Annotated in this window: 63 protein-coding genes and 3 pseudogenes (1 of these 66 only partly in view); 55 read left to right on the forward strand and 11 right to left on the reverse strand. The window is 37.7% G+C overall.

All coding sequences use genetic code 11. The features are described from left to right. Positions 1-630 precede the first annotated feature (630 nt). Positions 631-1614, reverse strand: a complete 984-nt coding sequence (gene guaC, locus GLW08_RS16610; protein WP_160849777.1) for a GMP reductase — start codon at positions 1612-1614, stop codon at positions 631-633. A 517-nt stretch (positions 1615-2131) separates the two neighbouring features. Between guaC and GLW08_RS16615 the strand changes: the two genes are divergently transcribed. The 10 genes from GLW08_RS16615 to GLW08_RS16660 all read left to right on the forward strand — a co-directional run bounded on the left by GLW08_RS16615 (position 2132) and on the right by GLW08_RS16660 (position 10410). Beyond that, the gene (locus tag GLW08_RS16615; RefSeq protein ID WP_160849778.1) at positions 2132-2590 is read left to right on the forward strand and encodes an SRPBCC family protein; all 459 of its coding nucleotides are present in this window, start codon (positions 2132-2134) and stop codon (positions 2588-2590) included. A 293-nt stretch (positions 2591-2883) separates the two neighbouring features. Continuing rightward, positions 2884-3324 carry a cell wall hydrolase gene (locus GLW08_RS16620; protein ID WP_160849779.1) on the forward strand — a complete coding sequence of 147 codons (441 nt, stop codon included), beginning with the start codon at positions 2884-2886 and terminating at the stop codon, positions 3322-3324. 301 nt (positions 3325-3625) lie between these two features. Beyond that, complete coding sequence (locus GLW08_RS16625; protein WP_160849780.1) at positions 3626-4498, forward strand: ATP-binding cassette domain-containing protein; 873 nt, start codon at positions 3626-3628, stop codon at positions 4496-4498. 18 nt (positions 4499-4516) lie between these two features. Further along, on the forward strand, positions 4517-5314 hold the full coding sequence (locus tag GLW08_RS16630; RefSeq protein WP_160849781.1) for an ABC transporter permease subunit: 798 nt from the start codon (positions 4517-4519) through the stop codon (positions 5312-5314). Positions 5315-5331: 17 nt separating this feature from the next. Next, positions 5332-5973 (forward strand): TetR family transcriptional regulator, encoded by a 642-nt coding sequence (locus tag GLW08_RS16635; protein ID WP_160849782.1) that lies wholly within the window; start codon positions 5332-5334, stop codon positions 5971-5973. 70 nt (positions 5974-6043) lie between these two features. Beyond that, positions 6044-6976 carry an ornithine cyclodeaminase family protein gene (locus GLW08_RS16640; protein ID WP_160849783.1) on the forward strand — a complete coding sequence of 311 codons (933 nt, stop codon included), beginning with the start codon at positions 6044-6046 and terminating at the stop codon, positions 6974-6976. A 347-nt stretch (positions 6977-7323) separates the two neighbouring features. Then, positions 7324-7608 (forward strand): LysE family translocator, encoded by a 285-nt coding sequence (locus GLW08_RS16645; protein ID WP_160909189.1) that lies wholly within the window; start codon positions 7324-7326, stop codon positions 7606-7608. Positions 7609-8165: 557 nt separating this feature from the next. Continuing rightward, a complete protein-coding gene (locus tag GLW08_RS16650) occupies positions 8166-8663 on the forward strand; it encodes a divergent PAP2 family protein (RefSeq protein ID WP_160849971.1) in 498 nt (165 codons plus the stop codon). 213 nt (positions 8664-8876) lie between these two features. Further along, complete coding sequence (locus tag GLW08_RS16655; protein ID WP_160849785.1) at positions 8877-9191, forward strand: hypothetical protein; 315 nt, start codon at positions 8877-8879, stop codon at positions 9189-9191. A 439-nt stretch (positions 9192-9630) separates the two neighbouring features. Beyond that, entirely contained in the window at positions 9631-10410 is a 780-nt protein-coding gene (locus GLW08_RS16660; RefSeq protein WP_160849786.1) for a sirohydrochlorin chelatase, read from the forward strand. A gap of 449 nt (positions 10411-10859) precedes the next feature. On the opposite strand, the gene GLW08_RS16665 is transcribed toward GLW08_RS16660, so the two are convergent. Next, a complete protein-coding gene (locus tag GLW08_RS16665) occupies positions 10860-11051 on the reverse strand; it encodes a hypothetical protein (RefSeq protein WP_160849787.1) in 192 nt (63 codons plus the stop codon). A gap of 145 nt (positions 11052-11196) precedes the next feature. Here GLW08_RS16665 and GLW08_RS16670 point away from each other — a divergent pair, with 145 nt between their 5' ends. The 4 genes from GLW08_RS16670 to GLW08_RS16685 all read left to right on the forward strand — a co-directional run bounded on the left by GLW08_RS16670 (position 11197) and on the right by GLW08_RS16685 (position 14206). After that, complete coding sequence (locus GLW08_RS16670) at positions 11197-11775, forward strand: sulfurtransferase TusA family protein (RefSeq protein WP_160849788.1); 579 nt, start codon at positions 11197-11199, stop codon at positions 11773-11775. 19 nt (positions 11776-11794) lie between these two features. Continuing rightward, the gene (locus GLW08_RS16675; protein WP_160849789.1) at positions 11795-12190 is read left to right on the forward strand and encodes a DsrE/DsrF/DrsH-like family protein; all 396 of its coding nucleotides are present in this window, start codon (positions 11795-11797) and stop codon (positions 12188-12190) included. A gap of 13 nt (positions 12191-12203) precedes the next feature. Next, a complete protein-coding gene (locus GLW08_RS16680) occupies positions 12204-13337 on the forward strand; it encodes an MBL fold metallo-hydrolase (protein ID WP_160849790.1) in 1134 nt (377 codons plus the stop codon). Between the two features lie 83 nt (positions 13338-13420). After that, the gene (locus tag GLW08_RS16685; protein ID WP_160849791.1) at positions 13421-14206 is read left to right on the forward strand and encodes a sulfite exporter TauE/SafE family protein; all 786 of its coding nucleotides are present in this window, start codon (positions 13421-13423) and stop codon (positions 14204-14206) included. 65 nt (positions 14207-14271) lie between these two features. On the opposite strand, the gene GLW08_RS21695 is transcribed toward GLW08_RS16685, so the two are convergent. Continuing rightward, entirely contained in the window at positions 14272-14442 is a 171-nt protein-coding gene (locus GLW08_RS21695; protein WP_202406215.1) for a hypothetical protein, read from the reverse strand. 194 nt (positions 14443-14636) lie between these two features. Between GLW08_RS21695 and GLW08_RS16690 the strand changes: the two genes are divergently transcribed. Further along, positions 14637-15959, forward strand: a complete 1323-nt coding sequence (locus GLW08_RS16690; protein ID WP_160849792.1) for a glycosyl hydrolase family 18 protein — start codon at positions 14637-14639, stop codon at positions 15957-15959. 112 nt (positions 15960-16071) lie between these two features. Here the strand turns inward: GLW08_RS16690 and GLW08_RS16695 are convergent, their stop codons facing one another. Beyond that, positions 16072-16893, reverse strand: a complete 822-nt coding sequence (locus GLW08_RS16695) for a helix-turn-helix domain-containing protein (RefSeq protein WP_160849793.1) — start codon at positions 16891-16893, stop codon at positions 16072-16074. Between the two features lie 115 nt (positions 16894-17008). Here GLW08_RS16695 and GLW08_RS16700 point away from each other — a divergent pair, with 115 nt between their 5' ends. The 33 genes and pseudogenes from GLW08_RS16700 to GLW08_RS16850 all read left to right on the forward strand — a co-directional run bounded on the left by GLW08_RS16700 (position 17009) and on the right by GLW08_RS16850 (position 42839). Beyond that, a complete protein-coding gene (locus GLW08_RS16700; protein WP_160849794.1) occupies positions 17009-18214 on the forward strand; it encodes an MFS transporter in 1206 nt (401 codons plus the stop codon). Positions 18215-18833: 619 nt separating this feature from the next. Further along, positions 18834-19331 carry a GNAT family protein gene (locus tag GLW08_RS16705; protein ID WP_337193956.1) on the forward strand — a complete coding sequence of 166 codons (498 nt, stop codon included), beginning with the start codon at positions 18834-18836 and terminating at the stop codon, positions 19329-19331. 210 nt (positions 19332-19541) lie between these two features. Continuing rightward, entirely contained in the window at positions 19542-20000 is a 459-nt protein-coding gene (locus tag GLW08_RS21975; protein ID WP_160849795.1) for an NUDIX domain-containing protein, read from the forward strand. Positions 20001-20020: 20 nt separating this feature from the next. Further along, positions 20021-20710 carry an alpha/beta fold hydrolase gene (locus GLW08_RS16715; RefSeq protein WP_160849796.1) on the forward strand — a complete coding sequence of 230 codons (690 nt, stop codon included), beginning with the start codon at positions 20021-20023 and terminating at the stop codon, positions 20708-20710. Positions 20711-20775: 65 nt separating this feature from the next. Next, positions 20776-21135 (forward strand): DUF6176 family protein, encoded by a 360-nt coding sequence (locus tag GLW08_RS16720; protein ID WP_160849797.1) that lies wholly within the window; start codon positions 20776-20778, stop codon positions 21133-21135. A gap of 75 nt (positions 21136-21210) precedes the next feature. Then, complete coding sequence (locus GLW08_RS16725) at positions 21211-21555, forward strand: hypothetical protein (RefSeq protein WP_160849798.1); 345 nt, start codon at positions 21211-21213, stop codon at positions 21553-21555. Between the two features lie 141 nt (positions 21556-21696). Then, positions 21697-22314, forward strand: coding sequence for a M15 family metallopeptidase (locus tag GLW08_RS16730; protein WP_237458488.1), 618 nt, complete (start codon positions 21697-21699; stop codon positions 22312-22314). Positions 22315-22861: 547 nt separating this feature from the next. After that, a complete protein-coding gene (locus GLW08_RS16735) occupies positions 22862-23401 on the forward strand; it encodes a VanZ family protein (protein ID WP_160849799.1) in 540 nt (179 codons plus the stop codon). 40 nt (positions 23402-23441) lie between these two features. After that, positions 23442-23994: pseudogene (locus tag GLW08_RS16740) on the forward strand (shikimate kinase). A 28-nt stretch (positions 23995-24022) separates the two neighbouring features. After that, positions 24023-24193, forward strand: a pseudogene (locus GLW08_RS21980) (SAM-dependent methyltransferase); the annotation flags it as partial. Positions 24194-24254: 61 nt separating this feature from the next. Beyond that, entirely contained in the window at positions 24255-24788 is a 534-nt protein-coding gene (locus GLW08_RS16745; RefSeq protein WP_160849800.1) for a DUF4269 domain-containing protein, read from the forward strand. A gap of 43 nt (positions 24789-24831) precedes the next feature. After that, positions 24832-25098, forward strand: a pseudogene (locus tag GLW08_RS21700) (AAA family ATPase); the annotation flags it as partial. 225 nt (positions 25099-25323) lie between these two features. Further along, positions 25324-25692 (forward strand): MerR family transcriptional regulator, encoded by a 369-nt coding sequence (locus tag GLW08_RS16755; RefSeq protein ID WP_160849802.1) that lies wholly within the window; start codon positions 25324-25326, stop codon positions 25690-25692. Positions 25693-25927: 235 nt separating this feature from the next. Continuing rightward, on the forward strand, positions 25928-27154 hold the full coding sequence (locus tag GLW08_RS16760; protein WP_160849803.1) for an acyl-CoA dehydrogenase: 1227 nt from the start codon (positions 25928-25930) through the stop codon (positions 27152-27154). Beyond that, a complete protein-coding gene (locus tag GLW08_RS16765) occupies positions 27151-27930 on the forward strand; it encodes an SDR family oxidoreductase (RefSeq protein ID WP_160849804.1) in 780 nt (259 codons plus the stop codon). The genes GLW08_RS16760 and GLW08_RS16765 overlap by 4 nt, the downstream gene beginning before the upstream one ends. Positions 27931-27956: 26 nt before the next feature. Then, entirely contained in the window at positions 27957-28520 is a 564-nt protein-coding gene (locus GLW08_RS16770) for a TetR/AcrR family transcriptional regulator (protein WP_160849805.1), read from the forward strand. A gap of 22 nt (positions 28521-28542) precedes the next feature. Continuing rightward, on the forward strand, positions 28543-29424 hold the full coding sequence (locus GLW08_RS16775) for a 3-hydroxyacyl-CoA dehydrogenase family protein (RefSeq protein ID WP_423808700.1): 882 nt from the start codon (positions 28543-28545) through the stop codon (positions 29422-29424). A 14-nt stretch (positions 29425-29438) separates the two neighbouring features. Continuing rightward, the gene (locus GLW08_RS16780) at positions 29439-29834 is read left to right on the forward strand and encodes an acyl-CoA thioesterase (RefSeq protein WP_160849806.1); all 396 of its coding nucleotides are present in this window, start codon (positions 29439-29441) and stop codon (positions 29832-29834) included. A 17-nt stretch (positions 29835-29851) separates the two neighbouring features. Further along, a complete protein-coding gene (locus tag GLW08_RS16785; RefSeq protein WP_160849807.1) occupies positions 29852-30904 on the forward strand; it encodes a phosphotransferase family protein in 1053 nt (350 codons plus the stop codon). A 1-nt stretch (position 30905) separates the two neighbouring features. After that, positions 30906-31664: a 2-phosphosulfolactate phosphatase gene (locus tag GLW08_RS16790; RefSeq protein WP_160849808.1), complete on the forward strand. Its 759-nt coding sequence runs from the start codon at positions 30906-30908 to the stop codon at positions 31662-31664. Further along, the gene (locus GLW08_RS16795) at positions 31639-33411 is read left to right on the forward strand and encodes an acyl-CoA dehydrogenase family protein (protein WP_160849809.1); all 1773 of its coding nucleotides are present in this window, start codon (positions 31639-31641) and stop codon (positions 33409-33411) included. Before GLW08_RS16790 ends, GLW08_RS16795 begins: the two co-directional genes overlap by 26 nt. Before the next feature lie 13 nt (positions 33412-33424). Then, a complete protein-coding gene (locus tag GLW08_RS16800; RefSeq protein ID WP_160849810.1) occupies positions 33425-34210 on the forward strand; it encodes an enoyl-CoA hydratase/isomerase family protein in 786 nt (261 codons plus the stop codon). 11 nt (positions 34211-34221) lie between these two features. Continuing rightward, positions 34222-35196: a quinone oxidoreductase family protein gene (locus GLW08_RS16805; protein WP_160849811.1), complete on the forward strand. Its 975-nt coding sequence runs from the start codon at positions 34222-34224 to the stop codon at positions 35194-35196. A 510-nt stretch (positions 35197-35706) separates the two neighbouring features. Beyond that, on the forward strand, positions 35707-35856 hold the full coding sequence (locus GLW08_RS16810; RefSeq protein ID WP_160849812.1) for a hypothetical protein: 150 nt from the start codon (positions 35707-35709) through the stop codon (positions 35854-35856). A gap of 598 nt (positions 35857-36454) precedes the next feature. Beyond that, complete coding sequence (locus GLW08_RS21705) at positions 36455-36637, forward strand: hypothetical protein (RefSeq protein ID WP_202406238.1); 183 nt, start codon at positions 36455-36457, stop codon at positions 36635-36637. A gap of 79 nt (positions 36638-36716) precedes the next feature. Continuing rightward, the gene (locus GLW08_RS16815; RefSeq protein WP_160849813.1) at positions 36717-37196 is read left to right on the forward strand and encodes a PH domain-containing protein; all 480 of its coding nucleotides are present in this window, start codon (positions 36717-36719) and stop codon (positions 37194-37196) included. Beyond that, positions 37193-38650 (forward strand): PH domain-containing protein, encoded by a 1458-nt coding sequence (locus GLW08_RS16820; protein ID WP_160849814.1) that lies wholly within the window; start codon positions 37193-37195, stop codon positions 38648-38650. The genes GLW08_RS16815 and GLW08_RS16820 overlap by 4 nt, the downstream gene beginning before the upstream one ends. Positions 38651-38665: 15 nt before the next feature. Next, positions 38666-39166: an AAA family ATPase gene (locus tag GLW08_RS16825; protein ID WP_160849815.1), complete on the forward strand. Its 501-nt coding sequence runs from the start codon at positions 38666-38668 to the stop codon at positions 39164-39166. A 37-nt stretch (positions 39167-39203) separates the two neighbouring features. Next, the gene (locus tag GLW08_RS16830) at positions 39204-39863 is read left to right on the forward strand and encodes an HAD family hydrolase (RefSeq protein WP_160849816.1); all 660 of its coding nucleotides are present in this window, start codon (positions 39204-39206) and stop codon (positions 39861-39863) included. A gap of 110 nt (positions 39864-39973) precedes the next feature. Further along, positions 39974-40441 carry a GNAT family N-acetyltransferase gene (locus GLW08_RS16835; protein ID WP_423808702.1) on the forward strand — a complete coding sequence of 156 codons (468 nt, stop codon included), beginning with the start codon at positions 39974-39976 and terminating at the stop codon, positions 40439-40441. A gap of 124 nt (positions 40442-40565) precedes the next feature. Then, positions 40566-41234 carry an HAD family hydrolase gene (locus GLW08_RS16840; RefSeq protein ID WP_160849818.1) on the forward strand — a complete coding sequence of 223 codons (669 nt, stop codon included), beginning with the start codon at positions 40566-40568 and terminating at the stop codon, positions 41232-41234. A 184-nt stretch (positions 41235-41418) separates the two neighbouring features. Next, positions 41419-41592, forward strand: a complete 174-nt coding sequence (locus GLW08_RS16845; RefSeq protein ID WP_160849819.1) for a hypothetical protein — start codon at positions 41419-41421, stop codon at positions 41590-41592. Between the two features lie 296 nt (positions 41593-41888). Further along, positions 41889-42839 carry an LCP family protein gene (locus tag GLW08_RS16850; protein ID WP_160849820.1) on the forward strand — a complete coding sequence of 317 codons (951 nt, stop codon included), beginning with the start codon at positions 41889-41891 and terminating at the stop codon, positions 42837-42839. Between the two features lie 720 nt (positions 42840-43559). Here the strand turns inward: GLW08_RS16850 and GLW08_RS16860 are convergent. Continuing rightward, positions 43560-44996, reverse strand: a complete 1437-nt coding sequence (locus tag GLW08_RS16860) for an NADP-dependent glyceraldehyde-3-phosphate dehydrogenase (RefSeq protein ID WP_160849974.1) — start codon at positions 44994-44996, stop codon at positions 43560-43562. 304 nt (positions 44997-45300) lie between these two features. After that, the gene (locus tag GLW08_RS16865) at positions 45301-45969 is read right to left on the reverse strand and encodes a type 1 glutamine amidotransferase domain-containing protein (RefSeq protein WP_160849822.1); all 669 of its coding nucleotides are present in this window, start codon (positions 45967-45969) and stop codon (positions 45301-45303) included. A gap of 515 nt (positions 45970-46484) precedes the next feature. Here GLW08_RS16865 and GLW08_RS16870 point away from each other — a divergent pair. Next, entirely contained in the window at positions 46485-47048 is a 564-nt protein-coding gene (locus tag GLW08_RS16870; protein WP_160849823.1) for an NUDIX hydrolase, read from the forward strand. A gap of 146 nt (positions 47049-47194) precedes the next feature. Here the strand turns inward: GLW08_RS16870 and GLW08_RS16875 are convergent, their stop codons facing one another. The 3 genes from GLW08_RS16875 to GLW08_RS16885 all read right to left on the reverse strand — a co-directional run bounded on the left by GLW08_RS16875 (position 47195) and on the right by GLW08_RS16885 (position 49371). Beyond that, positions 47195-47755, reverse strand: a complete 561-nt coding sequence (locus GLW08_RS16875) for a DUF7010 family protein (RefSeq protein WP_160849824.1) — start codon at positions 47753-47755, stop codon at positions 47195-47197. Positions 47756-48072: 317 nt separating this feature from the next. Beyond that, the gene (locus GLW08_RS16880) at positions 48073-48492 is read right to left on the reverse strand and encodes a universal stress protein (RefSeq protein ID WP_202406216.1); all 420 of its coding nucleotides are present in this window, start codon (positions 48490-48492) and stop codon (positions 48073-48075) included. A 135-nt stretch (positions 48493-48627) separates the two neighbouring features. After that, positions 48628-49371, reverse strand: a complete 744-nt coding sequence (locus GLW08_RS16885) for a glycerophosphodiester phosphodiesterase (RefSeq protein ID WP_160849825.1) — start codon at positions 49369-49371, stop codon at positions 48628-48630. A gap of 214 nt (positions 49372-49585) precedes the next feature. Here GLW08_RS16885 and GLW08_RS16890 point away from each other — a divergent pair, with 214 nt between their 5' ends. Then, positions 49586-51205: a M20/M25/M40 family metallo-hydrolase gene (locus GLW08_RS16890; RefSeq protein ID WP_160849826.1), complete on the forward strand. Its 1620-nt coding sequence runs from the start codon at positions 49586-49588 to the stop codon at positions 51203-51205. 107 nt (positions 51206-51312) lie between these two features. Here GLW08_RS16890 and GLW08_RS16895 read toward each other — a convergent pair whose 3' ends face one another. Beyond that, positions 51313-52851 (reverse strand): AbgT family transporter, encoded by a 1539-nt coding sequence (locus GLW08_RS16895; RefSeq protein ID WP_160849827.1) that lies wholly within the window; start codon positions 52849-52851, stop codon positions 51313-51315. A 299-nt stretch (positions 52852-53150) separates the two neighbouring features. On the opposite strand from GLW08_RS16895, the gene GLW08_RS16900 reads away from it, so the two are divergent. The 4 genes from GLW08_RS16900 (at position 53151) to GLW08_RS16915 (ending at position 57013) form a co-directional block, all read left to right on the forward strand. Next, complete coding sequence (locus tag GLW08_RS16900) at positions 53151-54113, forward strand: MBL fold metallo-hydrolase (protein ID WP_160849828.1); 963 nt, start codon at positions 53151-53153, stop codon at positions 54111-54113. An 18-nt stretch (positions 54114-54131) separates the two neighbouring features. Further along, complete coding sequence (locus GLW08_RS16905) at positions 54132-54914, forward strand: SDR family NAD(P)-dependent oxidoreductase (protein ID WP_160849829.1); 783 nt, start codon at positions 54132-54134, stop codon at positions 54912-54914. Between the two features lie 331 nt (positions 54915-55245). After that, complete coding sequence (locus GLW08_RS16910; protein ID WP_160849830.1) at positions 55246-56520, forward strand: DNA polymerase thumb domain-containing protein; 1275 nt, start codon at positions 55246-55248, stop codon at positions 56518-56520. A 73-nt stretch (positions 56521-56593) separates the two neighbouring features. After that, a complete protein-coding gene (locus GLW08_RS16915) occupies positions 56594-57013 on the forward strand; it encodes a VOC family protein (protein WP_160849831.1) in 420 nt (139 codons plus the stop codon). Positions 57014-57141: 128 nt separating this feature from the next. On the opposite strand, the gene GLW08_RS16920 is transcribed toward GLW08_RS16915, so the two are convergent. Further along, entirely contained in the window at positions 57142-57390 is a 249-nt protein-coding gene (locus GLW08_RS16920; RefSeq protein WP_160849832.1) for an HPr family phosphocarrier protein, read from the reverse strand. A 211-nt stretch (positions 57391-57601) separates the two neighbouring features. Between GLW08_RS16920 and GLW08_RS16925 the strand changes: the two genes are divergently transcribed. Next, positions 57602-57671, forward strand: the 5' end (the start) of a protein-coding gene (locus tag GLW08_RS16925; protein WP_160849833.1) for an iron-sulfur cluster biosynthesis family protein. Its footprint extends 278 nt past the window's final position; the window shows 70 of its 348 coding nt (coding positions 1-70); it begins with the start codon at positions 57602-57604; the stop codon falls past the right edge of the window.

A 57671-nucleotide genomic window follows, 5' to 3' on the forward strand; every position in this document is an offset into this window, starting at 1 on the left:
TAGCTTGGAGCTTTCCTCTTATTTGGTTTTAAAAGGAGACTGACTCACCAGGTGGTCTTCTTTTTTTTATTGTCCACCAGGAAATTATAAAAATGTTGGCTTGTGCATAACTAAGTAAGTTATAGAGAACACGTCCAGCTCCAGCGCCCAGCAAACTTCCTTCACCTCCTTACGATAAGTCAACATCGAATCACGCATGTTTTCGTGTTGCCTTTATCTCCTACGGGTTAAGGGGGAGTTCTGAGTTGAAGAAGGTTCGATTAAAATCGCTGCATCGTGCAGCAACAACATCGAACTGACCTACATCCTGTAGGCCCGCGTCACGCAGCAACATCGAACCAACTCACGTCCTGTGGGTAGCAGTTTGTACGTCGCTAACCGGGCGCCCCGAGCTTTTGTTATTCTTTCATGTTATTTGTAAAACAGAAGTCCCAATTATATGGAGTTTACTTCGCTCTCAGTCTTTTCTTGAACGTGTTACTTTTTGCTAATAAACAATATTGTTAACAAAGCCATCTTTTAAATGAAGGATAAATCTATGTTCTAGTGGAAATAAGTAAAAAGGTGCTTACTAAATAATAAAGTAAGCACCTTAAGATTATGTGAGAAGAAGTTCTAATACATTAGATATTAATAGATTTTATCACCATTAAAAATTGAATTCTTTACAACTACATAATCAACATGGCGAATAGCTTCTAGATCGGTTCCTCCGGCATAAGATATCGCAGATTGTAGATCTTGTTCCATTTCATTTAACGTGTCTTGTAAATAACCTTTGTGTTCCACAAACATTTTTTTACCTTCAACGTTCTTCTTTTCGCCTTTTTGATATTCTGAAGCTGAACCAAAATATTCTTTATAGAGTTTACCGTTTTTCTCAGTAGTTTCACCTGGTGATTCTTCGTGACCTGCGAATAGAGAGCCAATCATTACAAACGTTGCTCCAAATCGAATAGATTTCGCAACATCTCCATGTGTACGAATGCCACCGTCTGCAATTATTGGTTTCGTTGCTGCTTTTGCACACCAACGAAGCGCTGCTAGCTGCCAACCGCCAGTGCCAAATCCTGTTTTAATCTTGGTAATACATACTTTACCAGGGCCAATTCCTACTTTGGTCGCATCTGCCCCTGCATGTTCCAATTCTCTAACAGCTTCAGGTGTTCCAACATTACCTGCAATAACAAAGGTCTGTGGTAAGTGCTGCTTAATATGTTGAATCATTTCAATTACAGCGTTGGAGTGTCCGTGAGCAATATCAATTGTAATATAATCGGGCATTAAATTTTCTTGGGAAAGTTGCTTCACAAATTCATATTCATCCTTTTTGACTCCAACACTGATAGATGTAAATAAACCACGGGATTTCATATCATGAATAAAATCGATTCGTTTCTCTGGTTCGAAACGATGCATCACATAGAAATAACCTTTTTCAGCGAGGGTGATGGCAATTGTTTCGTCTATAATAGTTTGCATGTTTGCTGGGACAACAGGTAATTTGAATGAATGTTTACCCAATGTAACGGTTGTATCACATTCAGAACGGCTATTTACTACACATTTAGCGGGAATCAATTGAATATCTTCGTAATCAAATACATTTTCCATGACCTTCACTCCTAAAAACGAATGTTATATTATCTATTATGTAAAATGTTCGTATATTGTGTAATGTACATCAAATTCTGAAAAATGTCAAAGTATTTATGGAGAGTAGAGGGGAGGTGTCAGTTGAACAAATATTACTTATTTTGTTGTTGATACTAGTGTTCTCCGTTTTACTCATGATGATAGCGTGTCTTGTGTTTGGGGTGAGGTATGTAAGATCTCATGGTGTTAATAGAGAGGATGTTAATACTAGGTTGAAGAAAGTAGAAGAGGAGTTAAATTATTTAAAAAACAGAACATAATCATTAAAATGTGATAGGTACTTAGTGAACAATTTTTTAAGCCCAAAGAATTTTTGTATTCCATTTGTTATTAACCTTAAAGAAAATTTCACAAGACTAAATACTTTCATAAGGCTCTAAGTAAAATATGAAAATTACAGAAGGTGTATTTTGTCTCTTAATAGAATGAACTATAAAGTAGTCACTATTAAAATGGATAAGAGAGGAAGGTCAATATGAATAACAGTCAATCATTTGTGTACACAACTTACATTTTAACTACTCCTGAAAAACTTTGGGATGCTTTAACATCTAGTAATAGTACAAGCGAATATTTCTTCGGCAGAGAAGTCCAGTCTAATTGGAAGGAAGGTTCAAACGTTCAATTTCTAACACAAAGCGGTGAACTGGATGTAGAAGGGAAAGTTCTACAATTTGAGATAAATGAACTTCTTTCTTATACATGGCATCATGTAGATGATATAGAAAGAGAAGAACCTTTAGTTGTAACATTCAAACTTAGAAAAATGAATGAAGTTGTTAAGTTGACTCTTATTCATAAGAATCTTAATGATGATGATTTTAGTAATGAAGAAAATACATTTGGTGGTTTAAATAATGGCTGGCCAGCTATACTGAGCAACTTGAAGACCTTTTTGGAAACAGGAAGAACCTTATCTCCAATGGATATTTAACAGGATCATGCATGCGTAGTGAAGGTAGTGTTTTCCTTTTTTTAGGAAAAAGTTAATGCTATCTAAAGATGCTTTTTTGAGAGTATTTACTATCCCCCCCCTTTGAGACCGTTTCTATTTAAGAAACGCTTTTTTGTGTAAATCGTTTATTTCTGTAATATAAGATTAACTTAAAGCAGGAAGGTTGAATAAGGTATAAGAGATGGACGATTTAAGGAAGAAAGCTCGTTTAATTTATATATAATAACATTAAACGAAGCGTTTTTATCATAAACTATTTTTGGGGTGAAAAGATGCCAAGAGTAAAATACACAAGTTCGGACGTAGATCTAATGGCGAGGTTGATGAGAGCCGAAGCCGTAGGTGAAGGAAAACAAGGTATGTTATATGTAGGAAATGTAGTGGTTAATCGTGCTAAAGCAGATTGTTTAGATTTTAAAGATCTAAGAACAATTTCAGAAGTTATTTATCAAGTACAAGGAGGAAACTATTCTTTCGAAGCTGTTCAAAAGGGGAATCTGTTTTACAATAGGGCGAGATCTGCTGAAAGAAGGTTAGCAAAGAAGAATTTAAGATTCTGGAGGGATCACCCAGCGAAATATTCCCTGTGGTACTTCAATCCGGAGGGGCAATGTCCTTCATCATGGTATGGTCAACCGTTTACTGGTCAATTTAAAAATCATTGTTATTATGAACCACAAGCTGGAACGTGTGCGAGTGTTTATGGAGGATAAACGTATTATCATTACAGAGTTAATATCACCATGAATATTATTCTAAATAGAGACTTTCAGAATAGGCTGCTAAGAGGCTTGATCCAATCAAGCTTCTTTTTTTATGGTCTTGCCTACCTCTTTCTCCGGCGGGAGTCTCCTTGTTCCCAGGCCACCTTTGCTTTTGTGGAGATGAACGGAAACAAGGCCAGTTTAGAGTCCAAAAAAAATTCTACAAACACATATTGATTATTGGGTCAATGAGGAGTAATCTTAAGTTGACTAAAAAGTCAATTTAGGTTTGTAAAGGGGGAAGGTCAAAGTGAAAGCTGTAGAAATGAATGATTTAACGAAATACTATAAGAAAAGCAAAGGTATTGAGAACGTTTCTTTATCGATTGATGTAGGAGAAATATTTGGCTTTATTGGTCCGAATGGGGCTGGTAAAAGTACGGCAATTCGTACATTATTGAACTTCATTCATCCTACAAGTGGAACTGCTACTATTTTCGGTAAGGATATTGTTTCTGATTCCAAAGAGATTAAGGAACTTGTAGGTTATCTTCCATCAGAAGTACACTATTATGATGACATGAAAGCTTTGGACTTGTTGCAGTATTCAGCAAAATTTCATGAATACAAAAATATAAAACGCATTCATCAATTAGCAGAAAGGCTACAACTTGACCTTCATAAAAAAATAGAAGACTTATCATTTGGAAATAGAAAGAAAGTCGGTATAATCCAGGCGCTTCTGCACGAGCCTAAGTTGTTAATATTAGATGAGCCTACAGGAGGATTAGATCCTCTTATGCAAAATATTTTTTTTGAATTGTTAACAGAGGAGCGGAAGAAAGGTGCAACGATTTTCTTTTCTTCGCACATCTTAAGTGAAGTCCAAAAAATGTGCGATCGAGTAGCTATCATTAAGGAAGGAAAACTTGTAACAGTCGAAAAGGTAGAAACGTTAATTAAGAACAATCTAAAAAAGGTAAGGCTAATGATAGGAGATAATCAAGAACCTGAGTTAGAACTTGAAGGGGTATTGAACAAAGCGAAAAATGGAGACCACATTGCTTTTCTGTATAGCGGCGAAATGAATTCATTATTAAATCATTTAACAGCTTTGGACATTAAAGACTTACTCATTCAAGAGCCATCTTTAGAAGAAGTCTTTATGCACTACTACGAGTAGGGAAGGGGAGGTTAAATAATGTTAATCTACAATCGGGAGATTAGAAAAAATGCTAAGGCGTTATTCATTTGGGGGATTATCTTAGGTGGGATTATATTAATGACGCTTAGTATCTATCCTCAATTCACTCAAGATCAAGAAACCATGAATGATTTGTTAAGTGCCTATCCTGACTCGTTTAAACAAGCTTTTGGAATGGACCGACTGGACATTGGTACATTACTAGGGTTTTATGGCATGCAAGTCCATTTTATGACCACTCTAATAGGGAGTATTTATGCTGTTATGCTAGCCTCAAACATGATTGCAAAAGAAGAAAATGAAAAAACTATTGAATTTTTGTTATCTAAACCTATTACAAGAACAAGGATTATGACGGAGAAATCGTTAGCTGTACTAACAAATATTATTCTTCTAAACGTTATTAATGTAGTGGTTTGCCTCATAGGTTTTCAATTTGCAAACGAAGATATTCCAATGAAAACGTTTATGGTCCTAATAATAGGAACCATATTATTACACATAACATTCGCAGCAGTAGCTTTTCTTCTTTCTGTCATAATGAAGAAATCAAGAACCATCACATCTGTTTCGCTAGGTCTTGTACTGATTTCCTATTTTTTTGGCGTTGTATCTGGTATCACAGAAGATATGGAGGTATTAAAGTATGCTAGTTTATTTAAATATGTGGATGCTGCTGATATTATCTCTGAAGGAGCAATTGATTTACTTTACCTTAGTATTATGATTGGAATTACCCTCATAAGTACATGGTTATCTTACGCTTTTTACCTTAAGAAAGATATAGCAACTTAATGACGGAGGTTACTACAGTGTATGCCAACTTTGAAAAATTACCTGAAGAAAAGAAGCAAGCGATTCTCTGTGTATGTATAGAAGAGTTTTCAGAAACTGGTTTTGAGAAAACGTCTACTGATAGGATTACTTCCCGTGCGGGAATCTCAAAAGGTATTTTGTTTCACTATTTCAAAAATAAAAAGAATCTATTTTTGTATATCGTTGATTATTGTCGCCAGCAAATAGGTGATCAAATTATGAAAGAAATAAAAGAAGTGAAAACAGAAGATTTCTTCAAACGGGTTAAGGAAGTTATCTTAATCAAACAACGGGTGCAAATAGAATATTATAAAGAAACACAATTAGTGACGAATGCTGTACTACAACCACCTGCTGGAATGGAGGATGAAATGAAAGCTCTTCTCCAAAAAAATGTAGATTATTATAGTGAAGAGTATCTTAACAAGTTACTAGATAAGGATTTACTTCAAGAACATGCATCACCTGAAAAAGTAGTGAACTTAACAATGATGGCATTAGAACAAATTACCCAGAAATACGTTCAAGAGTATCAAGCGAATACCATTTCATTAGCTGAGATTCAGAAAAAAGCAGGGTCAGAAATTGATGAATATATGAAACTAATTAAATATGGGTGTATCCAGAGTGATACGTAAGCACGTTTTTCGAAACGTGCTTTTTCTATGGTATGATTTAAAGAACCATGTTAATGAAGGAGAAACACTGATGAAGTTTATATCTGAAGATATTACGAAATATATAACTGTAAAAGATATCATCGAAGAGTATGAACTTTTTCACAGTCAAAGGGATAATCAAGGGATGATTAACCCGGATCGTATGCATGTAGAAGATGACTCACGAACCGCCTTATTAATGCCTGCCTTCTATGAGAATTATTATGCAGTGAAACTAGTAGGAGTGGCCCCGAGGAATATTGATATAGGCAAACCAATGGTTCATTCCACCATGACTTTGTATAAAAGAGATACGATGGAGCCATTGATTACATTTGATGGAAATAAACTTACAGGTATTAGAACAGCTGCGATTGGAGGGCTGGGGATGAAGTATCTCGCTCCAAAGGATGCTGCTACATTAGGAATAGTAGGTACAGGTGTTCAAGCGTGGACGCATTTGGAAGCAGCATTGTCTGTGCGAGATATCCATACCTTATATGTATATAGTAGAAAAGAAGAGAAAGTAGCTGCTTTTACAGAGAAAGTTCAGGAGCATTTCCCAAACTTAAACGTAGTTACGCCAAACCTTAGAGACTTAATTCATAAATCTGAAATTATTGTTACAGCAACTGGTTCATCTATACCTGTTCTTCCGGAAGTCGATCCGTCCCAATGGGAAGCAAAGCACATTACGGCTGTAGGTTCGTTTAATTCAACGATGCAGGAAATACCTGATTCTATTTTGAGAGGAATACCCTCCATATTTGTTGATCAACCTACTGCACGTAAAGAGTCAGGTGATATGATTAAAGCAGGTGAACTTCGTGATGATACAGAGTTTACAACGATTGAAGAAGTTGTACAAAAAGGTGAGAATATGGAGATTAACCAAGTGAATTTATTTAAATGTGTAGGGTCATCCATATATGACTTGTTAGCCACTAAGAAGCTATACGAAACATTACCAGATATAACTTAAGGTGGGGTTAGTTTTATCATGGAGGAGGAGTTTATATTAAAAGAAAATATTTCTATGTTTTCATGTTTATTAGTTTATTTTCCCTTTCCATATACTTATTGAATTCACAAAGTATGGACTTATATGAAATGATAATGAATGTTAAGTGGATGGCTCTTATACCACCATCTTTTCTCATGGCGTCTGTCCCAGGTGCGAATCAAATCCTTTCCTTACGTAATGGTTTGAGGAAGGGGGCTAAGACAGCTATTATTGCTGTAACTGTCGGTTTACTGCTTTCCCTATAATGGTTATTGGTGTATCTCTAGGTTTAGGAACCGTTCTTCAAGCATCAACTTTCGTATTTAATGGTATTTAATTGTATTAAATGGATTGGTGTGGTGTATTTAGGCTGGTTAGGTTTGAAAACCATCTTATTTAGTTCTTCTGTGTATAAAGATGAAGACAACATAAAAGGTGAGGTAACCTTCAAAGATGATTCACAAACACCATGGGATTTTGCGAGACAAGAATTCATAGTAGCAGCAGCAAATCCGAAAGCTTTATTATTGTTCACCGTTTTTCTACCGCAGTTTATCACATCAAACACAGCTACATTAGGTGGACAAATTCTAATCGTTAACGCTGTTTAAATAGTGATTGAATTTTGTTGTGCAACTTTCTATGCTTTCATTGGCGGTCGGTTGAAAGCTATTGGATTGAGTGCAAACGTTAACGGAATCTAGATAGGCTCATTGGTGGGATTATGATCAGTTTAGCCGCATGGCAATCAACACAGAACAGTAAATAAGAAAGAGCAACGAATTTTATATCGTTGCTCTTTCTATGTGTTTTTCTTGCTCGATGTTAGCAATGTTTAGAAACTTTATTGTTCTGAAAATTTCACCTCAGCTATTTTCTCTTCAGTTGAAAGATTCATAGCTTCCATTTTATCTTCAGAGAATGTTTAGAGCGTATTGTAATAGACATCATACGCTCTATGCGATAATCCTATTCTGGAAATCGAACGTCTTGTTCAGGTTGGTGAGAGATAACTTTCTTCAAGCTAAAGTCATCTTCTGGCGTTACATGATACACGTAAGACATCATTATATTAAGTATCATTAATAATTATCTGAATAACATTCCTCTCTCTAGGGTATTCAAAAATAATATAGTCTATAGATACCAAAGAGTGGAGGAATCAATGATGCAAAAAATGAATCGAGGTATGGTGACGGCGTTATCTGCAATTGGGATTGCCCAAGGATTAAAAATGCTTACCAATAAAAAGTTGACAGGGAAATGGGACTGGAAGCAAATAGCTACGACAGGCGGTATGCCTAGTTCCCATTCAGCTGGTGTTTCTGCATTGGCAACCTATTTAGCTGCACATAAAGGAAGTCGTCACACAGAAACAGCCCTAGCAGTCGTATTTGGTGTGATAGTGATGTATGATGCGCAAGGTATCCGACGTCATACAGGAGAAATTGCTAAACTAGTCAATGATTTGGAAGATACATTTGCAAAGTTGTCTAATGATTTTCCGAGCTTCGAATTCATAGAAAGGGAAAAGGAATTGAAGGAGTTATTGGGTCACCAACCAACTGAGGTTTTAGGTGGTGCGATGTTTGGAAGTTTATTAGGATTTCTTTCTGCTAAATATGAAAATAGGCAGAGCACAGAGAAACTTTCAGATGAGTCATAGCTTATAGTTTGAAATTAAAATAGTATTCCTAGACGAAATCATCAGATTTCGTCTTTTTCATATGTAAAAAAAGGGGATATAAGTTTTGGGGCTTACGCCTCTAGCTCCATCGCTCAGCGACAAACAAACTTCCTGCTCCTCCTTACAATAAGTCAACATTGAATAGCACCACTCTCCGTGTTTCCTTTATCTCACAGAGTCAGGGGAAGTTCGATGAAAATCGCTGATTCATGCACCAACATGGCACTCCTCCCGCGTGCTGTGGGTAGCAGTTTGTACGTCGCTAAACTGCTGCCGCTTACCCCATTTCCTAAAATGAAAAAAGTGATCCTTTCAATGAATCCGGAACAAGGGCGTGTACTTGACGAGATTGAGTTATATGGAACTATCTTATTTTCTAATCCAGACAGTACAACCATCCTTTTTGACAATTTATGGGGATTGGGGAAGAATATTCGTTATCTGAAAGGGCAGCTTTATGGTACGTCACGAAGAACGGTGAAAGCACTACAAACTCACGGTTTGTGAGCGGACTTCATGGTGCAAGTTCCTGCAGATGACAGGAAACGGTATTAATTGTTGGAGAACGTTCACTAGATGAACAGCAATGGTGATTAGCTCTCCCTTATACTAAATATGAGCTATTTATGACCCATTAGACTTTATTGGATAAATCGTACCTACCGATTTTTTAAAGGGTGATGGAAGATACAAACTTCACATCTATTCCCGTGTAGTAAATCGGTGTCTGTTCTAAAGGATAATCTATAACATGCAGATAAGATCTTGGCCAACCTTCCAGCCCTTTGTTTTGGTGAGAAGACGGCGCACACTGCACATGTTTGTCGAATCCAAGATATTAATATTTTAAAAACCCTAGATGCGGAAGGGGGTTAAGGAATTCTTCATACAGAATGGGTCGCTGATACAAGCATAATGGAGGAAAATTGGAAAGGAGGATAATGATATGAAAGCAATCCTTTATATTGGACACGGTAGTCGTACTCAAGAAGGAAATCTTCAATTCACACATTTTGTCCATAGAACCATGCAGTTCGTAGAAGCACCCATTCAAGAGATTGTCTTTTTAGAAGCCACATGTCCTTCTATTGATGAAGGGATTGAACGTTGTGTAGACCAAGGAGCGACTCAGATTATTTCTATGCCAGTGTTATTGTCATCAGGCATTCACGCAACGGAAGATATTCCAGAACTTTTATTATTAGCACAAAGACGGTATCCCGACGTTTCGTTCACCTATGGAAAGGTGTTAGGTATTGATGAAATAATAATAGATATTTTTATTCGTAACTTAAAGGAGAAAGGATTCGTTGGCAACTGTACTGAGGGCGTCTTGTTAACAACACATGGCAGCCGTTCTGAAAAAGTGGAAGAGGAAATGGAAGAGCTGGTAAACACATTGCAAGAGAAAACAGGCACTGCTATTCTTTACACCTGTTTCCTGAAATACGGAGAGCCTTCATATGAAGATGCACTTCTCTCCATGCTACAGCAACCTTTTCAAATGGTCTATGTTTTGCCCCATTTCTTGTTCACAGGAGAATTAGTTAGTGATGTAAGTGATTTGGTCACGTATTACCAAAAAACCATTGAATCACCGAATCTCGTTCTGTGTAATGCGGTTGGATTTGAAGAAGGCGTAGTCAAGTTGTTAGCAAAACGTGTGGAGGAAGCAAAGGGTTGCAATAATGACAATTCTTTATCAAGTGATACTGAATCTGCATAGTCAATATGTAATAGTTCATGGAGAAGGATAAGTAGACGAATGAAGATTCAACTGCCTTCTACCTGATACCTGTGATTGCAAATTCTGTGACAACAGAACCCCAGTCCCGTTTATCAAAAGGTAGGAGTTAATCAGGAAGTAGCAAGTGTTGTTCGAATGTATAGGTTGCACAATTGTAAATGATCTAAAACGATAATAATGATAGCGAGAAGAAAAAGGATTTCCAGAGTTGGAGATCCTTTTTCTTGTTTTCAGGATATTTGTTCATGACCATTTAGAAAGTTATTGAAAACAAAGATGTTGAGATTTGTAACCTGCTTTCATGGGATTACAACCATCAAAATATGGATTTAATAAAAGCTGTTAGCGACGTTATTCCCAAGGAGATGTACACACTGTTTACATTTAGTGGTGCTTTTAATGAAATAGCAGATCACTTACAAAAGAAATTAGCTCAACTCGACCATGAGCATAACTACCCCATGCTTCATACCGGTCTCGGAACCACTACCCTTGTTGCCATAGTGGTCAATAAAGTCTTCCACCGTAGTGGTATCATTTTGAACCAATTCTTGAATATAATCATCCTCTAATTTGTTCAAAATATCGTCCATATTGTCATAAGAAATACGGTGCTCCATTGTACAAATCCATCCTAAATAAAGTGTTTCACTAATATATTTAAACACGTCAGTTGATAATACCTAAGTAAATAGAAGTAACTTACTCTTATAATCTCTTCTAAATAGGGGAAGTTATAAAGGAGTTTTTGAAAGGGGTATTTATATGGACATAACTGCAAACGAAGTGTTGGATGCTCAGGGACTAGCTTGTCCAATGCCAATTGTTAAAACGAAAAAAGCCATTACCAACTTGGAGCCAGGTCAAGTTATTGAAATTCAGGCTACAGATAAAGGCTCTACTGCTGACCTGAAAGCATGGGCAGATGGTTCAGGTCACCATTATTTAGGTACGGTCGAAGTGGGCGAGGTATTAAAGCATTATATCCGAAAAGCAGATGAAAAGGAAGAAACAGAAGAAACGAAATATGAGGATGTAATTAACCTGGAAGAGCTACGTAATAAAATTGATGGAAATGAAAAGATTTCAATTATTGATGTGAGAGAGCCAGCAGAGTATGCTTTCGGTTCGATTCCAGGAGCGAAGAATATCCCGCTGGGAGAATTAGAAAAGCGTTTTGAAGATTTAAACAAAGATGAAGAACACCATATCATTTGCAGGACTGGCAATCGAAGTGACTTGGCAGCGAAAAAGCTTGCGGAACAAGGGTTTACTTCAGTGAAAAACGTGGTCCCTGGTATGGAACAATGGGATGGACCTACTGAAAAGAACGAAACAAACTAACATCTAGGAGGAAGAAAGAATGGCGAAAAAAGTAGCGATTATTGCAGCAAATGGAAGTTTATTCGATGCTTATAAAGTATTTAATGTAGCGACAGCCGCTGCAGCATCTGATGCAGAAGTGGGAATCTTTTTTACATTTGAGGGGCTGAATCTGATCCATAAAGAAGGTCATAAAAATCTCCCTCTTCCAGAAGGAAAAGAACATTTTCAAGAAGGTTTTAAACGCGCTAACGTACCACCAATTGAAGAACTTCTTAGTATGGCGAATGAATTAAATGTAAAGCTAATAGCATGTCAAATGACGATGGACGTAATGAGTCTCGAGAAAGATGCATTTGTAGAAGGAATTGAAGTAGCGGGAGCAGCTACTTTTATTGATTATGGTATGGATGCGAATATTACGCTAACGTTCTAAGGAGGAAAGCGAAATGGCAGTTAAATCGATAACAAATGAGGAGCTTGCCAAAAGGGTCTTCTCAAACGAAGAAACATTTATTCTGGATGTGCGAAATACAGATGAATTTGATGATTGGAAGATTGAAGGAAAGAATATTCATGTAATCAATGAACCTTACTTCAACTTAATGGAGGGTATTGATCCTGTAATGGACCAGCTTCCAAAAGATAAAGATATCATTACTGTTTGTGCCAAAGGTGGTTCTTCACAAATGGTAGCAGAGCAAGTCATGGAAGCAGGATTTACAGATGTGTTTTCGCTTGAAGAAGGGATGAAGGGATGGAGTGAACACTTAGAGCCTGTAAAGATTGGGGATTTAAAGGGAGGAGGTTCTCTTTATCAATTTGTTCGCATTGGAAAAGGCTGCTTATCCTATTTCGTTGAATCTGATGGAGAGGCCGCAATTATTGATACCAATCGAATGACTCATTTCTATGAGAACTTCGCTAAAGAAAAAAATACTACCATTAAGTACCTTATCGATACACACCTTCATGCAGATCATATTTCTGGAGGGAAAAAGCTGGCTGAGCAAGTGAATGGAACCTACTACTTACCGCCAAAAGATGCAGAGGAAGTTACGTTTGAATACACCTCTCTTGAAGAAGGGCAAGATATTGCAGTAGGGAAGACAAATATAAAAGTACAACCAATGTATTCACCAGGACACACCATTGGTAGTACCTCAATGATCGTTGATGATACGTATCTTATGACTGGGGACATCTTATTTATTGAATCGATTGGCCGCCCTGATTTAGCAGGGAAAGCTGATGATTGGGTAGGAGATCTTCGCGAAACTCTTTATTCACGTTACAAAAAGCTTTCTGAAGATTTAGTGGTTCTTCCTGCTCACTATTCCTTTGTCAAAGAAATGGGTGAAGGTGGAGAAATATCAGGTAATCTTGGAGAACTGTATAAGAAGAACAAAGGTTTGCAAATTCAAGATGAAGATGAATTTAGAAGAATGGTTACAGAAAATCTTCCACCACAACCAAATGCATATGAAGATATTCGTAAAACCAATATGGGCAAAATAAATCCAGATGAAGAAAAGCAAAGAGAGATGGAAGTTGGACCTAACCGCTGTGCAGTTCATGAATAAGATTAAATTGGTATTTAATAAAAATGGACAAGAAGGGTGCCTACCTGTTAGGTGCCCCTTTCCATTAGAAAGGGGTGGAGCAATTGGATTATAGTATTTTCTTTTTTGTTGTTATTTTTCTTATTGGTTTTGTAGGTTCGTTTGTTTCTGGCATGGTCGGTATTGGTGGCTCGATTATAAAGTACCCCATGCTATTATATATTCCACCATTATTTGGACTGGCTGCATTTACTGCGCATGAAGTCTCTGGGATTAGTGCTGTTCAGGTATTGTTTGCAACTATTGGTGGGGTATGGGCCTATCGTAAAGGTGGATACTTAAACAAAACGTTAATTATCTATATGGGTGTAAGCATTCTCATTGGGAGTTTCATTGGAGGATATGGATCAGAATTTATGACAGAGAATCTAATTAATATCGTCTATGGAATTCTAGCTGTACTTGCTGCAGTTATGATGGTTATCCCAAAAGATGATATTGATGAAATTCCCTTAGATGAGGTTACTTTTAATAAATGGTTGGCAGCTGGTCTTGCCTTAGTAGTAGGGATTGGAGCAGGGATTGTTGGAGCGGCTGGAGCATTTATACTGGTACCAATTATGCTTTTGATTCTAAAAATACCTACAAGAATGACAATAGCCAGTTCATTAGCGATTACATTTATTTCTTCTATTGGGGCTACAACTGGGAAAGTGCTAACTGGCCAAGTTTTATATTTACCGGCCACGATTATGATTATTGCTAGTTTGCTCGCGTCCCCTCTTGGGGCCAACGCTGGGAAAAAAGTAAATACCAAAATTCTTCAAGGTATTCTGGCAATCTTAATTTTAGGTACAGCTGTGAAAATATGGTTTGATATTCTGAGTTAATATAATATATGGAGGATGTCCTGGTGGAGGGCATCCTTTTTTATTAATTTCGGTTCTTAAAAAGATTACTTTTTCGTAACCACATATCCTTCTAAGGAAGGGTGATATTCCTTTTCATAATGGTTATTGGGGCAAGACTTTACTACTTTTGCTGTAGCGAAATCGGATTTATTTGACACTAATGTTTTTTCACAAGTGGGGCAAGCCTCTATAAAAAGAGATTTGAGGACGCTCATCCAATCACTCCTTTAATCATATATATGCTTATGCGTTTACTTGGTATTATACTATGTTTTGAATAATTGTAAATGGTAAAAAGCGGAAAGATACGGATGAGATTCTCATTTTTGCAACTTTGAAACATTCTACATATATTTTGTGAGGAAAGAGATAATAAGGTTACTTACTTAAAACGTTTAGGAGTGTAAAAATGATAAAAGCAAAGTTCTTGTTTTTCTTCATAATCTGCATGCTTTTGTTCCCCACTATAAGTAGTGCTAGTGTTATACATGTCATTCATAATGGGGAAAGCTTGTGGTCGATATCAAAAGAATATGGAACTTCATCAGAAGTAATCACAAAGATAAATGGGTTAGAGAATCAAGAGAAAATTATTCCTGGTCAATCATTAGTTCTCCCTGGAAAGAAATATATTGTTCAACCCGGCGAAAGTTTATGGGAAATTGCGAAACGTCATGCCGTTTCATTAGGTGAGGTCAAATCCTTAAATGGCTTACAAACGAATGTAGTTCAACCAGGTCAGGAATTAACGATTCCTACCAATTCTAAAGAAGATACATTCATTGGTGCATTTTTCATACCAAAAGACGAGCAATCGAACAAATATTTATTAGGTAAATACCAAAATATTCTTACCAGTGTGGGATTTTTTGAATATCATCCTGATGAACAAGGTAACCTCAGTACGTTACATGGAGAAAGTGCAATAACCACTGTATGGAATAAGGGGATGATTCCTTATGCTACGGTGACTAATTTAAGCTCTAAAGGGTTTGATGATCAGTTAGCTCATAAGGTTATTGGTAATCAAACGGTTAGAAAACAATTAATAAACAATATCTTTTCTGTACTCCATAAAAATGAATTAAAAGGAGTGATTATTGATTTTGAAGGTCTTCAAACCAAGGACCGTCAACACTTTAATACATTTATTAAAGAATTGGCCGCAAAGCTTCATCCAGTAGATATGAAAATCTCAATTGCTTTACCACCTATGCAAGGAGATCGTTATCCTGCCTATCATGCTGCTTATGATTATAAAACGCTTGGTACTTATGCTGATTCCTTGTTTTTAATGACGTATGATTGGCACTGGGCTGGGGGACCTGCTGGACCCATTGCTCCGATTGGTGAAATAAAGGAAACGGTAGAGTATGCGATATCTGTTGTGCCTAAATCAAAAATTGTTCTAGGTGTGCCAATGTATGCGTATGATTGGACCCTTCATGAGAATAGTGAAAATGCACGTGCTTATTCGCAGCAACATGCAATCAATGTAGCAGTGAAGCATGGTTCTGTTATTCATTATAATAATGAGACCGACCAGCCTTACTTTATGTATAAAGATGCAAATGGTGTTCAGCATGAAGTGTGGTTCGAAGATGCACGTTCCATCTTAGCGAAATATCGATTGATAAAGAAATATGATATAGCTGGCATGGGCGGCTGGAAATTGGGGCTTTCTTTCCCACAGGCAGAGCACTTATTAAAAGAAGAATTTCTAATCAAATAATGGCGATTACCATAAAAAATTCCTAACCACATAAACGTGGTTAGGAATTTTTTGAGGTGCATGAGGACAAGACCTTTATCTCTGTCTAGTTAGCTAACCGTTATAAAAATTATTAAAAACGATGTTCTTTTACATACTGACTGGGAGTTTGTTGATAAAAGTTTTTAAAAGTACGATTAAATGTACTGATAGAACGGTAACCTACTTCGAATGCTGCTTGAGTGATGTCGTATCTGGATTGAAGTAGCAATGATACAACTTTTTTTAATCGGATTTGATGCAGATAGTTCACTGGGGTTACACCCATATGTTTCGTAAATGTGCGATGGAGATGATATTTACTCATATTCATGTGCATGGCCATAACTTCTAATGAAAGTTGATCATGGTATTGGTCATGTATGAATTCTATTAACAAATTTACGATATAAGGTTCGTTAGTGTGATTTAGTTGTGGATTACGATGCCATCCTTGTGAATGCGATCCCATAGTGTAATCTAATATGGCTGAAGTGAACTCTTCTTCTAATGTCATTGCTTCTTCAACACCTTGGAAAGAAGCGGATTGAATGATTGATTTTGCTTTGTTAACTAGGTTAGTTGACACATGTTGTATTGGGGAGAAGTCAATGGAGTGAAGTTTATCTCCTGTTTTAGTTTCATACACGTTTTTTACGATTTCTTCATTGAAACTTATTAACATGATCCTTTTCTGATCTTGATAAGCCTCATGCTGGTGTATGTCTCCAGGAGGTACTAGTAAAGATTGGTCGCTCTCCAATTTCTGTTCCTTATGATTATGATAGGTTAGCAAGTTTCCAGACATAGGAACGCTCAGTTGAAAATGATCATGGGTATGAGTCTCATCTGCTTCTCCTGTTTGGAGGTCGAAAAGTAATACTCCGGTGTGTTCGAGATCTAACTTCATTTCCATACTTCACACCTCCTTTAGCAAGATTTACTTAATAGTGAGCAAGATATAATGAGTTCTAGTATCCATTCTTATGTAAACTGTTCTTACCAGATATAAGAACAGGAGGGATTTTTTAATGATTGGTTATCTTAAAAACTTCCATCGCATTGTTTGGATACAAGTCGGAGGTCATGCTATTACCTCTTTTGTCTCCATTATTTTATTACCTTTTTTAACGTTATATATGTATGAACAATTTGGTGAGAATATAATGATAGTTACACTAGTCATCGGTATTCAGCCATTTACCGAAATTTTATTTACCTTCCTTTTAGGTGGATGGATTGATCGTATTGGAAGAAGACCCATTATGCTAGGATCGCTGGCTTTTCAAATTATCGCTATAGGAGGCTTTGCATTTGCAACGCATACATGGTTATATGTGTTATTTTCCTTCTTAAATGGGATCGGGCGGTTTGTTTACATTCCTGCAGCAAGAGCCCAAATCGCTGACATTATCCCAGCATCAAAGCAAGCAGAAACGTTCGCTATATTAAGTACAGCTTCGAGTATAGGAGCATTAGGAGGACCTATAGTCGGAGCGGTGTTGTTCCAATTTAATCAGGAGTTCCTTTTTCTTATGATGGCAAGTTTGATACTGGTGTACTTACTAATTGCCATTGCATTTTTACCAGAATCCATTCCAACTACGATGGAAAAAACTAGAGATTATAAAGTCAAGTTGAAGAATAACAAATTGCTCGTTTGGTTCGCAGTTGGTATGCTCCCACTTAGCTTTTTTCATGCCCAAATGGAAACCAATTGGCCAGTGTACTTAAAAGAGAATCTCGTCAACTATTTATTTGTGTTTTCCTTACTTGAGACGATTGGAACTATCGTCTTTATCCTATTTGAAGTCTACCTCATTAACCGTACAGCTGGATTCTCGTCAGCCTTTATGGTTCAAGTTGGTTATGGACTCTATGCTGTTGCGGCTATTGGCTTTGGAGTGTTTCACAATATTGTAGGCTTAATTGTATCACAAGTACTATTCTGTATGGGGTCAATTATGGTCCTTAATCATATGCAAAGTCTTGTGAGCAACATAGCACCTGTGAATCATAAAGGGAGATATTTTGCATTATTCGGTCTGCACTGGGATATCTCAAGATCTGTAGGACCATTATTAGGCAGTGGAATACTATCAGCCTTAGGAGGCAGAAATTTATTTTTTGTTGTATTATTGCTGGTCGTATTAGGGTTTTTTAGCCAAACGAGAGCATTTACATCTATAAGTGAAAAGCAATCTATTTTACTTGAAAAATCTTCTAAGTCTACGTAACATATATGCAAATAAAGGTGGTTATATGGAGTTTATTTTTATTAGAATTAACCATATACGCCAATATCTCCCTATTACAAAGGAAGATGTTGTTGTTGCTAGCCCGACTACACGTACATTACAAACCGCATCCATACTAAGTGAGGGTGTACCCTGTAAAAAAGTTGTCCATCCCTCAGTTGCTCCTAGGATGTTTCCACAAAAACCTGAAGGGAGAACACTTCCGTGTGATATGTTGAAATCTCCTGAGCACATCAAGAATGAGTTTCCAGACTTTAAGTTGATATCAGATGAATCAAGCAAGTAGTGGCGGAAAGGGATAAATACTTTAACTGAAAAGGAATTTAGAGAATTAGCCGAGAATTTCCTAGAATGGTGTAAACAACAAACGCAACAAAGAATTTATATCGTATCACACGATGGAACGATTACATCCTATAGACAATTACTTACGAACCAGCCATTGACACGAAATGATTTTCTGAGGGATGGAGGATGGATGTGTGTCACTGGATGATGAGAAACACATTAGCAAATGAAAGAAGAGAGGTTATGGAGATGAATCCTATATTAAAAAGACATCCCAACGGAACTTGAAACAGATCGGTTACAGTTACGCATGCCCTACCCGGGTGATGGGCAAGTTGTAAACGGGGCTATTCGAGCATCGCTGCAAGAATTGCAACCATGGATGGGGTTTGCAAGTCCTATTCCATCGGTGGAGGATACAGAGATAAATAATAGAGAAGCGCATATTAAGTTTTTGAAGCGTGAACATTTGCGATATTTAGTATTTCTAAAAGAAACTGGAGAATTCGTAGCTTCTACAGGTTTTCGTCATATAGACTGGAACGTTCCACTAGAAATAGGCTACTGGATTAATACCCAAATGAGTGGTAATGGCTACGTAACAGAAGCAATTGAAAAGCTAACTGAATTTGCTCTTGATGAACTTTGTTGCAGAAGAGTGGCCATTCTTTGTGACTATGAAAATAAGAAAATTCGAGCTGTTCCTGAAAGGTTAGGCTACACACTAGAAGGAGTATTAAGAAATGATGACCTCTCTGTAGATGGGACAACTTTATCGGATACTTGTGTGTATGCAAAAGTGAAGTAACAAGCGATGGGGAAAGATGTAATGGTAGGTAGAAAAAATAGGTTGCATACAAAAGCCTAACAGGGCGAAGTTTTTACAATGGAACATGAACCACAATGGTTGCGATGGTAACTCTTGTGTGTTTGTTTTTTAGAGAGCAAACGGAATAAATGGCAACAGGTTTTCGCTAACTTTAGTACAATAAAATATCTTTTTAAAGGAAGTGAGTCAGTGAACGACATAAAAGAATTACGAAAGTTAGTAGGAACTAGACCATTACAGCTAGGTGCTGCTGGAGTATTGGTGCTAAATGAGAAGAAAGAAATCTTATTAATGAAGCGAATGGAAGATAAGCACTGGTGTATACCTGGTGGGATTGTTGAAATGGGAGAACGTGTTGAAGAAACGGCCATGAGGGAAGTCTATGAGGAAACGAAACTTCATATTCATGATATGGAATTTTTTAAGGTTTATTCAGGTGAGCAACAACATCATATATACCCAAATGGAGATGAGGTTTACTTTGTTAATGTAGTATTTATTTCCTCTTCTTATACGGGAAGCCCATTGGCTGATGAAGTGGAAAGTGAACAAGTGGGGTTTTTTGATCTTGCTCAACTTCCTGAGCCCATTTTGCCAACAAATAAGGGATTTTTTGAGGATTTACGTCATGCAATATCTAAAGAATAGTTAAACATGGAGGAAGAGAAATGACTGAAAAATTATATATGCTACATGGTTTCATGGGTACAGGTGATCTGCATTTTTCTGATCAAGTAGAATACTTTAACCAAACATATAATGTAGAAGCAATAGATTTACCTGGGCATGGAACAAATGTTCATCACCATCTATCAAATAAAGAGTATTTTGAGTATGTGGTGGAATGGTTTATGGAGTATATCAAAACGCATGGTTCTGGATTTATAATGGGGTTATCATTAGGAGCATCGATTGCCATTCATACTGCTTTACGACAACCAACTTTAGTGAAAGGGATTATTCTAACAGGCTATTCTCCATATATATCGGAGTCACTTGAGGAAGTCATGAATAAACAGTATGAATACTTTATGAATATAAAAGAGCATGACAGGGAAATAGCATCCTATTTTGAGGAAACTCATGGGAATCAGTGGTTTACTACATTAGAACGTGTCTTACATACGATGACCTATCACTATCCATCTGTTACAGAGGAGAAGATAAAATCTTTATCAGTACCAACCTTATTATTAAATGGTAGTAACGAGCAGCATGAAATTTATGCAACTTCCTATATGCATAAGTGCAATCCAGAGATTGAGGTAGGTTTATTACCAGGTGCAGGTCACACTGCAAATATGGATAAGCCTCCGCTATACAATCAAATGGTGAAGGCATTTATTGAGGCTATCTAACTGTGCGTGGTGTATATATTTTAAGTGTTTATAACATGGAGTAATGGAATAAGGGTGGAATGGTTATGAAGGTTGAACTTGAACTTACTAGGGTTAAAGTGAAAGAGGGGAAATCATATAAAGTTGATGAGTGGATGAAACTACTGCACAATCGGATGGATGAAGTTCTTCTTACACTTGGAAATGAAAAAATGTTTGTAGAGACTATTTTTCGCGAGGTGGTGAACGGAGACGAATTCTTGTATTGGTACTCTGTTCAAGGTGAAGGTGGAACTTATGTGGAAGACTCTCACCATGATATTGATCGACTGCATTTAGAGTATTGGGAGGAATGTATAGATTCTAGCTATGAACCTATGGATATGAAGACGGAAGTGGTAATGATTCAGGAGAATATAAGGAACGTTATTAGAGAAGATTCGTAAATCAATATCTACGTCTCTTTTTGAATAGAAACATAGAGGTTGTGGAGGAATTTTGATGAGAATATGATGTATGCCATGGATCACAAAAAGTCCATTTTGACGCATATGGTAGAGATTAAGAACCAATTGGATAGAGGAGAACTATCAGAGCCAGATTTGGTAAATAGGGAAGACACGTTGGTTATCTTTACCCATTCCTCAATGATTGAAGGCAGGGTGATTCTTTTCCAAAACAATGAAACGAATACTTTTTTGGAATATGGATTAGAAGCCTTGGAAGAAGAAATAGAACAGCTCCCTGATGACATGAATGCTTTAAATATAGCAGCTCCTATTCATATAATAGATGCTCAAATAACACCACTTTCAAACCCGGAAATACTGACGGTACTAAGTGAGATGGTGTTGTATTCAGATTAAGTGGTTGGTATGGGGATGAATAAATAGAAGAGGTAACTCTGTTTAACTGAGTGTGCTGAATACCATTCAAATTGATTTTTATATATCTAGTCATATGATAATCTATATTTACTAGAATATTTATTTGAAAGGGTCTACACCTTGAGAATACTGTCAAATCTATTAGCATTACTCTTATTTATTGTAGGAGCTGTCGTTATTTTTATGGTCTTGCTCCCTGAAATAGATACGAACTCATCATCATCATTTACTATTATTAATGATGAAGAAGAGGTGAAGGAAGATGTTCCTCTACCTACAAAGCTTCATCCTGAAGTAGAGAAGGCAAAAGAAAAATTAAAACAATTAGCTGAAGAACAAGGAATCGATATTGTCATTACAGACGGAATTCGAACAAAAAAAGAGCAAAACAAACTTTATGCCCAAGGACGTTCTGACAAAGGAGACATTGTCACTCATGCACGTGGAGGAGAATCCTATCACAACTATGGATTGGCAATTGACTATGCCTTAAAGCTGGATAATGGGGAAGTGATCTGGGACATTGAACATGATGGGAACGGCAATGGAAAAGCTGATTGGATGGAAGTAGCTCGTATAGCAAAGGATTTAGGATTTGAATGGGGTGGAGATTGGCCTTCATTTAAGGACTATCCCCATTTACAAATGGACTTTGGATTGTCTATACGAGAGCTAAGAAGAGGAGAAAGACCAAGTGAACAAACTTACGCCGATGAACAGGCAGAAGATATGGGATAAAGAATTAGTTCACTTTGTATTAAGAAGTTTTTATCATACAGGGCTCATCCTAAAGGGTGAGTCCTATTTTTTTAAAAAAGTATCTACGTCCTCGTGGGCAGCAGTTTGTACGTCACTAACCGCGTAGCTATGCAAAATATAAAGAAGGAAAAAACATATGGTTAAAACAATAATGCGAATGAAGGTGAAAACATTCAAATTCGTGAACCCCAAAGTAATGACATAATTGCCCAGTTAAATAAGTCTGTTCATCATTTCAAAACATGTTTCTTTTGTTGAGTTGGATTATTGGTGTGATAATAAAGAAGCGAAACAGTTCTATGAACGGCAAGGGTATCACGTATATCGTGAAGTTGCACACAAAAACATATATGTGTGGGGTCATCCTTATAATAGGGTGATTTTTTTGTATTTTATTAGTACACCTAAGCATAGCCATTTTTAAGGGTTGGTTAATTGCTACGACTTTTTTATACCTTTACGTCATTCTTTTGTTCTGGTATATTTTGGTTTATATTTCTGAACTTAAAATAAGAGGTGAAACGTTATGAGAATTAACTTTTTACTACCAGGGATTTTGATTACATTGGTATGGATTTTAGTGAAGCTCATTCAATTTTTTAGAAAAAGTAGAGAGATCAGCTACAAAGATGCATGTGTAGATACGTTGTTTTTTGCAAGTATCTTGTTCATTATATCTAAAACAATGTTCCCTTTAGATATTGGAAGTATGACCAGCATCTCTCCCTCTCCCAATATTAATCTAGTTCCTTTTGCCACCATCCAACAGCAATTATCTCATTCCTATTACCTTGTGCCATTACGAAATATTGGTGGCAATATACTATTATTTATTCCATTAGGTTTCATTGTTTCATTAAAATACCAGTGGTTATCCTCCTTAGGTAAGGTAATTCTTTTCGGAGTAGGTTTATCTCTTATAATCGAGACGATTCAGATACCTCTTAATATGCGTTCTTTCGATGTTGATGATCTTTTATTAAATGGAGTGGGAACGATTGTTGGATATGGACTACAAAAACTATTCAGAGTCGAGAAATTCTATTACCGTACTCTATCTAACTAAAAATGTACTAATCTATCCTGAGAATGAGGGGGAATATATCATGAAATTTGTACTTATCTTTGGTCCTCAGGCAGTAGATGTCAGTTGGACAAGAATTAGAAAAATTAACGGATCTTAAATTGTTTCATAATCATATGACGATTGATTTGCTTCATTCCTTTTTCGGGTTTGAAGAAGAGACATGGAGACTTTCTGACTTGTTCCGCCGAGAAATTTTTACGTCCGTAGCAAACAGTGATATATATGGGCTAATCTTCACGTATGTTTGGGCATTCGATCAACAAGCTGATTGGGATTTTGTAACGAGTGTCAATGAAACGTTTGAGTTAAGAGGTGGAACGGTGTACTTTGTTGAATTAGAAGCGGAGCTAGATGAACGGTTAATCCGTAACAAGCACCCACATCGCCTGGAACATAAACCGACGAAACGAAATATTGAACAATCAGAGTATAATTTAAAAACAACTATGCAAGAACACCGGCTGAATTCTAATCCTGATGAAATCAAAAAGGAACAATATGTAAGGATAGACAATACCAACCTATCTTCAAATGAAGTAGCTAAAAAGATACAAGATACTTTTCAGTTATAAGATATTTAATGTAGGAGGTATATAAATTGATATAGGTGCATTGGATTTCTATTTAAAAGCCATTCCATGGCAAATCCCTGACTTTTTAGTTTAGAACTATAAGGATGAATTATATGCTATACATAAAACGATTTTGTCAGAAGGATATGTTGATGTGAATCAATATCGGTTTGTGATTAAAGCAACAGTAGAATCATGATAAGTGGTGAGAGGTTAGGCTTATATGGGTTATCTTTTTAACGATAGGGGACTAGGTACTGATGTACTTTGATTCTTTGAAAAAGTTACAAATTGGGAATGAGAAACAAAAGAAAGCTTATGAAGCAATTCGTAAGTTGGGGATAGTCCGTGATTTGTCTGCTTTTCATCCAATTATTTGTGGAACGATTCCAATCGGGATTGATGTAGAAGCTTCTGACCTTGATATTGTTTGTGAAGTTGAGGATTTTGATCTTTTTGAACAAATGGTTGTACATCTCTATAAGAAGAGGAAGGGTTTTAGAGTCAAGCGACTTACTGTAAAGGGGATTGATTCCGTTAAAGTGAACTTCTTTTGGGAAGGCTTGGAGTTTGAATTATTTGGTCAATCTGTCCCCTCATACCTCCAGCCTGCCTTTCAACATATGGTCATTGAACACTATATTATGGGGAAAACCCCTCATATTCGTGCACAAGTGATCAATCTGAAAACCAAGGGATACAAAACGGAGCCAGCTTTTTGTAAGGTATTAGAGCTGGAAGGGGACCCATATGAAGCATTGCTCCAATATGGAAAGAAAGAAGGTATAGTGTAGGATATAGTAGTTATCTTATTTCAGTGGTAGGGGTGCAAAGGAGATGAAATTAACTCAAGATACACGTTATGTGAAGACATTAAATCTTAAACATGAAAAGATTATGTCGTTTCATCATTTTCCATTAAATCTTCCTGTTACTCAAAAGTTTTAAGAAGTGGTATTTCACCCGAATGTTACATATATCATTGGTGAAAATGGGATGGGAAAATCTACGCTATTAGAAGGTATTGCAATTCTGCTAGGTTTTAATCCTGAAGGAGGGACTAGGAACTTCCATTTTTCTAATTATGATTCTCATTCAGATTTAGATAGGCGAATGCCAGGGCTGTTTCGTATCCTATTCCTGAACTTGCTCCAGTAATGACCGTGTACTTCATGTGAATTCCTCCAAATGATTTATTGTATGTTACGCTTAAATCATAAAGGTTAAAGTTTACTTTAAGGCAAATTTTTTGTTCTTAATATGTAATTGGATATGTTAACTGACAAAAATGCTAGTCGAAACTAATAGTACAAAACGAGGGGAGATAAGATGTATAGTATCAGTGAAGTAGCTGAACAACTGGATATAAAGCCACACACATTACGGTATTATGAAAGAGAAGGAATTATCGAACCGGATCGAAACAAAAATGGAATTCGCTATTTTACGGAAGCCCATGTCAATTGGCTTAACTTTGTAAAAAAACTTCGTGAAACTCAAATGCCCATTACTCAAATAAAGGAATATGCTACTTTATATTTAGAAGGAGAACATACTTCCTTACAACGTCTTCAATTATTAGAGAACCATCAACGTTCCATTCAAGAACAAATTCATAATCTGAAAACGACAGATGAAATGCTAGAACGGAAAATTTCCTTATATAAAGAGCATTTGCGCACAAAGGAACCAAAATGATTCTAGTTGTCATAACATACATGATAGATTTTTAGAAAGTAACCTCATAATGCTTCATACATGTAAATGAAGACCTAAGACTAAAACGAGTATTCCAGTTAACCGGGGATATTCGTTTTTTTATACAGAATTTGTATATAGTCATAAGTAAATACTTGAATTTTCAGAATAATAAACGTACAATAAACGTAACATACTAACTGGTTAGTATGTGAGTGAATAAAGGGGGAACTTTATGCATTTCGATTACTCCGACAAAGTCAATGCCTACATAAACCAAATACGAGCTTTTATGAATGAATACGTGTATCCAAATGAGAGTGTTTATGAACAACAGTTGCAGGAGCAAGAGACACGTTTCTCTGACGTCCCTCCGATTATAGAAGAGTTGAAAAGGAAAGCTAAAGCGGAAGGACTTTGGAATTTATTCTTACCCAATAGTACATATGGCGCAGGGTTAACGAATCTAGAATATGCTCCTCTTTGTGAAGAAATGGGACGAAGTTTGATAGGACCAGAAGTATTTAATTGTAATGCTCCAGATACAGGAAATATGGAAGTACTTGAACGCTATGGAACAGAAGAGCAAAAGAAGCAATGGCTTGAACCGCTTTTAGAAGGAGATATACGTTCCTGCTTTTCGATGACAGAGCCGGATGTTGCTTCTTCTGATGCGACCAATATTGAGGCGCGGATTGAACGTGATGGGGATGATTATATTCTTAATGGTCGTAAATGGTGGTCATCAGGGGCAGGAGATCCTAGATGCAAGGTGGCCATTTTCATGGGAAAGACAGATCCAGAAGCACCTCGCCATAAACAACAATCTATGATTCTAGTACCACTTGATACACCTGGAGTGAATATCAACCGAATGTTGCCGGTTTATGGATATGACCATGCTCCTCATGGGCACGCAGAAATTGATTTTGAGAACGTGCGTGTACCAGCAAACAATATCATTTTAGGAGAGGGAAGAGGATTTGAAATTGCTCAAGGGCGACTTGGTCCGGGGAGAATACATCATTGCATGAGATTGATTGGTGCTGCAGAGAGAGCACTTGATGATTTATGTAAGCGCGTACAAAATCGAGTAGCCTTTCACCAGCCGTTATCAGAACAAGGAGTGGTGAGGGAGTGGATTGCTGATTCCCGTATAGAAATAGAGCAAGCAAGGCTATTAACGCTTAAAGCTGCCTACATGATGGACACTGTCGGAAATAAGCAGGCAAAATCTGAAATTGCCATGATTAAAGTAGTAGCACCAAATATTGCTTTGAACGTCATCGACCGTGCTATTCAAGCTCATGGTGCAGCTGGTGTAAGTGAGGATTTTACATTAGCAGCCCAATGGGCAAACTCAAGAACGCTGCGGTTAGCGGATGGTCCTGATGAGGTTCATAGACGACAAGTGGCCAAGTTAGAATTAGCGAAACATCAAAAGGAGGGAATTCGGAAATGAGCGTGAAACAGTTATTCGATTTAACTGGGAAAACAGCGATTGTAACTGGTGGTGGAAGAGGACTAGGCGAACAAATCTCAGAAGGCTTTGCGGAAGCCGGAGCAAATCTTGTCCTATGTTCCAGAAAAAAAGATGCTTGTGAAGCAGTAGCTTTGCGCCTAAAGGAAGAGTATAAGGTGGAAACATTAGCTTTAGAATGTGATGTGACCAATCCTGAAGATATAAACCAAGTTGTAACCAAAGCTAGAGAGATGTTTGGATCCATTGATATCTTAGTTAATAATAGTGGTGCTACGTGGGGAGCTCCTTCCTTGGAAATGCCATTAGAAGCATGGCAAAAAGTAATGAACGTTAATACGACAGGTACGTTTTTAATGGCCCAAGCTGTTGGGAAGGAAATGGTTGAGCAAAAATCGGGTAAGATTATCAATATTTCTTCCGTAGCTGGATTAGGTGGAGTAGATCCACGCTTTATGGATACGGTTGGCTACAATGCCAGTAAGGGTGCACTCATTACGTTAACCAAAGATTTAGCGGTTAAGTGGGGGCCATATGGTGTGAACGTGAACGCCATTGCACCAGGTTTTTTCCCAACTAAAATGTCTAAAGGTGTTCTGGAGCAAGGAGGAGATTATATTCTAGACAGAACGCCATTAAATCGATTTGGAAGGGAAGAAGATCTAAAAGGAGCAGCATTATTCTTGGCATCGAAAGCGTCGGATTATGTTACAGGAGATATACTCACGGTGGATGGTGGCATGCACGCACACGCTTAATACAACAAACGAGAGGGATTTTCGCCATGAGAGAAAAAATCATCAATACAAGCATTGCACTTTTTGGAGAGCGAGGATTTCGAGAAACATCGATACAAGATATTACGAACGCATTAGGGGTGACGAAAGGGACCTATTACTACTATTTTACAAACAAAGTAGATGTGCTGATGCATATTCACTTGAGATTTATTGATGGCTTATTAGAGCAGCAAGCAACAATCCTGAATGATTCAACAACATCCAATCAGGAAAAGCTCTATGACATCGTCGGTATGATCATTCGTAATATAAAATCCGGCGCTCAAAGTGCTCGGGTGTTTTTTCGAGAGATGCGCCACTTAAGTGATGATCATCTAGCAAAGGTCTTACCAAAACGCGACAAGTTTCAACGGAATGTTCAAGATGTTATAGAACAAGGAATGGAAAAAGGGGAATTTCGTAAAGATTTAAGGCCAGATATGCTTTCATTTGCTGTTTTAGGCGTAGCTAATTGGAGTTACTTTTGGTATGAGCCTGATGGTGAAGTCACGGAGGAAGAATTAACGGATATTTATATGGCGATGATTTTTGAAGGAATCAAAATGTGAGATAAAAAGGAGGAGTAAACAGGTGAGTACTATACGAAATGTAGCTGTTGTTGGGGCGGGTAGTATGGGGCATCAAATTGCAATGCTAAGTGCTTTGGGCGGATATCAAACGTACCTTCAAGATATCAATGAAGCATCGTTAGAGAAGGCAAAAGAAACATTAGAAGGAATCATGAACAAGTGGGTGACAAAAGGGAAGATCTCCGAGGAAGAGAAGGATGCAGCTTTTAGTCGTTTATCCTTCACACCTAGCTTAGAAGAGGCAGGTAATCAAGCTGATTTTGTCATTGAAGCGGTGGTGGAGAAGCTTGCCGTGAAACGAGAAGTGTTTGCCAAACTTGATGAGATTACGCCTAGTCATGCCATTTTAGCTACCAATAGCTCAACGATTGTAAGTTCACTGATTGCGGATGTAACAAACCGTCCAGAAAAAATATGTAATATGCATTTCTTCTTTCCACCACTTGTGATGGATTGTATTGAAGTTGTAAAAGGTGATCATACCTCAGAAGAGGCCGCATCTATTGCGATGGAAGTAAGCGAGCAAATGAATCGTACTGCTGTTCAATTGAATAAGGAGATATCTGGCTTTATAGCGAATCGATTATTATTTGCCATACAAAGAGAAGCAATTAGTTTATATGAGAACGGCTATGCTAATTTTGAAGATATCGATGTAATAACTAAGAAAGCATTAGGACATCCGCTAGGACCATTTGAGTTAATGGACTTATCAGGCATTGATGTTTGTTGTTATGTTATGCAACAACATTATGAAGAAACCGGGAACGTGGAAGATAAGCCTTCTACTACGATGATGGAAAAGATGGAAGCAGGAGAGCTTGGGAGTAAGACAGGAAAAGGTTTTTATCAGTATGATGAATCTGGAAAAATCCATTCATAGTGAGGTGATAGTGTATGCATAAGCATGAAGTGGTGGTTCGTTTTTGTGAAACGGATATGTTAGGTCACGTGAATAATAAAAACTACTTTGTCTATTTGGAAGATGCACGGATTCAGTTCTTTTATGATGCTGCCGTGATTGGGGAGAAGTGGAATTACGTCTTAGCTTCTACAAAATGTGACTTTGTGAGTCAGGCATTTTTTCATCAAACGCTTATTATTGAAAGCATGATCTCCCGTATTGGGAATAGTAGTTTCCAATTAGACCAAAACATATTAGATAAAGACACAGGAAACCTCATTGCTAAAGGGGAGTCTACCATTGTTTGCTTTAATTTTGATAAGCAAGCAAGTGAAAAACTATCGGATGAAGTTCGTGCGAATCTAGAAAACTATTTAATGAATGTGTAGAGGAGTGATGATAAGCAATGCAGGACACTATACCTGTGAGACAAGGGGAAGAAGTCGATAAAAACATACTTGAGAAGTTCATAAAAGAACAATTACCATTTCTTGATTCCTCGCCACTCGAAGTTCGTCAGTTCGGCACAGGGCATTCTAACTTAACGTATGAACTGAAGATTGGTGATTGGGAAGGGGTGCTGAGAAGACCGCCATTAGGGCCAGTAGCACCTAAAGCGCATGATATGGAACGTGAATACCGTATTTTGAAAGCGCTTTATGATAAATTTGATGTTGCACCTAAGCCTATATTACTTGGGGATGATTCCATTCTAGGTGCCCCTTTTTTTATTATGGAACGTCGACATGGCGTTGTGTTGGATACCGAATGGCCTGAAGATGTAAAGGATAAAGCTTCACTAGGCAAGTCGGTTTCTGAAACGATGGTTGATCAGCTTGTGAAGCTTCACTCTATTGATTATAGTGGCACAGCTCTTGAGGAAATGGGCAAGCCTGATGGATTTATGGAACGTCAGGTACACGGCTGGATAAAGAGATTCGACAGAGCTTTAACAGATGATGTGAAGAATGGAAATCGAGTGAAACAATGGCTAATGAAGCATATTCCCAGCTCAACAGATGCGACGGTTATTCACTACGACTATAAATTAAATAATGCGATGTTTGCAGAAGATGATTATTCCAAAATGGTTGGTTTATTTGATTGGGAAATGACAACGATAGGAGATCCGATGGCAGATCTCGCGGTTGCCATGACCTATTGGATAGAAGCTGATGATCCAGAAGAATTAAAACGTGGACTTGGGAAGCCACCTTTAACAGTAGAGGATGGATTTTATTCTCGTGAGGAGTTTATACAACGATATGCCGAGAAATCAGGACGAGATGTTCAACATATGGACTTCTATTTAACCTTTGCTTACTTTAAGTTAGCTGGGATTGTCCAGCAAATCTACTATCGTTACAAAAATGGACAAACGAATGATCAACGGTTTGCTTATATGAACCATTTCGTCAACCATTTGCTAGATGCTGCTGAGCAGACTGCGAGGATCTAGTGTGAGTAAAATCCAAGTTGTATTCAAAAAAGAAGATATAGAGCCAACCAAGTGGACGAATCATTCGGTTGCTGTCATTTTCGATGTTCTTTTAGCCACTTCTACGATTACTTCTGTTTTAGCAAATGGAGCAAAGGATGTCCTCCCTGTAGTGAATGAAGCAGAGGCGAAGAGGAAAGCTGCGGATCAAGTTGACGCTACCTATCTATTATCAGGTGAGTATAACGGAGTTACCATTCGGGATTTTCATCACCCTAATCCGCTATGGCTAAAAAAACATGTTTACAATCGACGCCTCATTCTTTCTACTACAAACGGAACGGTTGCCATTAAAAAATCAGAGCAAGCTTCTTCAATTTATATGGCATCCTTACTTAATGTTCAAGCAGTAGCGGAATGGCTCACTAAAAAACACAGTCACCACACCATTACGTTGGTTTGTGCAGGATCTGGAGGCTCCTTTTGTTTAGAAGACTTTTACGGTGCTGGTGCACTAGTGAGTAAATTGGTAGGTAAAGGTTCATGGGAGATGTCTGATTCAGCAAAGGCCGCATTGTTATTCTATGAACAGTACATAGATTCAGCGTTTTCCTTGTTTCAACAATCAAAAGTAGGTGAAATGCTGCTGAACTATGGATTGGAAAAGGATTTACATTATGTCGCTAGAGAGAATGTGTATGAGACTGTTCCGCTCTATTCTTCTCGAGAAGGACTAATAAAGGAGGTTAACAGCTATGCATCCAGTGGACAGGAAGATTAGTGGTGCACAGTTTCTATTATCCAGTGTGGAGATAGAAGATGTATTTACACCAGAAGAACTTTCCGATGAACATCGTATGATTCAAAATACAGCACTTCAGTTTATTGAAAAAGAAGTACATGCAAAGCGAAATCAAATCGAAAATCAGGATTTTGAATTAGTAGCTTCCTTAATGCGTGAAGCAGGGGGTATTGGTTTACTTGGTCATAGTATTCCCGAACGTTTTGGAGGCCTAGGACTAGATAAAGTAAGTAAAGGGATTGTTGGAGAAGCGCTAGGAAGTGGAAGTGGCTATTCGGTTGCCCATAGTAATCATACTTGTATTGCTACGCTACCTATTACGTACTTTGGGACAAAGGAGCAGAAAGAAAAGTACCTCCCTAAGCTTGCATCTGGTGAATACCTCGGAGCCTATTGCCTTACCGAGCCAGAAGCTGGTTCTGATGCCTTATCTGCTAAAACGACAGCAGTGTTAAACGAAGAAGGCACGCACTATCTATTAAATGGTACAAAAATTTATATTACAAATGCCAGTTTTGCTGATACGTTTATTGTTTACGCCAAGGTCGATGGAGAGCATTTTTCCTCTTTTATTGTAGAGAAGGATTTTCCTGGCCTTACTATTGGCCCAGAGGAACAAAAAATGGGAATTAAAGGGTCATCTACTTGCTCCGTCATTATGGAAGATTGTAAGGTACCTAGAGAAAATCTTCTAGGCGAAGTCGGGAAGGGGCATCTTATTGCACTTAATGTTTTGAATCTTGGACGATTTAACTTAGGATTTGCGACTACTGGAGCTGCCAAGGAAGTGATGAATCTTACCTTAAGACAAATTACAGAGCGTAAACAGTTTGGAAGGAGTATAGCAGATTTTCCAGCAAGTAAGGAAAAGGTAGCGGTCATGGCTAGCAAGTTGTTTGCTGCTGAATCTGTAATGTATAGAACGGCAGGATTGGTTGAATCAGCTCTAGAAGATATGTATGACTCTGAAGATCATAAACAAGTTGCCAAAGCAATGAATGAACACTCACTCGAATCTGCAATCTGTAAAGTGATTGGTTCCGAGACGTTGGATGAACTCGTTGATGAAGGCGTTCAACTTCATGGGGGAGCAGGTTTTATAAAGGAATATCCAATCGAGCAAGCTTATCGAGATGCTAGAATCAATCGTATTTTTGAAGGAACCAATGAGATTAATCGCTTATTAATTCCTGGAGGTTTTTTTAAGAAGATAGCCAAAGAGAACGTAGATATACAGTCAATCATAGAAGAAGCTCAGTATGCCTTACAACTTGATGATTCACTGGAAGGTGCTACCTCAATAGATCAACTTAACCATGCTGTGAAAACATTTCGTCGTATGTTCCTAGTGTGTGCTGGAGCTGCCTATGAAACGTATGGAGAGCATATCAAAGAAGAACAAGAAACACTTATGAAACTTGCTGATATAGCAATTTCTTTATATGCCGCTGAATCAGTTGTAGCACGAGCCCAAAAGGCATTGGAAAATCGTGATTCAAAAGTGGACTTAAAAGTAAATTTAGCTACGACGTTTGTAGAAGAGTGCATTTGGACAGTCGATCGTTGTGCCAAGCAGTTAGGTTCAAGCTTATTAAAAGGAAATATTCGTTCGCAGTTTTTAACAATGGTATCGAATAAGCTTACATCATATATAACAGAAAACCGTAATGAACGTAATCGTTGGATAGCTGATCAAATGTATGAATCAGCAAAATTTATACGTTAGGGAGGAAATAAGAATGATAGAGGGAAATGAACATTTACACATAAACGTGGAAGGTCCGATTTTATCTTGTACGCTTAACAGACCAGATCGGTTAAATGCGTTTAGTGAAGAAATGATTACGGGGTTAAAGCGGGCCGTGGAAGAGGCTGATCATAATGAAGCAATTAAAGTTATTACAATATCTGGTGCAGGGCGTTCGTTTTCAGCTGGTGGAGATGTAAAAGAAATGGGAAACGCGACTGCCAATCACATTTATGATCATGTTGGTGAGCTAAATGAACTTGTCATGGCTATGAGGAATTGTTCTAAACCTATTGTTGCTATAGTTCATGGGTTTGCGGCTGGTGCTGGCTGGAATGTTGCCCTGGCATGTGATCAAATCCTAGCTGCAGAAGAAAGTCAGTTTGTTCTAAGCTTTGCTCAAGTAGGTTTGGTTGCTGATGGTGGCGGGAGCTATTTTCTAACGAAGAAACTTGGTCCCTATAAAACAAAAGAGCTTCTATTTAATGCTGAACCGATTACGGCTAACTATGCAAATGAATTAGGATTAGTGAATCGCTTGTACCCACAAAATGAACTGGAGGATCAGGCGAGGGCTTACGTTCAAAAACTTGCAATGGGACCTGGAAGAGCGTTCGAAATGATGAAGAAATTAGTCAATCAGGCAGAAACCTCTGACTTGGCTAGTGTTTTGGAGCAAGAACGGATAGCCCAAACGTTTATGATTAGTACCGAAGACCATCAAGAAGGTGTGCAAGCTTTTACCAATAAACGAAAACCAACCTTTACAGGAAAATAAGGAGGAAAAAAATGAAGGCTATTCAATTTGAAGATTATGGCGGTCCTGACGTACTAGAAATGAAGGAGATTACAAAACCTCAACCAGGAGAGGGAGAGGTGGTATTAAAAGTGGAAGCCATTGGTGTGAACTATGCGGATACAGCAAGGCGTGAGGGAGCGTATGTTGTACCTACTCCTTTACCATTTATACCAGGAGCAGAAGTTGCCGGAGTGGTAGAGGAAGTTGGAGAAAATGTTACAACTGTAAATAAAGGCGATCGTGTTGTGACACTCATAGAGAAAGGCGGTTACGCAGAATATGCTACAGCGAACGCTCAAACATTAATACCCATTCCAGAAGGTGTAACTTCTGAGACAGCTGTAGCGCTCCCGTTACAAGGGCTTACTGCTTATCATATCATCACAACCATGGGGCGTTTAGAAAAAGGAGAAACCATCCTAGTCCATGCCGGAGCTGGAGGAGTTGGCTCACTAGCTATTCAACTCGCCAATCACTTTGGAGCTGGGATGGTTATTGCTACAGCGAGTACAGAAGAAAAATTACAATTAGCCAAAGACTTAGGAGCGGATGCCGTCATAAATTATACGGAGTCTAATTGGCGAGAACAAGTTCTTGAGGCTACAGGTGGCAAAGGTGTAGACGTAGCTCTAGAAATGGCAGGTGGAGATGTGTTTCATGAAACCGTAAAATGTATGAGATCTTTTGGTCGTGTAGTCGTGTACGGGGTTGCGAGTGGGGAACCAGCACTAATGTATCCATCTGGTTTGATGAACCGTAACTTATCTGTGATTGGGTTTTTCCTTCCGCAGATTATGAAACGAAGAGAATTACTGATGAGTAGTATGAAGGAATTATTAATGCTAACACAATCCGGGGATCTAAAACTAACCATTGGAGGAGTTTATCCTCTCTCAGAAGCTGCTAATGTGCATGAATTGATGCAAGGAAGAAAGACGAAAGGCAAGCTTGTACTTGTACCATAGGAAACATTTTAAAAGAGCAATAGATTTCCCATAAAGAGAATGTTTCCTTTTATAAAGATGAATCGAAGTAAGATTTGAATATTGTATTGTTAAGTTAAAAAAGGTGGCCTATTAGTGATCTCTAGTAGGTCACCCTTTTTTGTTGTCTAGCGTACTATAAACGGGTTAAGTTTTTGGATAACTTTGATAAAGTGATGTGGCCACGTCCAGCTCCAGCGGCCAGCGACTAGCAAACTTCCTGCACCTCCTTACGATAAGTCAACATCGAACCGCTACAGCTCTTCGTGTTTCCTTTATCTCATACGGAATCAGGTGAAGTTCGATTAAAATCGCTACGTCACGTAGCAACTCGAACCAACCCGTCGTGTGGGCCGCAGCATATACGTCGCTAAGCGGGCACTTGCGCTTTTCTTGCAGGATTACCCAATCAATTTACTACAAGGTGTTTATATGGTAAATTGTGGTTATATTTTTACGGTACTATCACTCGTTATGGTAAGGAGAGGTTTCGTGTCTGATAAAGATCATAAGGATGAGAAGAGTTTGAAAGAATCATTTTTTGGATGTCTAGCAGATGGATGTACGGTAGTTAGTTGCTTAAGTATTCTTTTACTAATCATGACTATTTTAAGTGTGCCAACCATCTTGTTAGTATTTTAATTGGATGGAGGTGTTGCTAGCAAATTTCGAAAAAAAATAAATGACAAGATCGTAACCTTTCAAAATAGATATGGCATCAAAAGTTGTAACAAGCTGTACCTTAGTATGTTTGAACAACATAATTCTATTGGTGGTTCAGGTACCGATTGGTTTCTCTTTTATGTAAAAGTCTTTTTCTTATCTACTTAGAAATTGTAGTGTGTTTTCAACAAAAGAATGATAGTACGGTAGAAAAAGGTCGCCATAAGTGACTTATGATCAATAAAGGGATGATGAAGCTTGCAAGAACTTAACTGGATTGCATTTATATTTATTGGTTTAATCGTTTACACAGTCATCTTACTTTACATATATGAATCTGCTCCATCGTAAATCAACTAAACTCTAATGTAGTAATAGGACTTCTTGTTGCTATTCTTTATAAGCTGAATAACAATTAGCCTGCATTTTACATGTTTGTGCCAGCTATGTAGTTATGTAATGTAACGCTTACATGTAAGCCTGAATGTAGTATAGAAATGAGAGTGAAACGAATCCATCTTCCATACGTATAAAAAGGTGTTGAAATTTTAGGTGAGCAGCATAAGGGGGAAGATTAGTGATTCACAATAAACAAATGTTTTTCATCGGTATGTTCTTTATTGGTGTACTTTCTTTTTTTACAGGAGAACTAGTTACATTTGTAATGTTATTTTTGATCTTAATTAGTCTTGATCGCCTGAATCAAACGATTGAAAGGTTTTATCATGATTGGAAAGAGAATAAGAATCCACCTTCCTAGCTCACCTTTGTTTCCATTTCATGATAATAGTTGTTACACTATGAAAGCATCTATTAAGCATCAGAAAGGAAGAAAACTGTTGGAAGAAGAAATGGAGAGTTTACCGCTACCTAAGGAAGCTACATCATACTTTCGTATTACATATTTATCTGAGTTACTTATTAACCTTATCCTATCAACAGGAGTAGCCGTAGCATTATATTTTTCAGCTCTGTCCATTGGGTATGCCATTCCGTTGTTTGTGATTACGATTCTATGGATTATATATCGATGGAGCTGGTATGCAGAACAGAGAAGAAAGAATGTGTGGTATCAAATTTATGAAGACCGGATTGTCCTCCATAATGGGGTTTGGGCCAAGAATTTAGTTACGATACCAATGTTCCGTGTACAGCACGTTTCTATTAGACGGGGGCCTCTACTACGTCATTATAAATTATCTACTGTAACGTTTTATACAGCCGGTAGTGCGTATGATATATCTGGTATGCAGGTAGATAAGGCTCAGGAAGTGAAGGATGTCGTCATTTCCTTAGCGAAGGCGAGGGAAGAATATTGAATCGTCAACACCCCTTCGCAATGGTGCAATATATGTTTACTTTCATAAAAGGATTTATATTTTGGTTAATTGTCATATCCTTTTCAGAGATTCGTAAAGGCCAATATCTTTTCCCTTCGTTGTACTTAATAGGAATGATGTTGATTGGGTTTGTCATTGGTTTACTACGCTGGCTTAATACGAGCTATGATTTGGATGAAGAACATTTTCATTTGAAAAAAGGAATCATTTCTAAGACGCATGAAACGTACCCTCATATAAAAATATCTGGAATTCATTATCAATCCAACCGCTTGTTGGAATCCCTTGGGTTAACTAGTATTTCAATCGAAACGGCTGGTAAAGCGACAGGGGCTAGTGCAACTCTATTTCTAAAAAAAGAAGAAGCCTATAAGCTTGAGCAAAATATCATTTATTATGCCCAAGAGTCAGGGAATGAAGAGTTGACAGCCAATGATGAAGAGAGTACTGAGGATAAAAAGAGAAATGATTTCGTTCTTCCTTGGAAATATCTTATTATCATGAGTGCTACTTCTAATTCCTTTTATATTGGTTTTGCAATTATAATATCGTCCCTCAACCAAGTATATGATGTATTATCCTCCATGTTCGAGAATTCCTTCTTGTTTTCAAAGGTTGAGGAGTTTTCGTTATCAGGCCTGTTTCTAAGTAATCCGGCGTTATTTTTTACGATGATCCTTATTTCAGCACTTGGTTCATGGGCAATCGGAATCATTATTCTGAGTCTTCGTTATGCGAATTTTACAGTACGAAGAGAACAAAACACGATACATATTTCCTATGGTCTTTGGACAATGAAGAATATTTCATTGGAGGTCGATCGAATTCAGGCTATTCGTGTGCAAGAGGGAGTCGTCCGCAGGTGGATTGGATTTAATTCAGTTGCGTTCGACAGTATAGGTTTTGATGCTACAGGGGAAGCGGAAGAAGCGGTTCTCCTACCTTTAGTAAAGCGAAATCAAACATGGTCTCTTATCAATAAAATAGTACCTGAATTTTATGTAGAGCCTAATCTAACGTATTCACCAGTTCGTGCCCGGATACGCTTCTATCTAAGAGGAGCAATATTCCCACTACTGGTTATAGTTGGAGCTGGATTTATTTGGTCAATGTTGTGGTGGTTAGGTGTCATTGCACCGTTGTTAGTCTATCTATCGGAATTGCGCTATCGAGACAACGGGATTCAGACTGTTTCCAATAAAGTCATTACGTCTAGTAGGCTCATACAAAAAGAAACAGTTGTTATCCCATGGCAAGGACTGCAGTCTGTTATGAGGAGAGAGAGCTTTTTCCAGCGGCGCCGCTCACTTGCTACATTTGAGTTAGCTGTTGCAACCGATCAGACGACGTTATTATATAAAGCTGCGGAGCTAGATACAAATCTATATCCTTCAATCATAGAGTTTTTACAACAAGAGGATTCTAGAAAATGAGGAGGATATGTGTATATGGAACATGCACCTTCTCTTAAAATTCATATTATTGGATCGGTTGGGAGCGGAAAAACAACCTTAGCCAGAAAGCTATCCAAAAAATATTCGATACCACATTATGAACTCGATAATGTGGTTTGGGAAAGACGAGATTCTGGAGATGACAGAAGAAGAACGGAGCAGGAACGAGATCACTATTTGAATAACCTGACTCAATCAAACGCTTGGGTTATAGAAGGGGTCCATTATGAATGGGTCTCTTCTAGTTTAAAAGCTGCGGATTACATTATTTTTTTAGATGTCGAATATAAAACAAGGCTACATAGAATTATTAGAAGGTTTGTCCTACAAAAAATTGGAATTGAAAGAGCTAATTATAAACCAAACCTTCATATTTTCAAGAAAATGTTCAAATGGAATGCCGATTTTGAAACACGTATGAAACCTGCCATGGAAGAAATGCTACACATTCATCAGGATAAGGTCATAAGGGTCGGCAATGGGAAAGATATATAGAACCAACTAAAATCATTACAAGAATAGGGTTGAGTACATGGTTAAGGCTGTATTATTTGATCTAGACGGCACACTCTTAAATCGGGATGCTTCCGTAAAAGCCTTTATACATAACCAATATGAACGGTTTCAAGCCTGCCTTAGTCGTATTCCAAAGCAAGAATACGCCAACCTCTTTATTCGTTTAGATGACAGAGGGTATGTTTGGAAAGATAAAGTATACCAACAAATAGTAGAAAAGTACTCATTAGCGGGTATTACTTGGGAAGCGCTTCTTACGGATTATATTAATCATTTTTGTGAGGATTGTGTTCCTTTTCCAAACCTAGTTCCCATGCTGGAAGAATTAAGGGGAAGAGGTTACAGATTAGGTATCATTTCGAATGGAAAAGGTGCGTTTCAATACAATAATATAAAAGCATTAGGTATCGAAGATTACTTTGACATCGTGTTGATCTCTCAATGGGAAGGGGTTAAGAAACCTAACCCATCCATTTTCATAAATGCATTACAGGAATTAAATGTCAACGCTGAGGATAGTGTGTTTGTAGGGGATCATCCTGAGAAAGATATTCTAGCAGCTAATATGGTAGGTATGAAAACGATCTGGAAGCAGGATCAACAATGGAGTCAGCCAGAGGCCGATTGGAATGTTCGTGATTTGCTAGAGTTACCTTATCTATTAGAATTTTTATAACGTTCATGAAAAATGGATGTTGCTTTTACTAATGGAGGAACGGGAAACACTTCTCTTTCATTGTTAATCTATTAAAGTTATTTAAAGTGATTTGGTAAAGGTAGGTTTATATCATGTATATTTTGAAACCATTAACGCAAACGCAAGCTGAAGAGATAGCATATAAGTGGCATTACGATGGTGACTATTCGTTTTATGATATGGAAGCGGATCAGGAAGACTTGTTGGAATTTTTAGATCCAGTACAACGCGGAGAGTCTTATTATGCTGTTTTTGATGAGTATCAAATGATAGGCTTTTTTAGCTTTGCGCAAAAGAATGACCATACCATAGATATAGGATTAGGTATGCGACCAGAAAACACAGGAGAGGGGAATGGGGAAGCCTTTGTACATGCTGGTATAGAATTTGCCAAAAGAACGTATCGCCCAACTCACATTACTCTTTCCGTAGCAACATTTAATAGAAGAGCTATTAAAGTTTACGAGAACATTGGTTTTCAAATAGAGGAAACCTTTATGCAGCCTACCAATGGAAGTTATTTTGAATTTGTTAGGATGGTTTATGAATGTGAGTAGAAAGTCTTCATGCTGTAATAGGAGTGAACGGATAAAGGTTAATGTGTACATATTGAAGAAGGTAATATGGCTTAGTAAAAATTATTTTTTGTAAACCATATTTTCATAGTGAAAGGAAGATTACATGATAAAAGCAATCATTTTCGATTTTGATGGCTTAATCTTTGATACAGAAACATTTGAACAACAATCGTTTGAAGAAGTGTTTGACCATTATCAAGAGAGCTTTCCTAAGGAAGAATGGCTAAAAAGTATTGGTAGCTCCACAGATTACAATCCTTATGAGGAACTTTTGAAACGTCATCACCATTTGTCTGAGGAAGAGGTAGAAAAACAACGAGAAGATCATTACCAGCGAATTATTCAAGATAAAGGACCACGTGCGGGTGTTATCGAATACATAAAAAGGGCAAAACAGTTACAACTACATCTATGCCTTGCTTCAAGTTCATCAAAAAAGTGGATTACCTCGCATCTACAAATGATTGGGATTGATATAAATCAATTTGATTTTATCAGTACTTCTGATGATGTGACACATGTAAAGCCTGATCCTGAGCTTTATAATAGAGTGCTAGGTCATTTCCATTTACATCCAAATGAAGCTATTGTGTTTGAAGATTCTCCTAATGGCTCACTCGCTGCCATTCGAGCTAGTATTCCTTGCGTAATTGTACCTAATAGTGTTACCAAAAATCTTCAATTTGATCATCGCATTTTGCTTCATCTCAACTCAAAAGAAGAAAAGAGTCTTGATGAAGTAATTGATTTTGTAGAAAATAGCTTTGGTTAATAAAGGTAATATTGCAGGAATAGTGATTAAAATTTGAAGAGAATCTAGGAGGTCATTCATCTGAAAATACTTGGATACCGCTATGTTACCGGTTTCTAAGGATAGTATGGATATGGTGGGTTTTTTTGAGAATACATTAGGTATTCCAAACAGTTAGGAACAGACAGAAGACTATCGAGGTGGGGTGCTTAAAGCTGGAGATAGTTGGCTTGAGTTCTGGAAAACGAGTGAAGGGATGCCTGAAATGACGATGTTGCAGTTAATTGTTGATGATGCTGATGGGTATGCACAATTTGTTAAATCAAACGGTGTAGAAGTTCAGGGACCTATGATAGAGCATGGGGAGAAAATGTATTGATTAACTGCACCCAATGGTATGCCTGTTACCCTTCAATCTTCTGTTACAATGGATAAATAATTAAGTAATTTTACAAAACGCCTATTGATGGGCGTTTTTTTGATGAGTTAGAAGTAAAAGAAAAAAGAATGGTAGATAATCCAATGGTAAAATAGTAATATCAGAATAAGTACGAAGCAATAAATTTGCATATAATGAACTGAAAAAGCTAGTAAAACTGAACTATTCCTTAAAAAATGACGCTATGTATATCTTAAGCTTGAACAACAATAGAATGAGTGGAAGGGGGATATGGGTTGGAAACAAATCGAATGGATAAACGAAAAAAGAAACGAAAACGAACAAAAATTCTTATAGGGTTATTTGCTCTTTTACTAGCACTGAGTGCATATGTGGTGTATGAATATTGGGCTGGAAAGCGTAGTGCTAATTCTGAAATGTCAATAGAAACGCAAACGGGGTCGGCCGATTTTAACGGTGAAGAATCACCTAAAGGTAAAACCAATGTCCTATTATTAGGTATTGATCAACGTGGGGATGAAGTGACAAGATCAGATACGATTATGATTGGTCAATATGATGCTGAAACGAACAAAGTGAAACTTGTATCCTTATTAAGAGATACATATGTGAATATACCGGGTTCAGGTTATCAAAAGTTAAATGCAGCATTTGCTTTGGGTGGACCAGAATTAATGAGAAAAACAATACAAGAGAATTTTGGTATCCATTTAAAGTATTACGCGGTTGTGGACTTTAATGGATTTGTGAATATTGTTGATACACTAGCTCCAAACGGGGTTGAAATAGAAGTGGAAAAGGATATGTACTATAAAGATGGCGCAGGTACAATTGATTTGAAACAAGGCAAGCAAAAATTAACTGGGAAAGAGCTTCTTGGGTATGCTCGTTTCCGGAATGATGCTAGGGGAGATTATGCACGAGTAGAAAGGCAACAGAAGGTTATGAAAGCTTTGAAAGATCAGACCCTTTCCTTTACTGGTATCACCAAACTCCCGAGAGTAATTGGAACCATTCAACCATATCTTGAAACAAATATGGGAGCTCCAGCCATTTTAGGATATAGTAAAAATCTCATCATTAATCCTCCGGAGCAAATAGAAACCCTCTCTATTCCTACAGACGTATATCATACGGATCAGTATGTCAATGGAATAGGAGCGGTTATTTCGCATAATGAGGAAGAAACAAGAAATAAAATTCAAGAATTCCTACGTGGAGAATAAAAGGTGATAATAAACCGATTGGCTCGATTCAAGAGTTGATCGGTTTATTTTTACCATAACTTGAATACCTTGTTTACGTGCAAAAAGTCTGTAGAGTCCATACATTCCCAAATATAGGCCAAAACAGAATAATTCTAGATTAATATAATACCATACGCCACTACCAAGGATATCTAATGGAGTACTCACGTCTGGTGTGCTTGCTAAGAATAAATGGTTCGTTCCGATTAGTCGATTAAGTATAAAGATAAATGCGGCGTACACATTTAAATACGCAAACATTTCCAATAATGATCGGAATGTTATCGTAGTAAAGGTGACTAGAATTAAAAAAACCCCAGTCCATGCAAGTGCCATGTGATGTAAGAAAAATTTCATATATTAAAAAGGAAAAAAAGTCCCTAACATAATAAGATGACTGGTAGATAGCACTTCAAATTTGTTCTGTATTTCTAGTTTGAACCACTGGGGCATGTATATCATCCTTTTCAAGGAATATATTACCAATCATTGTATCACGATTAATTATGAGCTTGGTAGAATTCTTTTATTAACTTCCTATTAAATCCTTGTAATGAATTCTAACGATAGAAAATGGGCGAAATAAATATAAAAAAGTAGTCCAGTTAAAGGTACAAAGAGAGCATTGTACTCAGAAACGGAACTACTTTTATTTTGTTGCTTTTTTCAAATCGTTATTACGAATGGGATTGCATTTACTTACATGTTAATGATGGTTACTTTGTCACGAACGACTGAAAGAAGGCTTTCTTGTATTCCTTGAACACCCAGGCCAGATGCTTTTACACCTAGGAATGGGAAGTGATCTGGACCACGTTCGGTTTTCGCATTTAATTGGACAGAACCTACTTCAAGTCTATTAGCGATAGAGATAGCTCTCTCTGTATCTTTAGAGAAGACACTAGCCTGTAAGCCATATTCAGATTCGTTGGCTAGGCGAATAGCTTCTTCTTGGTCAGATACTCGAATGATAGGAAGAACTGGACCAAATGGCTCTTCCCAAGCTACGTTCATATCAGATGTTACACGATCTAGAAGAGTTGGATATAACAAGTTATCTTCACGCTTGTCACCTGTTACTACCGTTGCGCCTTTTTCTTTTGCATCATCAATAAGATTTTGTACAGCATCAGCACTCTTCTGGTTGATTAGCGGAGTAATGGTTGCATTATCTTCTGGCATACCTACAGACAATTCGTCTACTTGAGTTTGAATTTTGCTAGCAAGTTCATCTGCGATTTCATCTTTAACAAGGACGCGTTTTATTGCAGTACAACGTTGTCCAGAGTAACTGTATGCTCCTTGTACAATCTCTTTTGCTGCTTTATCAAGGTCAGCATCTTCTAACACGATGGCTGGGTCTTTACCACCAAGCTCTAGAACTACTGGGATCATGGAAGATAATTCTGAAATATGACGACCTGTTCCAGTTCCACCAGTGAATGTAATCATATCAACACTTGGATGCTGTACAAGGAAATCTCCAATAACAGAACCTCGACCTGTAGCAATCGTCAAAAGTTCTTTTGGAAGTCCTGCATCGATAAGTGCCTCAACCATTTTAATACCACTAATGGCACCTTGTGTAGCAGGTTTAAAAATGACGCTATTTCCTTGCATTAATGCAGGTGCAATTTTGGATGCAGAAAGGTTTACTGGGTAATTGAATGGTCCAATAGCTAAAATCGTACCTAATGGAGCTTTCTCTACCATGCCAATTTTTTGTGGAGATCCACCTTTAAAGCCGTCACCACGTTTGACATCTCCATCTAAACGAAACGCTTCTTCTACTGTGTACCGGATGTAATCTGCAGTACGAGTTACTTCGGAAACCGCTGAACTTTTTTTCTTCGCTACTTCATTCATAATCGCATGTCCAATATCTTCTTTACGCTCCTCAAGAATATCTGCCCATTTCTTGAGAATGTCTCCTCGGTCTTGGATAGATTTAGATTCCCATGCCACTTGTGCTTCCACTGTAGATTGAATAGAAGCATCAAGTTCTTCCTGTGATAGAGAGGGAACCTGCCCTATTAGTTCATTTTTATGAGGGGAATAAATATCTACGGTTTTATGAGAACTACTTATGTTCCATTCTCCTTGAATTAAGGTTTTTACAGTTTGATTTGAAGTCAATGTCATGTTTAAAACTCCTTTTCATATTAGATATTCAATCATATAGTTATAATTTTTAAAACCTTTATATGTGTTTCGATCTTAGTTAACTATTGTATGACTGAAATATAAAATATGCAAAAGAAAAATATTATAACATAATGTAAGGGCTTAAGAAAGCGTTTTTATATAAAAACAACATAAATTTAATAAAATTTCACAAGGTAGGTAATGGATATAAAATGAAGATGTTGTTAGAGGGATTGGTAAAAAATTTTAATAAAAACCCTCAGGTGTGGATGAATAACCTGAGGGTTGTTTTAGTTTATTCTTTTAATGCTTGTACTACTTTCTCAGCAGTACTTCCACTAGACATAGGGTTTTGACCAGTTACGAGCTTACCATCACGAACAGAGAAATCACTCCAGCTATCCGCTTTAACAAAATCAGCGCCTTTTTCGCGAAGTTTACTTTCAAGTAGGAATGGCATATAGGCATCTAAGCCCATGCCGCGTTCTTCTTCATCTGTGAAGGCATTTACTTTCTTACCTTTCACGATTGGTGTTCCGTCAGAATAAGTAGCATTCACCAGACCTGCTGGACCGTGGCAAACGGAACCTATTACTTTATCTTGATCTGCGTATTTTTGTAATGCGTATTGGAGAGCCTCACTATCAGGGAAGTCGAACATTGTTCCATGTCCTCCTGGTAGAAAAATGGCGTCATAATCTTCATCTACAATACCTTTAGTCAGAGCTTCAGTGTTTTCTAACTCATTACGGGCTTCTTTCCAATTTGGTGTTTCTTCTTCAGGAATACTATTAGGATCTAATTCTACTTTGCCGCCTGAAATGCTAGTAGTACGAACCTCATACCCTTGTTCTTTGAATGTGTTATAAGGGGCAGCAAATTCTTCAAGCCAAAGCCCTGTTTTATGGTCTTCTGAAATGCTTGTGTGATTTGTTACAACCATTAATACTCGTTTTGTTGACATACGATAGATCCTCCTTAAATAAGATAATGAAGTTACTTTGATCATTGAATCAAAGTAATAAGAATTATAAACCTTATTTCTCGAGTAGGAGAAGTTAAATGCTCATAGAATATGTTCTTTTATGATTGTTCATAAACAATCCTTTTATAGTAATATAATTGTTAAAATATGATAGAATTTCTTAAAATATGGGTAATAGATTAGTAGGATACATCGTACTAACAAAGATTTACATAAGCAATAGGGTGGTGAGATAAATGAAATTTATAAACATAATGTTATGGATATCAGGCATAACGCTACTAACCGTTACCATTGGTATGATTGGTTTAATTATCTGGGTGAACGTAGGGTGAAGGGAAATGGTTTTGGAACAAATGTAATAAAAGATTGTACACAAAACATCCAAACATATTGGTTTATTATTGATTACTATTCTACCTAGGATTAGAGTAATGGATATAGGGATGTACTCAGGAGTGATGTTTAAATATTTAGCAAAAGGAAGGTGCAAAATGAATTTATCTCAAGCGCTAATAAAATATGAGCCTTATAATGAACAAGAAGAAAAGGATAAAAAAATAATGCTGCAATGTCTGGAGCAGTATGATGATCTCTATACAAGAGATAATGAGCTTGTTCATATAACTAGCTCTGGCTTTGTTGTAAATCGAGCTAGGGACAAGTCTTTGATGGTCCACCATAATATTTATAACTCATGGTCTTGGACAGGCGGCCACGCTGATGGTGATAAAGATTTACTATATGTGGCAAAAAAAGAAGTCATGGAAGAAACAGGACTAAAAGATATTGAAGTTGTTAGTGAAGAGTTTGTCTCAATAGATATGCTACCTGTATTAGGACATAGGAAAAATGGCACGTATGTAGCTCCGCATTTGCATATGTCAATCGCTTATATAGTAGAAGCTAGGGAGGATGAAGAAGTAGTCGTTAAGCCAGATGAAAATAGCGATGTTCAATGGATTCCTTTTGATGAAGTTACAACCTTTTCTAGCGAAGAGCATATGAATTATTTGTATAATAAAATTATGTCTAAAATCAAGAAGTATAATATATAACCCTACATAGGTAGTATAAATAACAAAATAAGAACATAAAACGTGCCATTGATTTGTTAAACGGTATGTTTATATAGGCATTAAAAAGAACTTCCTATTTGTGGAAGTTCTTTTTTGTCATAGTGTTTAATCAAACTATCGCTCGGTTAATGGGGACTAGATATATTTGAATGTTTATTCCTATAATCTATATAGAGCCATAAAATTAATAAGCTTAAAAGAACCGCCATAGTCAATGGTTCTAACCACAAATTTCTCTCTTTTACATACATAGCCAAAACCATCATGACAATACAAATGATAGGAGACATTACATAATAGGGTATAGCATTATAATACCAGCCGTAAGGGAAAAAGTGAGCACCTGTTATAATAGCAAATAACATGATTGCTTCACCTGGACTTTTTATGATACCCCAAATAAGTATAGGAAAATAGATAATCTGGGCAATATTTAAAATAACCCCTATATTCCCCAAAGGGTTATTTTTAAGTTTCCAATCTGCCTTAATGAATGTGGAAATAACAACTGACAATGGAAACATTAGACCAGTTGAATATAGCATGTATATATTTTTTTGGTTGATTTCGATGGTTTGAGCAAATATTGCGGTAATGATTAACCAAATGATAACAGCCGATTGTAAAAAACCTATTCCATTTTTCCCTCTAATGGATAGCTCATTTCTTATCTTGTTAACTTCCAAAAAAACACTCCTTTCATTATTTATCGTAATTATAAATAAACGAAGTGCATATAATGTCAAGTTGCGTTAACCGTAGGATCTTAGGTACTCTATATCCAATATTCTCAGTTGAAGCTTTATGTAAGCCTGGCCAAGGTTACCAAGGTGTGCTGAGCTTTACTAAATTATATTGTGATTTTAAAAAATAAATACACTATTTCCGCTCGGTGTTTTAAATATCCCTATTGGGCAGGGATACCTTCAAAAATGATCGAGCAAAATAAGGATATATAAAAGGGAATCCTATCAAAACAGGATTCCCTTTCAAAATATCCTTATTATTTAATAACTAAGACAGGGCAATGGGAATGCTGTACTACATTATGACTTACGCTACCTAGGAATAACTCTTTAACATTGCCTAGTCCTCGACTTCCAATGATAATTAATTCTATGTCATGTTGTTCTGCATACTTACAAATTTCAGCTCCGGCATTTCCGACTAAGACTTCTGTTGTAATGTTTTCTGATAAATCGTGAAATTCACCGCTTTCCACTTTTTTGAGCTCGAGTTCAGATTCCTTTATAAGGTCCTCCTCAATACTCTTGTAAACTGCCTTATTCGTAAATGGTCCTGTAGGGTTGATAATAGTGATTACATGCACATCTGCGTGGAATTCTTCTGCTTTCTTTCTTGCCTCTTGTAATGCTTGTTTACTCAATTCGGAGCCATCATAAGCAACTAGAATTCTTTGCATTATTTATTCCACCTTTCTAGTAGCAAAGTTTTACTTCCCTACTAATATTCTAACATAAATCGCATCAATATTCGTAGAATTCAGACAATAGATATGACAGTTATGTGAAGGCTGGTTAACTTTTGGATTACTACTCTAACGGTGCTTATGTCGGTAAAGCTCTTGATATTCAATTGCTGAATGGGGAACATCTGTAAAAATACCATCGCATTTGAATTTATAGCAACGCATGATTCTAGATGGGCGATTAACTGTATAGATCCGTAATGAAAGGTCGCGGTCTTGGCAATCCTCAACTAGCTTTTTAGTGAGCAGGGAGTACTTTGCGTGAAGTGCACTAGCTCCCACTTTTTTTACGTAAGATAAAGCATTTCTAGTGCGCTGGGACAATAATAATGCTGTTTCAACTTCATCCGTTAATTTTCCGAAACGCTTCACACTATGTGGGTTAAAGCTAGAGATAATGACTCGGGATTGTAAGTTGAACGCTTTAATGTACTCATAAACGATTGATTCAATATTTTTGTAGTCAATAATGTTATTTTTTAGTTCAATGTTTATATAGATTGATTGATCTTGTGCCCATGTTAAGAACTCCTCTAATGATAGGAGAGAAGTGCCATGGTATTTAGGGGAAAACCAGGATCCGGCATCTAAAGTTTTTAATTCATTATATGTAAAATCCTTTACATAGCCTGACCCATTTGTTGTACGGTGTAACGTTTCGTCATGAATAAGGACCGGAATGTTATCTTTTGTTAGTTGTACATCTGTTTCGATTCCTTCTGCACCTACATTGATGGCTAATTGAAAGGCTGGCATCGTATTTTCTGGTGCGAAGTGACTTGCTCCTCGGTGAGCGAATATCGTTGTATTCATATGGGGGCACCTCCAACTTATAAATCCATTTTGATTTTCTGTCATCCAACAATATTTGTCAATTTTGATGCCTCCTAATGTTCATGCAACTTTTCAGCAAAAAGTGACAAGATGTGATAGGATATAAAATATCTGAAAATTTAATCGTGATAAAGAAGTAATGTGACTTCTTTCATCATACCATGAAGTAAGCATGTGAAGTGAGGTGGCTGTGATGAAACAGTGGCAAACAAAAGAAGAACTCGTTGAGCTATTGTGCTCGTTAGTGGAGTACCCAAGCATTACAGGAAGTGAAGCTGAAATAGCACTAGTAGAATACTTGTACCATCAGCTATCAGAACGTACTTATTTTCAATCCAACCCTGAACATCTGAAGTTGCATCCGCTTAAGGATGGAAGAAGATTGTTAACAGGTTTAGTTAAAAAAGGCAATACATCTGACACCATCATATTACTTAGTCACTTTGATGTGGTTGGAGTAGAGGACTTCGGTTCGAAAAAGAATCTATCCTTTCATCCAAAAGCATTAACAGCTGATTATCATCGCTACCGAGATGAACTTCCAGATTCCGTACAAAACGATTTGGAACGTGGAGAATGGCTATTCGGTAGAGGTGTAATGGATATGAAAGCTGGTTTGACATTGCATATGTCCATGCTCGAAAAAGCAATGGATGGAGAGTTTGAAGGAAATATATTACTGCTGACAGTTCCAGACGAAGAAGCAAATTCACTTGGTATGCTAAGTGCATTGCCTGCTCTGCAACAAATTAAGGAACAAGAAAATTTAACATTTCGTGCTTGCTTGAATGGTGAACCGATGTTTAGTCAGTACCCAGGTGATCCTCATAATTATGTGTACTCTGGATCAATCGGAAAAGTGTTACCAGGCTTTTTCTGCTATGGAAAAGAGACGCATGTGGGGGAGCCGTTTGCTGGGTTAAATGCCAATTTAATGGTGAGTTATCTTGCACAGGAACTTGAATTAAATGAAGCATTTATAGAAACGGTAGGCGATGAAACTACCCCGCCACCAGTCAGTCTAATGCAGCGGGACCTAAAAGAGGAATATTCCGTACAAACGCCTCAAACTGCTGTGGCTATGTATAATGTCCTCTATTTAAAACAATCAGTAAAGGAACTGAATGAAAAACTGTTGCAAGCAGCTTATAAGGCTAGTGAACACACAACTGCCCATTATAATTCGAAAGCGAGAGCGTTTCACAAAGAGAAGGCAGGTCTTGAATTTCCAGAGATGAACGTTCGAGTGTTAATGTATGAGGAGTTAGTAGAGGAAGCTGTTTCTCGTTTTGGTCGTCGTGAGGTGGAACGAAGAGAAAACTTATTGATGAATCAACGAGAGAAAGGGGACCGAGAGTTTTCTACTTTATTAGTGCATGAACTAGCATCATTGTGTAAAGATTTAGCTCCGATGATTGTGTTGTTTTATAGTCCTCCATTTTATCCGGCGGTTTCATCGAAACAAGATCCATATATTGAAGAGACATTAAAAAATGTAATGCATTTTACAAAAAAACATTACAAAGTAGAATTGGAGGAAATTGAATTTTTCCCTGGTTTATCTGATCTAAGTTTCATCGGGCCTACGACCTCCCAGACAACATTGGGTACATTAATGGATAATATGCCATTAAAAGGGAAGGGGTATGATCTTACGGAGGGAATGCTTCAAACATTGCAGATGCCAATTTTAAATGTTGGTCCACGCGGGAAGGACCCACACCAATGGACGGAAAGGCTGGAGTTATCCTACAGTTTTGAATACCTCCCACATATATTAACGGATACGATCCATCATTTATTAAAGAAATAATATTGTGCAAAATAACAAACCTGTTTTTGAAAAAATACTTTGTAATTTTTAAACGAAACTTATGTAAAAAAGCTCCAGTCTCTTCTATGAGGGACTGGAGCTTTTCTTTAGTTAGACCACATGTCTTGATTGAATTCTATTCCTGTTCCCGGTCCAATAGGAAGACCGATTGTCACCCAAATGACGAGCATTAGAACCCAGGCGAAAAAGAATGCGATGGAATATGGTAGCATCGTGGAAATTAGGGTACCTATACCAACATTCTTATCATATTTTTGGGCAAATGCTATTACAATCGCAAAGTATGTCATGAGTGGTGAAATAACGTTTGTCGTAGAATCTGCTATACGATAAATTAACGTTGTGAATTCAGGAGAGTAGCCAATTCTCATCATAATTGGAACAAAAACGGGTGCCATGATGGCCCATTTTGCTGTTGCGCTTCCCATAAATAAGTTAATAAGTGCAGCCACAATAATAAATAAAAGAATAACTCGGAAATCTTCCATTCCTGTTGTTTTCAGGAATTCTGCTCCCTTTATGGCTATGATCCGTCCAATATTGGTCTTACTAAAGTATGCAACAAATTGTGCTGCAAAGAAAGAGAGTACAATAAAGGAGCCCATCGTTTCCATTGTCTTCGTCAATTGATTCGCTACATCTTTGTCGCTTGTGATGTTTTTCGTCACCATTCCGTATACTAAACCAGGTACAAAGAAGGCAATGAAGATACTAGGGACAAGGTTAAAGAAGAATGGAGATTGTAAGAATTCATCTCCTCGTAGTGGCCCCCAACTTGGCACAATTAATAAAGATAATAAACTTAGTGTTACAAGTAACGAAAGGAAGGAAAGAATAAGTCCTTTTTTCTCCGTTTTAGAAAGGTAGTTGATTTCTTCCTCTACTTCTCCTTCATACGTTCCTAAACGCGGTTCTACAAAGCGGCTTGTTACCCAAGTTCCAACCGCAGTTAGTAAGAATACAGATGCCACCATAAAGAAATAGTTCATGGTGTACGTGATTTCACTAGCATATGATGCATAAATCGATCCCTCAACAGCTTTTACAGTCAACTCAGCTAATAAAGGATCAAGGGCAGTCAGCGATAAATTGGCACTGAAACCTGCTGAGACACCAGCAAAAGCTGCAGCTAGTCCAGCTAGAGGATGACGACCAAGTCCTGCGTATAACAACGCCCCAAGTGGTACGACAACTACATACCCTGCGTCCGCAGCCATACTAGACATGATACCTGCGAAGACGAGGGAAGCGGTAATGAGGTAATTTGGAACAGATGTTACCATTCCTCGTAGCATTGCACTAATGAGTCCAGAGCGTTCAGCAATCCCTATACCAAGCATCGTTACAAGTACTGTACCTAGAGGTGCGAAGCCTGTGAAGTTGCTGACAAAGCTTTCAAACATGTATTTAATTCCGTCTGCAGACATGAGATTAAAGACTTGAACGGTTTCCTCTTTAATCGGATCCTCCACAGAAACGTTTAACGCTGCCATAAGTCCTGAAGCAAATACGATTAAAACAGCAAATATAGCAAAAATAGTTGCTGGATGAGGAAGCTTATTTCCGACTCGTTCGATGAAGTCTAAGGCTTTCATAATCCAGCCACGTTGATGGGTGTTATCCATGAATTGGCCCTCCTTTTAATAATTTTCAAACATTTTTAATGATTAAAGCACTTCAGCATTATATAAAATTCTATAAACCCACGAAAGGAAATTTCAAAAATCCGGAATACAATGAAAATTAGTAATAGTCTTACTTATGGAACATTTATCAATATGGTTTGGGAATAACGGGGTTAAGGAACGATTTAGAATTCTATAGAGAATCAACTAGTTAAAGCTCACTTTAGTATGACAAAACATCCCAAAAAAGGTACAATAGAAGTAGACTGAATGATCATTCATTATATTGGAGGACGCTTATGATACACACAACAGATACCATCCATCAATTAACGGTTCCTACTCCTTTTGGCGTTGGAGATGTCCATATGTATGTACTAAAAGGGGAGGCGCTGACGCTTGTAGATGCTGGGATTAAAACCGATGAAGCATGGGGAGTTCTTGTAAACGGACTACAACAACTAGGATATACTCCTGAAGATGTAGAACAGGTTATTTTAACACATCACCATCCGGATCATATCGGTTTATTAGATCGATTTTCGAACGTAAGAGGTATCTATGGTCACGAAGATAATAGACGTTGGCTAGAAAGGGATGAAGTTTTTTTAAATCGCTATCATTCATTCTTTTATGACTTATATAGTAAGTTTGGAGTCGGGGAGGAGTATAAATCGTTTTTTAAACATTTACGAGATCCTTTAAAGTATGTTCCATCTGGCACATTGACAGGCACTCTCGTAGAAGGTAATACCCTTCCAGGACATGAGGATTGGGAGGTGCTGGAAACACCTGGGCATGCAGAAAGTCACTTGTCTTTCTATCGCAAACAAGATGGTACGATGATTTCTGGAGATCATCTGCTTTATCATATATCCTCCAATCCACTATTGGAACCTCCGCGCGAGCCCGGAGGAGAACGGCCTAAGCCTTTATTATCTTACCGGAAAACAATGGAGAAATGCTTGCACTATCCTATTAGCGAGGTGCTCCCAGGACACGGTCCCATCTTCACAGGTGTTCATGACATTATCCATACACGATTTGAAAAGCAAGAGCAGCGTGCTGAAAAAGTGTATGATATGCTGGTTGATAAGCCGCTATCTCCATTTGAGGTTTGCCAGAAGTTATTTCCAAAACATATCAAGAAAGAATTTGGATTAACCATGTCAGAAACGGTTGGCCAATTGGATTATTTAGAGGATACTCATCGGGTCCACGTTGAACTTCGTAACGGTGTAGTTTATTATCAAGCAATTTAGTGCATTAGGTGGTCAATGATGAACAATAAACTGAAAAACAAACGAATTGTGATTACTGGAGCTTCGAGTGGAATTGGGGAGCGAATTGCTTGGCATGTTGCTCAAGGGGGGGGCATACCTATATTAATCGCTCGTAGGAAAGAGAAGTTAGAAGAATTGGTAGCAAATCTGCCTGTTCAAGGGTTTTGGTACACGTGTGATCTCGCCGATCCAGAACATATTCGAACTACATTTCACTCCATTTTCCAGGACCATGGTCAGATTGATGTTCTAGTGAACAATGCGGGCTTTGGCGTATTCGAATCGGTTAGTGACACTGACATGAATGCCTTCCATTCCATGTTTGATGTGAATGTATTAGGGTTAATACAATGTGTAAAAGAAGTGCTCCCGCGTATGATGGAACAAAATCACGGCCACATCGTGAATATTGCTTCACTTGCTGGAAAGATGTCGACGCCAAAGAGCGCTGGTTACGCATCCACGAAACATGCTGTTATCGGATTTACAAACGCCCTTCGCTTGGAAATGAGCTCGTACCACATTTTCGTTACGGGCGTCAATTTAGGTCCTGTTCGAACGAGCTTTTTTGATACGGCCGACCCTGGGGGGGAGTATAAAGCATCTGTGGAACGTTATATGCTAGATCCTAATCATGTTGCGAGTAGAATAGTTTCTCACCTTTTCACGTCTAAACGTGAAATCAATATGCCTAGTTGGATGGAAGCTGGTGCAAAGTTATACCAACTTATGCCAGGAGTTATGGAAAAAGTGTTTCGAAGCCAGTTCAGTAAGAAATAACTGTTGTGTGATCAATCAAATCACAAACCTTCTATGTTGAGCTATTGCGTAGCAGGTTTGTGATTTTATTGTTGTCTAGCGTACTATCAGGTGAAGTTCGATTAAAATCGCTACATCACGTAGCAACATCCAACCAACCCACGTCGTGTGGGCCGCAGCATATACGTCGCTAACCGGCGCTGAGCTTTTGTTCTTGTTATTCTAACTGTGTCGAAATTTGGTAACCATCTCCTCTTGATAAAACGAACAAAAGTTCGCATAATAGAAATTATAAAACACGAACAAACATTCGTTTTCGTGAGCGACGTGTTTCGTAAAGGAGGTAACAGAGATGGTAAATCCAACGATTGACTATAGCTCCTTTCCTGATCGGAAAATTTTATGTGTAGATATGAAGAGTTTTTATGCTAGTTGTGCTGCGATTGAGAAAGGACTTGATCCGATTACGAGTCACATTGCGGTCGTTGCGGATCTGAATCGACCAGGAAGTGTAGTGTTAGCGGCATCTCCTGCTTTGAAAAAGGACTTCGGCATTCGTACAGGGAACAGACTGTTTGAAATACCAGAAGATCCGCGGATTCACCTAGTATCTGCGCAGATGCGGATGTATTTAGAAATCTCGACGGAAATAACCAGATTATTTCATCGTTATGTTCCTAAAGAGGCGATCCATACGTACAGTGTGGATGAAAGCTTTCTCGATGTGACTGGTACGGAAAAACTGTGGGGAAGTGCTCAAGAGGTAGCAAATATGATTCGAAAGGAACTGTTTGAGACATTTCATCTACATTGTGCGATTGGAATTGGACCGAATATGCTATTGTCGAAGCTTTGTCTAGATTTAGATGCCAAGAAAAAAGGTGTTGAAGAATGGACCTATAATGATATTAGAAAAAAGCTTTGGCCCGTATCTCCATTAAGTGAAATGTGGGGGATTGGTTCACGTATGGAGAGGCGGCTGAATCGTTTAGGTATTACGACTGTTGGCCAGTTAGCGAACTTCCCACTTGAGCAACTCGAAAAAATTTTTGGGGTAATGGGGAACCAGCTCTATTATCATGCTAATGGTGTGGATTTATCAGAGCTTGGTGCGCCAATTATGCAAGGCCAAATTAGCTTTGGGAAAAGCCAGATCCTCATGCGGGATTATCCAGACCCAAATGAAGTACGGTATGTAATTTTAGAAATGTGTGAGGAAGTATCCAAACGAGCACGAACAAGCGAAAAAGCCGGGCGAACGATTAGTCTTGGATTAGGTTACAGCCAAGATGAAGGAGGGGGGGGATTCCATCGCTCCAAATCCATAGATGTTCCTACAAATATTACGAAAGAAGTTTATGAGGTATGCATGCAGTTGTTCAATGAATTCTACAGCAATCAAACGGTTAGAAAAATTTCCATTACGTTATCAAACATAACAGAAGACGAAGGCATGCAGTTGAGCTTGTTCGAGCCAGAGCGTGATAAGAAACGCGACCTTGGCTACGTAATGGATGAGATTCGTGAGAAATACGGCAGTGATGCTTTGTTGCGTGCCGTTTCCTATACGAAAGCTGGTACGGCTAAGCATCGAAGTAAATTAGTAGGTGGTCATTATGCGGAATGATAGAAGCGTAAACGAAATGGAACCCACTCCATGTATGTTAAACTGATGGCACAAATGAACTAGGAGAGGTTACATGAAAAAAACATTAGATCACATTGGCGTCGCTATTCGAGACATGCAAGCCAATATTGATTTTTACGAGAGTGTGCTAGGTGCCACATTAATTGATCACTATCGAAGTAACGCAAAAGGTGTAGAAAGTGAAATTGCAATTATGGACATAGATGGGGACCGAACAGAATTGTTAGCTCCTACGAATAATACAACCTCACCTATTGCTCGTTTTATCAAGCAAAATGGGAAAGGGGTTCATCATGTGGCGTACCACGTGGGAGATTTGGATGAGGCATTACAGGAGTTGAAGGAAAAAGGGGTTCGAACTCTTCCTGACTCATTACGTACGAACAAACACGGTCGACGCTTAATTTATTTAAATCCAGCTGATACAGATGGCACTATCATTGAATATTGTGATTATCCAGAATCATATTAATCTTAGCCGAGCCCGTACTTCTAAGCAGAAGTTGGGCTTGAGGTACATAGTTAGTTCATTCGTTTATAGAAAAATCCTGACACACATGGTGTATGTCAGGATAGATAGACTATGAGGTTTTAGAAACATTAAGAAACAGAAGTGAATAACCCGGTGTCTACCAACGCTTGACGAATCGCTTCTTCATTATTGCCTTGAACTTCAACGGTAACTTGTTGACCGGGCTGCAAGGATACAGCGAGAACACCGAGTAAGCTTTTTGCATCTACGACCCATTGCTCTTTTTTTACTAAAATCGTATCAGGAAATTCACTCATTTTGTTTACAAAATTACTTGCTGATTCTGCAAAAATAGGTTTTTGTACGTTTAATTCCATAGGAAATCCTCCTTTATTAGTAACTCTAAATTCATTATACTAATAAGCGGTCGAGTTTCCCTGCAAAAAAGTTCATGTTTTTATAATTTTGTTAACAGTGCCTGAAAAAGGCAGACTAGAATTGTGCACTCTATCTGAAACGTTTTCATTGCATAAAACTAGGGCTTTTTTTACAATTTTGAACAGAATGTAAATACATTGAGGTGATAACGTGAAGTTACACATAACAGATGAAGCGAAAAAGCAATTACAACAACTACAACCAGTTAATCATTCTATGC

It is taken from the genome of Pontibacillus yanchengensis (assembly GCF_009856295.1).
In the GTDB taxonomy this organism is placed as follows: domain Bacteria; phylum Bacillota; class Bacilli; order Bacillales; family BH030062; genus Pontibacillus; species Pontibacillus yanchengensis_A.

What these genes read in the sequence shown, in the direction of transcription:
- guaC (WP_160849777.1), bottom strand. Translation starts at nt 1,614, where the DNA reads ATGGAAAATGTATTTGATTACGAAGATATTCAATTGATTCCCGCTAAA.
- GLW08_RS16615 (WP_160849778.1), top strand. Translation starts at nt 2,132, where the DNA reads ATGAATAACAGTCAATCATTTGTGTACACAACTTACATTTTAACTACT.
- GLW08_RS16620 (WP_160849779.1), top strand. Translation starts at nt 2,884, where the DNA reads ATGCCAAGAGTAAAATACACAAGTTCGGACGTAGATCTAATGGCGAGG.
- GLW08_RS16630 (WP_160849781.1), top strand. Translation starts at nt 4,517, where the DNA reads ATGTTAATCTACAATCGGGAGATTAGAAAAAATGCTAAGGCGTTATTC.
- GLW08_RS16640 (WP_160849783.1), top strand. Translation starts at nt 6,044, where the DNA reads ATGAAGTTTATATCTGAAGATATTACGAAATATATAACTGTAAAAGAT.
- GLW08_RS16645 (WP_160909189.1), top strand. Translation starts at nt 7,324, where the DNA reads ATGGTATTTAATTGTATTAAATGGATTGGTGTGGTGTATTTAGGCTGG.
- GLW08_RS16650 (WP_160849971.1), top strand. Translation starts at nt 8,166, where the DNA reads ATGCAAAAAATGAATCGAGGTATGGTGACGGCGTTATCTGCAATTGGG.
- GLW08_RS16655 (WP_160849785.1), top strand. Translation starts at nt 8,877, where the DNA reads ATGAAAATCGCTGATTCATGCACCAACATGGCACTCCTCCCGCGTGCT.
- GLW08_RS16660 (WP_160849786.1), top strand. Translation starts at nt 9,631, where the DNA reads ATGAAAGCAATCCTTTATATTGGACACGGTAGTCGTACTCAAGAAGGA.
- GLW08_RS16665 (WP_160849787.1), bottom strand. Translation starts at nt 11,051, where the DNA reads ATGGAGCACCGTATTTCTTATGACAATATGGACGATATTTTGAACAAA.
- GLW08_RS16670 (WP_160849788.1), top strand. Translation starts at nt 11,197, where the DNA reads ATGGACATAACTGCAAACGAAGTGTTGGATGCTCAGGGACTAGCTTGT.
- GLW08_RS16675 (WP_160849789.1), top strand. Translation starts at nt 11,795, where the DNA reads ATGGCGAAAAAAGTAGCGATTATTGCAGCAAATGGAAGTTTATTCGAT.
- GLW08_RS16680 (WP_160849790.1), top strand. Translation starts at nt 12,204, where the DNA reads ATGGCAGTTAAATCGATAACAAATGAGGAGCTTGCCAAAAGGGTCTTC.
- GLW08_RS21695 (WP_202406215.1), bottom strand. Translation starts at nt 14,442, where the DNA reads ATGAGCGTCCTCAAATCTCTTTTTATAGAGGCTTGCCCCACTTGTGAA.
- GLW08_RS16690 (WP_160849792.1), top strand. Translation starts at nt 14,637, where the DNA reads ATGATAAAAGCAAAGTTCTTGTTTTTCTTCATAATCTGCATGCTTTTG.
- GLW08_RS16695 (WP_160849793.1), bottom strand. Translation starts at nt 16,893, where the DNA reads ATGGAAATGAAGTTAGATCTCGAACACACCGGAGTATTACTTTTCGAC.
- GLW08_RS16700 (WP_160849794.1), top strand. Translation starts at nt 17,009, where the DNA reads ATGATTGGTTATCTTAAAAACTTCCATCGCATTGTTTGGATACAAGTC.
- GLW08_RS16705 (WP_337193956.1), top strand. Translation starts at nt 18,834, where the DNA reads ATGCCCTACCCGGGTGATGGGCAAGTTGTAAACGGGGCTATTCGAGCA.
- GLW08_RS16715 (WP_160849796.1), top strand. Translation starts at nt 20,021, where the DNA reads ATGACTGAAAAATTATATATGCTACATGGTTTCATGGGTACAGGTGAT.
- GLW08_RS16720 (WP_160849797.1), top strand. Translation starts at nt 20,776, where the DNA reads ATGAAGGTTGAACTTGAACTTACTAGGGTTAAAGTGAAAGAGGGGAAA.
- GLW08_RS16725 (WP_160849798.1), top strand. Translation starts at nt 21,211, where the DNA reads ATGGATCACAAAAAGTCCATTTTGACGCATATGGTAGAGATTAAGAAC.
- GLW08_RS16735 (WP_160849799.1), top strand. Translation starts at nt 22,862, where the DNA reads ATGAGAATTAACTTTTTACTACCAGGGATTTTGATTACATTGGTATGG.
- GLW08_RS16745 (WP_160849800.1), top strand. Translation starts at nt 24,255, where the DNA reads ATGTACTTTGATTCTTTGAAAAAGTTACAAATTGGGAATGAGAAACAA.
- GLW08_RS16755 (WP_160849802.1), top strand. Translation starts at nt 25,324, where the DNA reads ATGTATAGTATCAGTGAAGTAGCTGAACAACTGGATATAAAGCCACAC.
- GLW08_RS16760 (WP_160849803.1), top strand. Translation starts at nt 25,928, where the DNA reads ATGCATTTCGATTACTCCGACAAAGTCAATGCCTACATAAACCAAATA.
- GLW08_RS16765 (WP_160849804.1), top strand. Translation starts at nt 27,151, where the DNA reads ATGAGCGTGAAACAGTTATTCGATTTAACTGGGAAAACAGCGATTGTA.
- GLW08_RS16770 (WP_160849805.1), top strand. Translation starts at nt 27,957, where the DNA reads ATGAGAGAAAAAATCATCAATACAAGCATTGCACTTTTTGGAGAGCGA.
- GLW08_RS16780 (WP_160849806.1), top strand. Translation starts at nt 29,439, where the DNA reads ATGCATAAGCATGAAGTGGTGGTTCGTTTTTGTGAAACGGATATGTTA.
- GLW08_RS16785 (WP_160849807.1), top strand. Translation starts at nt 29,852, where the DNA reads ATGCAGGACACTATACCTGTGAGACAAGGGGAAGAAGTCGATAAAAAC.
- GLW08_RS16795 (WP_160849809.1), top strand. Translation starts at nt 31,639, where the DNA reads ATGCATCCAGTGGACAGGAAGATTAGTGGTGCACAGTTTCTATTATCC.
- GLW08_RS16800 (WP_160849810.1), top strand. Translation starts at nt 33,425, where the DNA reads ATGATAGAGGGAAATGAACATTTACACATAAACGTGGAAGGTCCGATT.
- GLW08_RS16805 (WP_160849811.1), top strand. Translation starts at nt 34,222, where the DNA reads ATGAAGGCTATTCAATTTGAAGATTATGGCGGTCCTGACGTACTAGAA.
- GLW08_RS16825 (WP_160849815.1), top strand. Translation starts at nt 38,666, where the DNA reads ATGGAACATGCACCTTCTCTTAAAATTCATATTATTGGATCGGTTGGG.
- GLW08_RS16830 (WP_160849816.1), top strand. Translation starts at nt 39,204, where the DNA reads ATGGTTAAGGCTGTATTATTTGATCTAGACGGCACACTCTTAAATCGG.
- GLW08_RS16840 (WP_160849818.1), top strand. Translation starts at nt 40,566, where the DNA reads ATGATAAAAGCAATCATTTTCGATTTTGATGGCTTAATCTTTGATACA.
- GLW08_RS16865 (WP_160849822.1), bottom strand. Translation starts at nt 45,969, where the DNA reads ATGTCAACAAAACGAGTATTAATGGTTGTAACAAATCACACAAGCATT.
- GLW08_RS16870 (WP_160849823.1), top strand. Translation starts at nt 46,485, where the DNA reads ATGAATTTATCTCAAGCGCTAATAAAATATGAGCCTTATAATGAACAA.
- GLW08_RS16880 (WP_202406216.1), bottom strand. Translation starts at nt 48,492, where the DNA reads ATGCAAAGAATTCTAGTTGCTTATGATGGCTCCGAATTGAGTAAACAA.
- GLW08_RS16885 (WP_160849825.1), bottom strand. Translation starts at nt 49,371, where the DNA reads ATGAATACAACGATATTCGCTCACCGAGGAGCAAGTCACTTCGCACCA.
- GLW08_RS16890 (WP_160849826.1), top strand. Translation starts at nt 49,586, where the DNA reads ATGAAACAGTGGCAAACAAAAGAAGAACTCGTTGAGCTATTGTGCTCG.
- GLW08_RS16895 (WP_160849827.1), bottom strand. Translation starts at nt 52,851, where the DNA reads ATGGATAACACCCATCAACGTGGCTGGATTATGAAAGCCTTAGACTTC.
- GLW08_RS16900 (WP_160849828.1), top strand. Translation starts at nt 53,151, where the DNA reads ATGATACACACAACAGATACCATCCATCAATTAACGGTTCCTACTCCT.
- GLW08_RS16905 (WP_160849829.1), top strand. Translation starts at nt 54,132, where the DNA reads ATGAACAATAAACTGAAAAACAAACGAATTGTGATTACTGGAGCTTCG.
- GLW08_RS16910 (WP_160849830.1), top strand. Translation starts at nt 55,246, where the DNA reads ATGGTAAATCCAACGATTGACTATAGCTCCTTTCCTGATCGGAAAATT.
- GLW08_RS16915 (WP_160849831.1), top strand. Translation starts at nt 56,594, where the DNA reads ATGAAAAAAACATTAGATCACATTGGCGTCGCTATTCGAGACATGCAA.
- GLW08_RS16920 (WP_160849832.1), bottom strand. Translation starts at nt 57,390, where the DNA reads ATGGAATTAAACGTACAAAAACCTATTTTTGCAGAATCAGCAAGTAAT.